Below are 57,671 nucleotides of genomic sequence, written 5' to 3' on the forward strand. Positions count from 1 at the left end.
GGTAACAAAAGTAGGGAAAGGGGGGCATAAAAAGGTGCCGACCGGGGCCGACACCGAAAACAGCGGGCAAGGGAAAGGATCAGAAGCGGTACATCACCATGGCTTGCAGGCGGGTGGCGTCGCCGTCCCGGCCGTCGTGCAGGCCGCGGCGGTGGTGGCTCACTTCCACCCCGTAGCTGACCGGGCCGACGGGCGACCAGAGGTAGTTGAGGTGAATGGCCTCGAAGGTATCGGTGCTGGCGCCGCCGAAGCCGGCGGCGCCCGCGTTCACGGCTTCGTCCAGACTGGCCCGGGCGATGCCGTAGCCCAGGGTGGCGGCGCCGGGGCCGGCCTTGACGGTGATACCGGCGGTGCCGCCGCTGGCCTCGATGGTTTCCACCGCACCGCTGGCCGGATCCAGGTAACCCGGGCCCGCCGGGCTGCCTTCCAGGTAGCCGCCGATGCCGTCGCCATGGGTGAGGGAGCCGCGCAGGGTGATGCCGTCGGTGAGCTTATAGGCTGCCTCCAGGTTCAGGCCCCAGCCCAGGGCGTTTTCATCGCTGTCGCTCGCCTGGCGGTAATACTCGATCTCGCGCAACAGCGCCGAGGCGCCGTAGCTGAGAGCGCCGGCCGTGCCCTGATAGCGCAGGGTGAGATCGGGCAGGGTGTTTTTGGCGGAGTCGGGCGCGGCCACGGTCAGGTTTTTGCCCAGGTTGCCGGGATCTTCCAGGGCGGCGGAGAAGCCACCCAGGGTATAGCGCAGTTGGGCCTGGCGACCGGCGTTGCCCTGGCCCGGCTGGGGGGTGAAGTCGATGGTGGGGCTCATGCCGAGCAAGCCGCCGAAGTTGCTCCAGGTCTGGCCGGCGGTGATGCCGTTCCACTCGCCGTAGGCATGGCGCAGGCGGAAATTGCCGCCGCCATTGCCGAAGAAGTCGCCTTCCAGGGTGGTTTTGACTTCGCCCATCCGGGTGGGGGTGGCGGTGCTGACGCCCAGCCGGCTCTGGAAGGCGTGCAGGGTGGTGTGGCCGTCCGGGCCGGGCTCGCCGTCGAGCCGGATATTGGCCCGGTTGACGGTGTTACCCAGATCGGCGTCCACATCGTAGATCAGGTCCAGCTTGGCGTAGCCGTAAACGCTGGCTTTGGTATCGCCCACTTGCACCTCGAAGGCGGCGGCGGGGCCGGCTACCAGCAGGGCCAGCAGGGAGAGGGGGAAGGCGCGCGATTTCTTGCTTGGGTAAGTCATGTCATCAAGTCCTTTTATTAACAGATTTCCTGCCTGAGCGGCTCAGGCAGCCGGGGACGGAGTCGTGGACAAAGGGATCCCTCACGCCGCTCTGCCGAGGCAGAGGCGTGTGCCGTTCAGGGCGATGATGGGGGCTGCGCTCCAGGATAAGGAGCCCGATATCGGGTGCCAGAGCCATAAAAACGATACAGTAATTTTTATATATCGCTTTTATATATTGCTAAGTTTGTGGTGAGGCGAAACCGACATCGACAGGGCCATCCCTGGACAGGAAAGGGATCATGTCTTTGTTTTATCTACTCCATTATCATGGGTGCTTCAGCCCTTAACCTTGGGCTTAGGTTATTAACCCGATACGAAATATGCCACACTCACCAAAAAAGTGAAGTGTTTTGTTTCGCTTTTTTTAACCAGTGTGTAACTTTGTTGTATCGCTTTTCGTGTTATTCGCCTTCAGGTGTGAGGCCGTGCACAACAACGGTGGGGCGCGGGCGGCCCGCCCGCATAGGGGGAAGCCTGTGGTTGAGGCATGGCTTGCCAGGCCGCAGGTTCCCGCTGCGCGGGAAGGCAGGCGAGCCGCCTGCGCTCCGGGTGATCCCGTTCCCGGCTTTGTGTGGATATGCGTACCGGACGGTCAGCGGGCCCGGCCCAGCTCCAGTTCCACCAGTTTGGCAAAGTAGCTGGCGGCCACCGGTATGATGGCGTCGTTAAAGTCGTACCTGGGGTGGTGCAAAAACACCTTGTTGTGGGGGCTGTCGTGGTCCCTGTCGTTGCCCAGCAGCACATAGCAGCTGGGCACGGCTTCGGCAATATAGCTGAAATCCTCGCTGCCGGGCACCGGCGCCACCTGATCCTTGACGTTTTCCGCGCCCACTACCTCCCGGGCTGCTTGCAGGGCAATGCGGCTGGCTTCGGCATCGTTGACCAGGGGAGGATAGCCCACCTTGTTGCCCAGGTTGAAGCTTACCTCGGCCTGGGCGCCGAAGCCGGCGGCCAGGCTGGTGGCCAGGGTGGCGATCCGCGTTTTGATCAGCTCGCGGTTGTCGGCGCTAAAGGCGCGCAGCGTGCCCTGCAGGGTGGCTGCGTCGGGGATCACGTTGGTGGCCTCGCCGGTGTGCACCATGGTACAGGACACCACTGCCGGCTGGATGGGGTCGATATTGCGGCTGACAATGGTTTGCAGCGCCAGTATCAGGTTGGCGGCAATCACCACAGGATCGTTGGCCAGGTGTGGCATGGCGCCGTGGCCGCCCTGGGCGACAATGCGGATATGAAAGTTGTCGGAGCTGGCCATCATGGGGCCGGGACACAGGTGGATATGGCCCTGGGGAATACGCGGGAAGTTGTGCAGCGCATACACCCGCTTGCAGGGAAAGCGCTCGAACAGGCCGTCGTCCAGCATGGCCTTGGCCCCGCCCAGGCCTTCTTCCGCCGGCTGGAAAATCAGCACTACCTGGCCGCTGAAGTTGCGCTGTGCGCACAGGTATTGGGCGGTGGCCAGCAGTATGGCGGTGTGGCCGTCGTGGCCGCAGCCGTGCATTTTGCCCACGTGGCGGGAGGCATGGGCAAAGTTGTTTTCCTCGGTCATGCCCAGGCAGTCCATGTCGGCTCGCAGGCCAATGCTCTGGTTGCCCGGCCGGCCTTGGATAACGCCCACCACGCCGGTTTTTCCCACGCCGGTGTGCACCTCGTCCACGCCGTATGACCGTAGCCGCTCTGCCACCAGGGCGGCGGTGGCTTGCTCTTCAAACCCAAGCTCGGGGTGCTGGTGCAAATGGCGGCGCAGGGCGGTAAAGGTGTGGTGTTCCTGGCAAATTTCCGGGTATAGCTTCATGGCGTGCTCCTTTTATTGTTGGAATAGCGAGATATAGAAAGACAGAGCGTCCGGCCCCAGCGGCAGGTCCAGCAGCATCCACAGGCCGAGCTGGGCTATCCACAGCAGCAGGAACACAACGGCATAGGGCAGCGCCAGGGAGAAGAGGGTGCCCACGTGGGCGTCTTTGTTGTACTTGGTAATAAAGGACAACATGATCGGCAGATAGGGGAACAAGGGCGAAATGGGGTTTGTGGCCGAGTCGCCAATGCGGTAGGCCATTTGCACCACGGCGGGCGAAATGTCCAGAAAGGCGAACATAGGGATCAGTACCGGCGCCAGCAGCGACCACTTGGCCGAGGCGCTGCCCAAAAACAGGTTGAGAAAGGCCACCAGCAGGATCAGCGCCACCAGCAGCGGAAAGGCGCTCAGCCCGCTCTGCTTGAGGATGCCGGCGCCCTGAATGGCCAGCACGGCGCCCAAGTTGGTCCAGTTGAACATGTAGATGAACTGGGCGATCACCAGGGTCAGCACAATAAAGGGCACCACCACCTTGGTGGCCTGGTTAAGCTTGGCGGGAATGTCGGCTTCCGAGCGCAGGGTGCCGACGGTAAAGCCGTACACCAGGCCAATGACGATAAAGTAGAAGAAAATCAGTGCCACCAGCCCGGCCATAAAAGGCGAGGGCACCAGGCCACCAGTGTCGGGGTGGCGCAGTGGCGAGCTGTCGGGGAGCACCAGGGCGGTCACCAGGCCCCAGAACAGCAGGCTGGCATACAGCACCCGGCGCAGGCCCTTGTGCTCTTGCGCAGTGAGCTGCTCCAGGCTTTCCTGCTCGGTGGTAGGCTGGTAGCGCCCCAGACGCGGCTCTATCAGACGGTCGGTGATCAGGCCGCCGGCCAGGGTGAGGATGAACACACTGACGATCAGGAAATACCAGTTAGACACCGGTGAAACCTGCAGCTGGGCCGACACGCTTTGCAGGGCTTCGTTGGTGATGCCGGCCAGCAATACGTCGTTGCCGCCGATCAGCAAGTTCGCCGAAAAACCGCCGGCGGCGCCGGTAAAGGCACTGATAAAGCCGGCCAGCGGGTGGCGGCCGGCGGCCAGAAACATCAGGGCCGCCAGCGGGGGCACTATGATAAAGGCGGCGTCGGAGGCCATGTTGCCCATAATACCGGTAAAGGCCATGGCATAGCCCAGGCTGGCCCGGGGCACCCGGCTGATCATCAGGCGCAGGGCCGCGAAAATACAGCCCACCTGCTCGGCAAAGCCGATGCCAATGGCCATGACAATCACCACCCCAAAGGGCGCAAAGCCGGTGATGTTGGTGATGAAGCTGGTTAAAAACCACACCAAGCCTTCTCCCGAGAGCAGGCTGCGAACCCGGATCTCCTGGCCGCTTAGCGGGTGCACGCTGGTCACGTCCAGCCAGGAGAGCAGCGCCGACAGACCCAGGGTCAGCAGCACCAGGTAGAAAAAGAGGGTAAAGGGGTGGGGTAACTTGCTGCCTGCCAGTTCCACCCAGTTGAGGGTACGGGCCAGCCGGCCCTGGGACATTACTGCTTGCATGGAATGACTCCTGTCTCCAGATAAAGCGACCTTCCGGGTTGGTGTCGGTCTGGAGTGGGTTATGCCACAACAGGGGCCAAAAATGGATTCGACTTGCTTATGGGTTCATAAGCACAACAGGCCGGGGGCCGGATTACAGCAGCATGATGGCGTTTTCCCGCAGGGCAGCGGCGCGGAGCAGGTGCTCCCGGAATACTTGGCTGAACACCTGCACCCGGTGATCGTCGCGGGCCACATGGGCGCCCAGCAGCAGCCCCAGGGTGCGGTATTCCCTGGGTTCGGCCACCGGCACAAACACAATGTCGCCCAGCGGCTGGCAATAGGCAAAGGTGGACGACAGCAGGGCGGCGCCCATGCCGGCCCTGAGCATGCCGAGCATGGTGGAGGGCTGGGCCACGGTAATGCCTGGCTGGTAGTGGATGCCGAGCTGGGTAAAGGTGTGTTCTGCGTGCAGGCGTAGGTTGTTGTCGGGCGGCACGCCGATGTTGGCCGCCTGGGCCGCCTGCTCCCAGCTGATGCTGGCCTGGCAGGCGAGGGGATGGTCGCGGTGGCAGTACAGCCCGATAAAGTCCCGGTAGAGGGGAATAAAGTGGTAGCTGGCATCGAAGGGCGCCGTGCTCACGGCAATGTCGAACTCTCCCTTCGACAGCACCATGCTCAAGGGCAGGCTGCCGATTTCTTCCAGCTCCAGGGGCAGGTCGGGCAACTGGCGCAGTAGGTCGGGCAGGCTTTCGGTCACCAGAGGGGCAGTGGTGTACAGGGTGGCAATGCGAAACGGCGGTCGTTTGCCCTGAGCCTGCAGATCGTTTTCGGCCCGCAGCCGCTCCAGGCGATTGACGATGATCCTGGCTTCCCGGTACAGGGCTTCGCCGGCCGGGGTCAGGATGAGCTGACGCTTTTCCCGCAGCAGTAGTTGGCTGTTGAGTTGTTCTTCCAGCCGCTTGACGATTTGGCTCAGGGCCGACTGGGACAGGTGCACGGCTTCGGCGGCGGCGGTCATGCTGCCGATTTCCACCAGATGAATAAAGGCCTTGAGTTGGCGATAGCTGACGTCCATGGCTGGGTTTCCGGCATTGAGTGGGACAGATGGCCTCAAGCATAACGCCAACTCATTTTGGCATCACCTCCGGGCCTGGCGCAGGCATTCCAGCAGATCCAGGGTGGTGGGGTCGGGATGCTCCTCGTCGCGCCAGCACATGCCCACATAGCCTTCGCCGCTGTCGAGGCGGATGTCGAGCGGCACCACCAGGCCGCGGCCGGTGAAGTGGCGGGCCACCCGCTCCGAGCTGACCGACAGCATGTCGCTGTGCTGCAGCAGCCAGAGGTTGCCCACCTGGGAGGAGGACTCCACCCGGTAGGGCGGCGGCTTGCGTCCGGCCAGGGTCAGGGCCATGTCCAGCTTGCTGCGGATGGGGGTGCCCTGGGGCCAGACTATCCAGTCGTATTGATAGAGGTCGTCCCAGCCCAGCCCCGCCCGCCCGGCCAGGGGATGGTCCGGGCGGGCCACGATGCGCAGCGGCTCCTCGTAGAGCATTTCGCTCTTCAGGCTGGCGCGGGGCTGGTAGTTGTCGAGCCTGCCCACCACCACGTCCAGCTTGCCCAGCTCCAGCTTGTCCAGCAGCGAGTTCATGGTGCTTTCCTGTATTTCCACCCGCGCCCTGGGGTGCCGGGCGATAAAGGCCATGATCGCCGCCGGCACGAAGCTGGGCGCCGAGGCCGGCGAAGTGCCCACCGCCACGGTGCGGGCGCTGCCCTCCTGCAGGGCTTCCAGGTTGTGCTGGGCCCGGGCCATCTCGGTCACCATGCGCCGGGCATGGCTCACCAGCAACTGGCCCATGGCGGTGGGCCTGAGGCCGCGGGCATGGCGCTCGAACAGCGGCGCGCCGATGTCTTCCTCCAGCTCCTTCAGCCACTTCGACAACCCCGGCTGGGTGCTGTGCATGAGGCGGGCGGTATCGCTCAGGCTGCCGGTGTCGGCCAGGTTGATCAGCAGGTGCAGGTGCCTGAGGCGCAGGCGGCGGGTCCAGTCCATTGAGCTATACCATAAAGTGTATGACGGTATCTCAAAATATCATTATTCGATATGGGTTTCACGGACAATACTGTTGCTCAGAAGTTACGAGGCCGTGAGCGAGACATTGGAATAATGCTATCGCCGGGCAGTACCAGGGCGCCGACGCAGGGCCGCTCAATCAGTCAGGAGAGTGTCACGTGAGTTATGTCGTAGAACCCCAAGCCGTCACCAGCATCCCCGTCGTCGGCGGCGAGCAGCAGTTTCCGGTGCGCCGCGTCTATTGCGTCGGCCGCAACTACGCCGCCCATGCCCGGGAGATGGGTTTCGACCCGGATCGGGAGCCGCCCTTCTTCTTCTGCAAGCCCGCCGACGCCGTGGTGCCGGTGGTGGAAGGCGACACCCTGGCGCTGCCCTACCCGAGTGAAACCGGCAACTACCATTATGAAATCGAGCTGGTGGTGGCCATCGGCAAGGGCGGCAGCAACATCCCCCTGGAACAGGCCAACGACCATGTGTGGGGCTACGCCGTGGGCCTGGACATGACCCGCCGGGATCTGCAGATGAAGATGCGCGAGATGGGCCGCCCCTGGGAAATCGGCAAAGCCTTCGATACCTCGGCGCCGGTGGGCCCGCTCCATCCGGCCAGCCAAATCGGCCACCCCGGCCAGGCCGCCATCTGGCTGCAGGTGGACGGCGAAGATCGCCAGCGCAGCGACATCGACAAGCTGATCTGGTCGGTGCCCGAGACCATCAGCTACCTGTCCCGCTTCTTCGAGCTGCAGCCGGGTGATCTGATCATGACCGGCACCCCGGAAGGGGTGGGCGCGGTGCACCGGGGCGAGCTGATGGTCGGCGGCGTCGAGGGCCTGGGCGAACTGCACGTGCGTGTGGTGTAAGGGAGAGAAGACCATGCAGCTTTACAGTTTTTTCAACAGCTCCACCTCCTACCGGGTGCGCATCGCCCTGGCCCTGAAGGGCCTGGACTACGACTACAAAGGCATAAACATCCGGGTGGGCGAGCAACGGGCCGACGACTACCGGGCGCTGAATCCCTCCCAGGGGGTGCCGCTGCTGGTGGAGGACGACGGCACCGCCCTGAGCCAGTCGATGGCGATCATCGACTATCTGGACGAGACTCATCCTGAGCCCAGACTGTTGCCCGCCGAACCCCGGGCCCGGGCCCGGGTGCTGGAGCTGGCCAATGCCATCGCCTGCGACATGCACCCGGTCAACAACCTGCGCATCCTCGGCTACCTGAAGAACCGCCTCGAGGTGAGCGAGGAGCAGAAGAACGACTGGTACCGCCACTGGATAGCCGAGGGCTTCGGCGCGGTGGAAGCCCTGCTCGAACGTTATGGCCATGGCCCCTACTGCTTTGGCGAGGCGCCCACCCTGGCCGACTGCTGCCTGGTGCCCCAGGTGGCCAACGCCGAGCGCATGGGCTGCGACCTGAGCGCCTATCCCAGGCTGATGGCGGTGTACCAGCACTGCCAGCGGCAGCCGGCCTTCCAGCAGGCCGCCCCCTCCCGCCAGCCGGACTTTACCGCCTGAGCCGGGCGACAGACAGATTGAAAGGAGAACAGTGATGGACAAGCAACAGACAGAGCAAAACGTCATCGTGGTCGGCGGCGGCATCGGCGGCCTGGCCGCGGCGCTGGCCCTGGTGCGCCGGGGCTTTAGGGTACAGGTGCTGGAGCAGGCGCCGGAAATCGGTGAAATCGGCGCCGGCATCCAGCTCGGGCCCAACGCCTTCCACGCCTTCGACGCCCTCGGCGTGGGCGACAAGGCGCGCGGCCGCTCGGTGTTCACCGACTTTATGGTGATGCACGACGCCATCGACGAATACCAGGTAGGCAAGATCGAAACCGGCGAGGCCTTCCGCCAGCGCTTCGGCAACCCCTATGCGGTGATCCACCGGGTGGACGTGCACCTGTCGCTGCTCGAAGGCGCCCAGGAAACCGGCCGGGTGGAATTCAAGACCGACACCCAGATCCAGCGGGTGGAGCAGGATGAAAACGGCGTGGCCGTCTACGACCAGCGCGGCAACGTCTACCGGGGCGTGGCCCTGATCGGCGCCGACGGCGTCAAGTCGGTGGTGCGCCAGACCTATGTCAATGATCCGGCCCGGGTCACCGGCCATGTGGTGTACCGCGCCGTGGTCGACAAGGAAGACTTCCCCGAAGAGCTGCGCTGGAACGCCGCCAGCCTGTGGGCCGGCCCCAACTGCCACCTGGTGCATTATCCGCTGCGCGGCGGCGAGCAGTACAACGTGGTGGTGACCTTCCACAGCCGCCAGCAGGAAGAGTGGGGCGTGACCGAAGGCAGCAAGGAAGAGGTGCAGAGCTACTTTCAGGGCATCTGCCCCAGGGCGCGCCAGCTGATCGACCTGCCCAAGAGCTGGAAGCGCTGGGCCACCGCCGACCGGGAGCCCATCGAACAGTGGACCTACGGCCGGGCGACCCTGCTGGGCGACGCCGCCCACCCCACCACCCAGTATATGGCCCAGGGCGCCTGCATGGCGATAGAGGATGCCGTGACCCTGGGCGAGGCGCTGCGGGTACACGACAACGACTGGGACAAGGCTCTGGATCTGTACCAGCGCTCCCGGGTCGCCCGCACCGCCCGCATCGTGCTGTCCAGCCGGGAGATGGGCCGCATCTACCATGCCAAGGGCGTGGAGCGGCTGGTGCGCAACGAGTTGTGGAAAGGCCGCAGCCAGGAGCGCTTCTACGACGCCATCGAATGGCTGTACGGCTGGAACGTGACCAACTGCCTGAAAGACGACCACCGCTAATCGTATCGCGCGCCGGCCCGGCCGGCGCCGCAAGGAGACAGAGAAGATGCATCAACTCGGAACCCTGGAAGACCTGCCCGAAAGCTACCGCCATGAGCTGACCGAACAGAACCTGGTGCCGCTGTGGCCCAACATGCGCGCCGTGCTGCCGCCCAAGGTGCCCAGCCGCAAGACCCGCACCCTGCGCTGGGACTACGAGGTAGTGCGCCCGCTGCTGCTGCAGGCCGGCGAGCTGACCCCGATGGAAAAGGCCGAGCGCCGGGTGCTGGTGCTGGCCAACCCGGGCCACGGCCTCAACAACATGCAGGCCACCCCCAGCATCTACATGGGGCTGCAACTGATCCTGCCCGGTGAAACCGCGCCCAATCACCGCCACACCCCCAACGCGGTGCGCATCATCATCGAGGGCGAGGGTGCCTACACCACCGTCAACGGCGAGCCCTGCCGCATGGAGCGGGGTGACCTGATCCTCACCCCCTCCGGCAAGTGGCACGAGCACCAGCACGAAGGCGACGGCCCCATCGTCTGGCTGGATATCCTCGACCTGCCGCTGATCTACCAGCTCGAAGGCTCCTGGGCGACGGAAGGCCAGCCGCAGCAGAAGACCCTGAGCCGGGACAAGTCGTTCGCCGACTACAGCGCCGCCGGCGTGGTGCCCAACCTCAATTTCCGGCGCGCCGCCGCCGACGCGCCCATGCTGCGCTACCCCTGGGGCAAGACCCGTTCCTGCCTGGTGGAAATGGCCGAGCACTACCGGGACGGCCTGCTGCAGGTGAGCTACGTCAACCCGGAAACCGGCGCCAGCCTGTTCCCCAGCATCGGTTTCGGCGCCCTGATGCTGCGCCCGGGCGAGACCGTCACCCTGCCCAAACGCACCACCGCCTGCGTGTTCCACGCGGTGGAAGGATGCGGCCAGCTGAGCGTGGACGGCGGCGAGCCCCTGGCCTGGAACGACAAGGACACCCTGTCCGCCCCGGGTTACAGCGACATCACCCTGAGCAACGGCTCGGCCGACCAGCCGGCCTTTATGATCACCGCCGACGAAGCCCCGCTGCATCGTTACCTCGGCATCTATTAATGAAAGGCGACCCTATGACCCAGCAACTGTTATTCCCCGCTAAAGAGCAGACCTTCGCCGCCGTGGCCGGCACCGAGGCGCTGTTCCCGGTGCACCGCATCTTCTGCGTGGGCCGCAACTACCACGCCCACGCCGCCGAGATGGGGGTGAGCGTGGACAAGAGCAGCCAGGAGCCCTTTTACTTCACCAAGCACCCGAGCAGCCTGATCCCCTCGGGCAGCGAAATCGCCTATCCGCCGCAAACCGCCAATTACCATTATGAAATGGAGTTCGTGGTGGCCATCGGCAAGGCCGGCTTCGAGGTGAGCGAGGCCGAGGCCAACGAACTGGTGTTCGGCTACGCCGCCGGCCTCGACATGACCCGCCGGGATCTGCAGCTGAAGGCGCGGGAGACCGGCCGGCCCTGGGATCTGGGCAAGGACTTCGAGGAGTCCGCGGTGCTCGGCCCCATAGTGCCCAAGGCGCAGACCGGCATCGTCGACAGCGGCGAGATCAGCCTGAGCGTGAACGGCGAGGTCAAGCAGCACTCGGATCTGACCAAACTTATCTGGAACGTGCCGGAGATCATCGCCCACCTGTCCCGCTTCTATCACCTGCAGCCGGGGGATCTGATCTACACCGGTACCCCCGACGGGGTGGGCCCGGTGGTGGCCGGCGACCGGATCTCCGGCGCGGTGGCCGGAGTGGGCGGCGTGGAACTGCGCATCGCCAAATAACGACGGGGCCGGGTCATGGACCCGGCCGGACCCGTTGTGGATGAAAACGGATGTCAGGCCAGCATGGCCGCAATGGTGGGGGATTCCCCCATGGTGTACGGATTACAGGGAGCTCGACTCGTCATGGTAACTTTGAAAAAACTCTTCGCGGTGACCGCCATCGCCTCGGCACTGACCTTCAGCGTTTCCGCCGGCGCGGAGCGGCTGCGGCTGGGACACGTGACCCCGCCCAGCCACATCTGGCATCAGGTGGCCGAGCGTTTCAACGACAACCTGAAGGAAGCCTCGGGCGGCAAGCATTCCATCATGATCTTCCCGTTGTCCAAGCTGGGCGGCGACGACCAGATGATCGACCTGCTGCAGTCCGGCGGCATGCAGCTGGCGGTGCTGACCGCGGGCAGCCTGTCGAACCGCGCCGAGGACATGAACGCCTGGTTCCTGCCCTATATCTTCGACGACGTGACCGACGCCGCCGAGGCCAGCAAGCACCCCGCCGCCCGGGAGATGCTCGACAACCTGAAGCAGCACAAGCTGGTCGGCCTGGGCTATACCTTTGCCGGCATGCGCCACGTGATCTCCTCCAACCCCATTGCCTCGGCGGACGACTTCAAAAACAAGAAGATCCGCTCCTTCCCCAACAAGCTGTTCAACGACTGGTGGAACAACCTGGGCGCGGCGCCCACCGCCCTGGCCATCAGCGACGTGTCCTCGGCGTTGACCACCAACCTGCTCGACGCGGTGGACGTGGATCTGGACATAGTGGTGGGCCTCAAGATGTACCAGCAGGCGCCCTACCTGACCCTGACCAACCACATGGCCTTCCCCGGCGTGGTGGTGGCCTCCGAAAAATGGTGGAGCGGGCTGTCCGGGGAAGACCGGGAGCTGGTGCTGAACGCCTTCAAGGAGGCCGAGGAATGGGGCTTCCGGAAACAGGCGGAGGCCGAAATTTCCAACCTGGCATTGCTTGAAAAGGAAGGGGTGACCATCAACACCTTCGATGAGGCCCAGTTGCAGGAGGCCGCCGCCGCCGTGGTGGAAAGCTATACCTCGGCCAGCGCCGGCATCGATGCCTTCTATCAGCAACAGCGTCAGCAGTGACATCAGTCGAGCAGGGCCCGGGCCCTGCTACCGAGGTTATTATGTTCAAGATCATCAGAAAGCTGGATGAACTGCTGGGTAAGGTGGAATACGGACTGTTGATTGTATTGACGGTGCTGCTGACCCTTATCCTGGCAACCCAGGTCGTGCTCAGGTATTTCTTCAGCAGCCCGCTGTTCTGGGCGGAAGAAGTCTCGGTGCAGATACTTATCTCCGCCACCTTTATCGGCGTCAGCTATTTGCTGTTTTCCAACAAACTGGTCCGGGTGGATTTTATTCTGGAAAACCTGAAGGCATCCAGCCGGATCTGGCTGGAAAAACTGCTGCAGCTGGTGTCGCTGCTGACCTTGCTGGTGCTGTGCTATTACGCCACCGACTGGATACTGCGCCCGGAAATCAAGGCGGACGTGTCACCCACCACCCAGTTGCCCAGGTGGTACAACTATGCGGTGCTGGTGGTGTCCTTCTACTGCATGGCCTGGCATCAATTCGTCAAACTCATCGGCCCGGCCAGTTCGGTTCACAGCGAGGCGGCATTATGATTACCTCCATTACCTTTTTCGTCACCCTGCTGATCGGGCTGCCCATCTTCATCACCCTGCTGCTCGGTACCCTGGTGTTCCTGTGGCAAACCGATCTCAGCGTGCTGATGAGCTCGCTGCCGATCCAGCTTTACGGCTCCCTCAACCAGAACGGCCTGCTGGCCATTCCGTTGTTCATGCTGGTGGGTGAACTGATGAACAAGGGCGGGCTCACCTCCCGGCTGATGAACGCCGCCGACGTGTTCGTGGGCGGCTTCAAGGGCGGCCTGGCCTACGTGAACCTGCTGACCAACGCCATGGCCGCCTCCATCCTCGGCTCGGCCACCGCCCAGATCGCGGTGATGAGCCGGCTGATGGTGCCGACCATGGTGGAAAAAGGCTACAAGAAGGAGTTCTCCGCCGCCGTGACCATGGCCGGCGGCCTGCTGGGGCCCATCATCCCGCCCTCGATGCTGATGATCATCTACGGGGTGGTGGCCTACCAGCCGATCTCCGCCCTGTTCATCGCCGGCATAGTACCCGGTCTCTTGATCATCGCCGGCTTCGCCCTGGTGATCTTCCTCACCGGCCTGTTCGCCGGCCTGCCAGCCGGCGAGCATCTCAAGCACAAGAACATGCGCCGGGAGCTGCTGAGCGGCCTGTTGCCCGGCACCATTCCGCTGGTGGTGATCGTCTGCATCATCTCCGGGGTGATGACCCCCACCGAGGCCGGCGCCATCGCCTCCATCCTGGCCTTTATCATCGGTGCCGTGGTGTACAAGAGCATCAGCCTGAAGGAGCTGCCGGCCATTTTCGCCTCGGTGGCGCTCAATACCGCCACCATCACCGGGCTGATTGCCACCGCCTCGGTGTTCGGCTGGGCGCTGTCGTTCGAGGCGGTGCCGGACATGCTGGTGGAATGGATCAGCGGCATCACCACCTCGCCGCTGCTGTTCCTGATGCTGGTGTACCTGCTGGTGATCCTGCTCGGCATGTTCCTCGAGAGCATCAGCGTGATGATCGTCATAGTGCCGATCATCCTGCCGGCGGCCATTTCCTTCGGCATCGATCCCATCCATTTCGGGGTGATCATCAGCCTGGCCACCCTGATCGGCCTGGTCACGCCGCCGGTGGGGCCGGGGCTCTATATCGCCATGACCTCGGCCAACCTGCCGATGGGCGCCCTGTTCAAGGCGATGCTCCCCTTCCTGGCCTCCATGCTGATCTGCATGCTGATCATCGCGGTGTTCCCGGCCATTTCCCTGTGGCTGCCGAGCCTGATGTAGTTCGAACAACAATAAAAAGTGGTTAAGACACCGATTTGCCCTTTCACCCCAGGTGAAAGGGCTTTTTTTTTTGGAGCGCAGGCGGCCCGCATGGTTTTTTTGGAGCGCGGGCGGCCCGCCCGCATGGGGGATACGCCTGTGGTTAAGCATGGCTTGCCAAGCCGCAGGTTCCCGCTGCGCGGGAAGGCAGGCGAGCCGCCTGCGCTCCGGGGGTTGGCGCTCGCCGTTAAGGCCGCAGAGAGGCGCTGTTTGGAGCGCGGGCGGCACCTACTGCCCGGCGATCACCTTCATGGCGCCGGTCAGCCTGGTGAGCTCGTCGGGCGTTATGATATAGGGCGGCATGATGTAGAGCAGCTTGCCGAAGGGGCGGATCCACACGCCCAGCTCCACCAGTTGCTTCTGCACCTCGGCGACCGCAAGCGGCGCTTTCATCTCGATCACGCCGATGCCGCCCAGCACCCGCACATCCGCCACCCGGGGCAGCTCCCGCGCCGGTGCCAGTTCGCGCTTGAGCTGGGCCTCGATGGCCTGGATGCGCTCTTGCCAGGGGGAGGCGAGCAGCAGCTCCAGGCTTGCCAGGGCCACGGCGCAGGCCAGGGGATTGGCCATAAAGGTGGGGCCGTGCATCAGCACCCCGGCCGGCCCGTTGCAGATGGTGTCGGCCACCGCTTGCGTGGTGATGGTGGCGGCCATGGTCATGTAGCCGCCGGTGAGCGCCTTGCCGATGCACATGATGTCCGGCGTGATGCCGGCCCACTCGCAGGCGAACAGCCTGCCGGTGCGGCCGAAGCCGGTGGCGATTTCATCGGCGATCAGCAGCACCTCGTAACGGTCGCACAGGGCGCGCGCGCCTTTCAGATAATCCGGATGATAGAAGCGCATGCCGCCGGCGCCCTGCACCACGGGCTCCAGGATAAGCGCCGCCAGTTCCCAGTGGTGTTCGGCCAGCACCGCTTCCAGCGCCTGCAGATCGGCCGGGTCCAGCTCGCCATCGAAGGGGCTCTGGGGCGTGGGCACGAAAAGATGCTCCGGCAAAAAGCCCTTGTACAGGCTGTGCATGCCGCCGTTGGGGTCGCACACGCTCATGGCGCCGAAGGTGTCGCCGTGGTAGCCGCGGCTGAGCGCGGCGAAGCGGGTTTTTGGCGTGCCCCGGCCGTGCCAGTACTGGATGGCCATTTTCAGCGCCACCTCCACCGACACCGAGCCCGAGTCCGCCAGGAAGAAGCGATCCAGCCCCGCCGGCAGCACCTGGCCCAGGGCCCGGCACAGTTGGATGGCGGGGTCGTGGGTGAGGCCGCCGAACATCACGTGGGACATTTTCTCCAGCTGCCCGGTGGCGGCGGCGTTCAGCTCCGGCACGTTGTAGCCGTGCAGGCAGGCCCACCAGGACGACATGCCGTCGACAAGCCGGCGGCCGTCCGCCAGCTCCAGGTAAACGCCGCTGGCGCGCTCGACCTGGTAGCAGGGCAGGGGACGGGTGAGGGAGGTGTAGGGGTGCCAGAGGTGGTGCAGATCGAATTCTTGATTGGTCATAAAATAATCAAATGTAAACTCTCGATGTTGCCGGTGGTTGACAGGCTAGCATCCGTCCTTACACTAGCCAAGCAAAACACCTCTTGAATTTAAGGATATAGGTGACCATGAGCCGCCAGAACTGGACCCGCGAGCAGGTGCTCGCGCTGTTTGAACGCCCCTTCTTCGATCTGCTGTTCGAAGCCCAGCAGGTGCACAGAGCCAACTTCGACCCCAACGAGGTACAGGTGAGCACCCTGCTCTCCATCAAGACCGGCGCCTGCCCGGAAGACTGCAAATACTGCCCCCAGAGCGCCCGTTACCACACCGGACTGGAAACCGAGCGGCTGATGGAAGTGGAAAAGGTGCTGGAGCGGGCGCGGGAGGCCAAGGCCAACGGCTCCAGCCGCTTCTGCATGGGCGCCGCCTGGCGCAACCCCAAGGAGCGGGACATGCCCTACCTGCTGAAGATGGTGCAGGAGGTGAAGTCGCTGGGGATGGAAACCTGCATGACCTTAGGCATGCTGGATGCCTCCCAGGCCGACCGCCTGGCCGAGGCGGGGCTGGATTACTACAACCACAACCTGGACACCAGCCCGGAGTTTTACGGCGACATCATCACCACCCGCACCTACGCCGACCGGCTCAACACCCTGGAGAACGTGCGCGGCGCCGGCATGAAGGTGTGCTCCGGCGGCATCGTCGGCCTGGGTGAAAGCCCGGAAGACCGCGCGGGCCTGCTGCTGGCCCTGGCCAACCTGCCGCGCCAGCCCGAGAGCGTGCCCATCAACATGCTGGTGAAGGTGAAGGGCACCCCGCTCGAAAACCAGGAAGACCTGGACGATTTCGACTTTATCCGCACCATCGCCGTGGCCCGCATCCTGATGCCCAAAAGCCACGTGCGCCTGTCCGCCGGGCGGGAGAAGATGAACGATCAGATGCAGGCCCTGTGCTTTATGGCCGGTGCCAACTCCATCTTCTACGGCTGCAAGCTGCTCACCACCCCCAACCCGGACGAAAACAGCGACATGCAGCTGTTCAGGCGCCTGGGGCTGCGCCCCAGCGGCGTGAGCCAGAAGCCGGACGAGATGACCGAAATCGAACTGCACGAGCAACTGGCCGCCCAGAACGCGCCCAAGCCGCTGTATTACGAAGCGTAAACCACGGCTGGAAGCCATAAGCCGGAAGCTTGAAAGCAGCCAGAGCCGCACTCAGCAATGCGTTCACCGCAGCGCCGCTCGTTGCTTACAGACTAAAAGCCGTCACCGCGCACAACGCCGAACGGCTTCCAGCTTAACGCTTCCGGCTTACAGCTTGAGGTAAACTTATGCCCTTTCACTTAAGCTTGGCCGGCCGCGAAGCGGCGGGGCTGAAACGCAGCCTGCCCCTTATCGACAAGGTGGCAGGCCGGCTGCTGTGGTCCGCCGGCCAGAGCTACCTCAACTTTGCCGGCAACGACTACCTGGGGCTCAGCCAGGCGCCCGAGCTGCGCCTGGCCGCCGACCGGGCGGCGCGGGAATTCGGCGCGGGCGCCGTGGCCTCGCCGCTGGTGGTGGGGCACCAGGCCGTGCACCGGGCGCTGGAGGCGGAGCTGTGCGACTGGCTGGGGCTGGAGGCGGTGCTGCTGTTCAGCTCCGGTTTTTCCGCCAACCAGGCGGTGATCAAAGCCCTGCTCGGCAAGGAGCACCTGCTGTGGCAGGACCGGCTCAACCACGCCTCCCTGCAGGAGGCGGGCCTGCTCAGCCCGGCGCGCCTGCTGCGCTTTGCCCACAACGACATGGCCGCGCTCGAGGCCCGGCTCAAGCCCAACGCCGGCCTGATCGTGTCCGAAGGGGTGTTCAGCATGGACGGCGATCTGGGCGACTGGCCGGGGCTTTCGCGCCTGGCCGGGCAGAGCGGCAACTGGCTGATGATAGACGATGCCCACGGCCTGGGCGTGCTCGGCCGGGAGGGCAGGGGCACCCTGGACGAGCTGGGCGTGGCGCCGGAGCAGGTGCAGATCTTCATGGGCACCTTCGGCAAGGCGCTGGGGGTGGGCGGGGCCTTCGTCGGCGGCAGCCGCGAACTGGTGGACTACCTGCTCAATTTTGGCCGCGGCTATGTGTACAGCACCCACCTGCCGCCGCCCCAGGCCGCCGCCGTGCTGGCCGCCGTCCGCCTGGCGCGCCGGGCCGACGACCGGCGCGCACACCTGAACCAGCTGGTGCGGCAGTTCCGCGCCGGGGTAGCGGAACTGCCGTTCGAACTGCTGCCGTCCTCCACCGCCATCCAGCCCCTGGTGATCGGCGACGAGGCTCGCACCCTGGCCCTGGCGGCACGGCTGAAGGCGCGCGGCCTCTGGGTGGGCGCCATCCGCCCGCCCACGGTGCCGGCGGGCGGCGCCCGGCTGCGCATCACCCTGAGCGCCGCCCATACCCAGGAGGACATCCGGACCCTGCTCAAGATCCTGGCCGAGGGCGCCGAGGGAGAACGCCCATGATGGAGCCTATCGACAAGCAAAAAGTGGCCGACGCCTTCGGCCGGGCCGCCCACAGCTACGAGCGGCACAACGGCCTGCAGCGCCGGAGCGGCGAGGCGCTGCTCGAACGGCTGCCGGCCCGCGCCGGGGTCGGCCTGGATCTGGGCTGCGGCAGCGGCTGGTTCCTGCCCGCCCTCAGGCGCCGGGCCGGGCGGCTGCTGGCGCTGGACCTGTCGCCGGCCATGCTGCAACAGGCGGCGGCCAAGGCCGAGGTGGAGCCCATCTGCGCCGACATGGACCGGCCGCCGCTGCCCGAGCACAGCCTGGACTTTATCTTCGCCAACCTCTGCCTGCAGTGGAGCGCCGACCCGGCCGCCTGGCTCGCCCAGTGGAGCGCGCGGCTCAGACCCGGCGGGGTGATGGTGTTTTCCACCCTGCTGGCGGGCAGCCTGCACGAGCTGGAGACCGCCTGGCAACAGGTGGACAATCATGCCCATATCAACCGCTTTATCGAGCAGGAGCAGCTGGCGGCCCACCTGGCCGCCACCGGCCGGCGCTGGCGGCTGGAGCGGGCCGATATCCGCCTGGCCTACCCCGAGCTGAGGGGACTGCTGCTGGATCTCAAGGGCATCGGCGCCAACCGGGTCAACGGCGACCGCCGCCCCGGCCTGCTCGGCAAAGATGCCTGGCAGCGACTCAATCTGACCTATCCTAAGAACAATCAGGGCCACTGTGTGGCCAGCTACCGACTGGCGTATGGAGTGATTTATGGCTAAGGCGTTTTTTGTGACCGGCACCGACACCGAAGTGGGCAAAACCTTTATCACCCGCGCCCTGATGCGCGCCGCCAGGGAGGCCGGCAAAAAGGTGCTGGGCTACAAGCCGGTGGCCTCCGGCTGCGACTGGGTGGACGGCGAGCTGAAAAACAGCGACGCCCTGGGGCTGCAGGCCGAGTCCAGCATCCCGCTGCCCTACGCCATGCACAACCCCTATGCCTTCGCCCCGGCCATCGCCCCCCATATCGCCGCGCGGGAGGCCAATGAAGTTATCGCTATTCCCCGCATCGGCGAGGGCCTGGCCCGGCTGAAGGAAACCGCCGCCGACTGGATTTTTGTGGAAGGGGCGGGGGGCTGGCGCCTGCCCCTGGACGAACGGCACCTGCTCTCGGACTGGGTGAAGAAGGAACACCTGCCGGTGATCCTGGTGGTGGGCGCGCGGCTGGGCTGCATCAACCACGCCCTGCTTACCCTGGAAGCCATCCGTCACGACGGCCTGGTGGTGGCCGGCTGGGTGCTGAACCGGGTGGATCCGCAGATGAGCCACTATCAGGACAACGCCGATACCCTTAAACGATTGATTGCCGCACCCTTGTTGGGTGAAATACCCTGGCTGGCGGAAGGCGGGCCCGAGGCGGCGGACAGCTTTGTCGAGCTGTCGCCGTTGCTCAAATAGGGTGTAATATGCCGAAATAATTCGCCGGCTTCGTCTTGAAATTTGCGTAACCGGACATATTATGTCTGCAGACTCTCTGAAGTAAGGAAACCCCTATGAAACGCGTTCTGCTGTTTATTGCCACCAACCTGGCCGTGGTACTGGTACTGGGCGTGGTGCTGAACATCGTGTTTTCGATGCTGGGCATTGATCGCAGCAGCGTCGGCGGCCTGCTGGTGTTCTGTGCCGTGTTCGGCTTTGGCGGTTCGACCATCTCGCTGCTTATTTCCAAGTGGATGGCCAAGCGTGCCTACAACGTACAGGTGATCGACCAGCCGCGCAACGAAATGGAGCACTGGCTGATGACCACGGTGGCCCGCCAGGCCCAGCAGGCCGGCATCGGCATGCCCGAGGTGGGGATTTACGACTCGCCGGACATGAACGCCTTCGCCACCGGCCCCAGCCGCAACAACGCCCTGGTGGCGGTGAGCTCCGGCCTGATGTACAGCATGAGCCGGGACGAGGCCGAGGCGGTGCTGGCCCACGAGGTGAGCCACGTGGCCAACGGCGACATGGTGACCCTCACCCTGATCCAGGGCGTGGTGAATACCTTCGTGATGTTCTTCGCCCGCATCGTGGCCAACATCATCAGCAGCTTCTTGAGCCGTGGCGACGAAGAAGGCGGCGGCCTGGGCGGCCTGGCCTACTTCGGCGTGGTGATGGTGCTGGAGCTGGTGTTCGGCATCCTGGCCTCCATCATCGTGATGTGGTTCAGCCGCCAGCGCGAATACCGCGCCGACGAAGGCGGTGCCCGCCTGGCCGGCAAAGAGAAGATGATCGCCGCCCTCGAGCGCCTGCGCCGCGGCCCGGAAGTAGAACTGGAAGGCTCGCTCGCCGCCTTCGGCATCAACGGCAAGCGCCACAGCGAGCTGTTTATGAGTCACCCGCCGCTGGAAAAACGCATCCAGAGCCTGCGCGAATTGCGTTAATCCCCTTTGTAGTTTGGTCTCTGTTTCACCCCGGCCTGGCCGGGGTTTTTTTATTGTGAAAAAGTTTCGCCGCCACAACCGCCTGACGAACAGGTGCTTTGCTGTAGAATACGCAGGCTTTTCTGCTCCGCCTGGAGCCCGACAATAAAAATTGATGCCACACGGGATTGAAAAATGAACCCTTACTCGATGTTCGGCCAAGTTTTTGGCGCCATATGGTTTTTATTTCCGCTATTCATTGTGCTGCTGATAATCAGAACCCCTTGGTTCAAGGGCGTTTTTGGCGAATGGCAAGTCAACCTGCTGTTCCGGCTTTTCCTGCCCAAGGACAGATACCACTTGCTCAAGGATGTGACCCTGCCCACCGAGGACGGCACTACCCAGATAGATCACATCCTGGTCTCCCGCTATGGGGTTTTTGTGATCGAAACCAAGAACATGAAAGGATGGATTTTCGGCTCCGCCGGGCAAAGGCAATGGACCCAGAAGCTCTATAAAAAATCCTTCAAGTTCCAGAACCCGCTCCATCAAAACTACAAGCACCTGAAAACCCTGGAGTCGGTATTGGAGCTCAAGCCCGACATTCTGTTTTCGGTGATTATCTTTATCGGTGACAGCCACTTTAAAACCCCGATGCCGGAAAACGTAACCTATGCCGGGGGCGGTATCCGTTTCATCAAGTCAAAAACCGAAGAGCTGCTCAGTGAAAAACAGGTGCGGGACATCGTGTTCTTTATCGAGCAAAAGCGTTTTCAGCGCGGTTTCAACACCAACCGCCGGCATGTGGCCCATGTGAAGGAATTGGTCGAGCGCAAGACCGGGGCAAGAGCCTGCCCCAAATGTGGATCCGGCATGGAGCTGAGAGAGGGCAAAACAGGAAAATATGCCGGCCGCCGATTCTGGGGCTGCTCTTCCTATCCCAGCTGCCGGGCGGTGGACAGGATAGATTGAGGTAACCCTCTTATTAGGGTGGGCGGAGCGACCCGCGTGGGGCGCGACACTGCCGAGACATGGAGCCTCGGAATACACTGAAAGAGCCGCGATGACCCAATCTCAATCGATTGCTTCAATGAGGCCGAGGCATGGAGCCTCGGAATACGAGGGCATTTACCCGGATGTTGTCCGAGTGTGTGGGGCTTCAATGAGGCCGAGGTATGGAGCCTCGGAATACGAGGTTAAAGAAAGCTATGATGATGCGTTATATCAAGCTTCAATGAGGCCGAGGCATGGAGCCTCGGAAGACCACTCTCGCAATCGTGCGAGTTCGGTATCCAGCGCGGCTTCAATGAGGCCGAGGCATGGAGCCTCGGAAGACATTTTGGAGCCCACCATGGACCGCAAAGAATCCCTGGCTTCAATGAGGCCGAGGCATGGAGCCTCGGAAGACGGATATGCTCCACCCCGGCCAGGCCGGCGCAGACGAAGCTTCAATGAGGCCGAGGCATGGAGCCTCGGAAGACCAAAATGTGAATCAGGCGTTTAGCGCTTAACTACTTGCTTCAATGAGGCCGAGGCATGGAGCCTCGGAAGACAAGACGATAAAGGCGCTGTGTGAGTGCGACCCGGTGGCTTCAATGAGGCCGAGGCATGGAGCCTCGGAAGACTGCTCAGGCCTTGCGATAGGGCTGGATCAACTGCCGGCTTCAATGAGGCCGAGGCATGGAGCCTCGGAAGACTTGCTCACCCATCGCACTGAGGAGCTCAACATGCCCCGCGCTTCAATGAGGCCGAGGCATGGAGCCTCGGAAGACGCGCCAGGTGATGATCCAGGCGGTGCTGGAGATGGCCAGCTTCAATGAGGCCGAGGCATGGAGCCTCGGAAGACAATTGCCGGCATCGCGCTGATCGCCGTGGCCTGGTGGCTTCAATGAGGCCGAGGCATGGAGCCTCGGAAGACCCCCAGGCTTCAGCCCGTAGGTCTGGCAGAACTGCGCGCTTCAATGAGGCCGAGGCATGGAGCCTCGGAAGACGGTCAAAGGTTCGCCCGGCGACCTCCAGCACAATATCGCTTCAATGAGGCCGAGGCATGGAGCCTCGGAAGACATCACACAACTGGCAACGGTTGCGCATGAGGGGTTATCGCTTCAATGAGGCCGAGGCATGGAGCCTCGGAAGACGGCGAGCAGTACCTGATGGCCATCGAGAACCACGGGCTTCAATGAGGCCGAGGCATGGAGCCTCGGAAGACAATTGCGGGACTAAATAGTGACCAGTCCTACCTAATGCTTCAATGAGGCCGAGGCATGGAGCCTCGGAAGACTTCTCCGGGATGGCGATCCACCCGGCGCCGACCAGCTGCTTCAATGAGGCCGAGGCATGGAGCCTCGGAAGACGTCGATATTCAAGGCCTGAGCAGCCGCACCAGCACGCTTCAATGAGGCCGAGGCATGGAGCCTCGGAAGACAAAGGACGGCCGCCGTGTCTGGCGCTGGGTCAAGGTGCTTCAATGAGGCCGAGGCATGGAGCCTCGGAAGACACTCAAGGCCACCGGCATCAGCCGTGACGACTTCATTGCTTCAATGAGGCCGAGGCATGGAGCCTCGGAAGACGGGTTAGAGGGCCGACCGTAGCCGTGCGAGGAGCTGTGCTTCAATGAGGCCGAGGCATGGAGCCTCGGAAGACAACTAGAGATTGAGTAACCCAAACGCCCGCTATGTCGCTTCAATGAGGCCGAGGCATGGAGCCTCGGAAGACTGGTTCCACTACCCGTCGGCCCCCAAGCTGAAACTTTTGCTTCAATGAGGCCGAGGCATGGAGCCTCGGAAGACGACCATACCGCCGAGGAAGTGGCCCAGTTCCTGGAGTGGCTTCAATGAGGCCGAGGCATGGAGCCTCGGAAGACAGGGGAGTGGGTCATTCAGGGTGATGATTCCGGGATGCTTCAATGAGGCCGAGGCATGGAGCCTCGGAAGACACCAAAGCGGTTTGCCTCCCCGAATATGAAATCCCCGGCTTCAATGAGGCCGAGGCATGGAGCCTCGGAAGACGTGCTACCGGGGACCAACCCAGCAGCTTTGAGGACCAGCTTCAATGAGGCCGAGGCATGGAGCCTCGGAAGACCTCCATGTAGGCTTCCCAGCCCTCTTTTTGCTTGCGCAGCTTCAATGAGGCCGAGGCATGGAGCCTCGGAAGACAACGACGAGCGTATTGCCCGCATCGAGGCCGCCGGGCTTCAATGAGGCCGAGGCATGGAGCCTCGGAAGACCATCGTTTTGATGACCACGGCTCTGGGGTCTCGTCAGGCTTCAATGAGGCCGAGGCATGGAGCCTCGGAAGACAACAGAATCTATCCCAGCTATGGTAAGAATTATTGCTGCTTCAATGAGGCCGAGGCATGGAGCCTCGGAAGACCATATTCCGGCAGCATCTCTGCCAGCAGGTCCAGTGGCTTCAATGAGGCCGAGGCATGGAGCCTCGGAAGACCAACTTAATGGTCAGCGTGGTGTCGTTGGTGAACTCGCTTCAATGAGGCCGAGGCATGGAGCCTCGGAAGACGAGCTGACCACGTACGTGAACGAGCGCGGTATCACTCGCTTCAATGAGGCCGAGGCATGGAGCCTCGGAAGACATAGCGAAACCGGCCGTCGACCACGTTGGTGTTGTTGCTTCAATGAGGCCGAGGCATGGAGCCTCGGAAGACTTGGGAAGGGCGCATTAATATAGCGTTTTATACGTGCTTCAATGAGGCCGAGGCATGGAGCCTCGGAAGACAAGATATGTCTGGCCGAAGTACGGGCGCAGGCGATTGCTTCAATGAGGCCGAGGCATGGAGCCTCGGAAGACTATGCTAACAGCGTTGGAGAGCGTTTCCCGCACAGAGCTTCAATGAGGCCGAGGCATGGAGCCTCGGAAGACGTGTGCAAAGTCAGACTGCATCGCCAAAGGATCTGGTGCTTCAATGAGGCCGAGGCATGGAGCCTCGGAAGACCGGAAACTCCGCCTTCAGCCAGCCCGGCAGGTTGTCGCTTCAATGAGGCCGAGGCATGGAGCCTCGGAAGACCGGCGGAGCAAGCCGGGTTCGGCTATGCCAGATGGGTGCTTCAATGAGGCCGAGGCATGGAGCCTCGGAAGACGCTCCAGCTGCCGGCCCAGCAGGTCGATTTCCTTGCTTCAATGAGGCCGAGGCATGGAGCCTCGGAAGACGGGCCAACCGAGCCGCCGGAGGGAGAGACTACGCATGCTTCAATGAGGCCGAGGCATGGAGCCTCGGAAGACGGCATATCGCCACCGATACGCTCGAGGGTGAACACCTGCTTCAATGAGGCCGAGGCATGGAGCCTCGGAAGACCAGGGATGAGTGCTCGGGCGACGATGAACGGGCCTTGCTTCAATGAGGCCGAGGCATGGAGCCTCGGAAGACTTTGTGCCTGTCTTCTGCTTGTTGCGGCTCGATCTGGCTTCAATGAGGCCGAGGCATGGAGCCTCGGAAGACGTGTACTCGGTGTCGTCACCGTCCAGGAAGCACCGGCTTCAATGAGGCCGAGGCATGGAGCCTCGGAAGACTCGCCAACTTCCTGGACGGCTCCGTCGACCAGCAGGGGCTTCAATGAGGCCGAGGCATGGAGCCTCGGAAGACTGCCGAGGTAGTCAGCCAAAAACGCTTAGCCCCCTAGCTTCAATGAGGCCGAGGCATGGAGCCTCGGAAGACACTGGAACAACGGCGCCGGCGCGGGGGTGTTTGCGCTGCTTCAATGAGGCCGAGGCATGGAGCCTCGGAAGACGCCAGCTGGTGCACCGGCATCACTCTCACCGTCCAGGCTTCAATGAGGCCGAGGCATGGAGCCTCGGAAGACAAGGTCTACCTCACCACGGTGGGCACCGACAACGCGCTTCAATGAGGCCGAGGCATGGAGCCTCGGAAGACGGGATACTCCGCCGAGCAGAGAAGCGGGGGCGGTCATGCTTCAATGAGGCCGAGGCATGGAGCCTCGGAAGACGAACCGGATACCTAATTCGTACCGACTTGCATTCTGTGCTTCAATGAGGCCGAGGCATGGAGCCTCGGAAGACTACTCTATGTAGTTTGCGTGTTTATCGATTAAGTTTGCTTCAATGAGGCCGAGGCATGGAGCCTCGGAAGACTGCCGGCAGGCAGCTCGGAGTTGTCGCGCAGCGGATGCTTCAATGAGGCCGAGGCATGGAGCCTCGGAAGACTGCTCGCTCTATCAGCCATGATACATAGGGTCAGCAAGGCGTTGTTGCGAGCAAAGCGGGCATCTTGCATCAACTTCGGTTGCAAGCACTTGCATAATAACAAAACAAAGACCATTAACAATCTGATTTTTAAAGAACTTTAACCTTGCGAGCGGTTCTCGCTATCCGCGTCGCACTCAACCTCTCGCATCAACTCGGCAGCTAGATAATGATGGGCTCTCTGACCAGAGGTTCAAATGTCTTGCCTAGGCTTACAACCTCGGTCGGTTGCCCATCCACCGGTCCCAGCTTGAAGACAAGCACATGATCCTCATGGCGCTTGATTTCCATCTCCAGCTCGTTCACCAGGCGCCGGTGCCTCAAATCCGTCAAACGACACTGGAATACCGATAATTGCACCCATTCGCCGTAGCCTTCCAGCAGCCGGAATACACGACGCAGGCGCCTGGAGTCACTGATGTCGTAGGTAATCAAAAACAGGTGTTCTCGGCTCATGGCTCAGCCTCCGCCTTATCTGGTGGTAAAACCGGAATAATGCTCAAGCTCACCCGAGAGATATCGTCCCAGCAACCTGGCCTCCAGCTCCAAAAGACGTCGGTAACTGAGCCGGTAGCCAAAATAAGGGTGGGTCACCTGCTGGCCAAGTCGTCTTTCCAGCGTGGCCATAAAGGCTTTGCGGCCGGCCTCGGTCAGGCCACAGCTGTCTCCTCTGGTGACAAATTGCTCCTGATGTATCTCTCCGTTGTTGATGGCGGTGATCACGGCAGAGTCTGCCAGCAAGGGACGAAAGGGTTCCATCATGTCCAGTGCCAACGCCGGCCTGGCCGGTCGTGGCTGATGATAAAAGCCCACATAGGGGTCGAAACCTACTCCTTGCAGGGTCGCCGCCCAGGTGCGGGTCAGTACGCTGTAGGCAAACGACAGCAGCGCGTTGACCGGATCCCGGGGAGGGCGACGGCTGCGTTGCTCAAAATCGAATCCTATCGCATCGCCCGCTACCAGCATTCTGGAAAAGGCACCAAAATAGTCACTGGCAGCCTGCCCTTCAATGCCCAGCAACGTGGCCGCGCTTTGTGCCCGGGCGGCCTGACCGGCATAGAATTTCAGCCGCTTGAGCAGTGGCTCGGCATCCTCGTTGTTGTTGTGCCAGTTTCTCCTCAGCAGGGTGCGACAATTGAGGATCTTGGCCCGAACCAGGCTGCGGGCAATTGCTAAAGAGCGTTCAACATCAAAGGCAGCCTGAAACTGGTTGATGCGCATATGCACATTTTTCTGTCCCATGCCCTGGGCATGGCCGTAATACCAGCCGCCCTGGGTATGCCAGGTGACAGGGATCTCCCGTTTCATCAGGGTCTGCAGGGTGGGGGTGGTCAAATGGACATTGCCAAACAGCGCCAAGTGGCTGATTTCACCGAGACGGGCGTTGTACTTCTGCTCCCCGGCCTCGATCTCCAGCACCTCTCCTTTTTTGCGTATGGTGCCAAAGGGTGCCTGAACATACAGCGGCAACTTGTCATCCTCCCGCACGGCAATGGGGCGGGGGGATTCTTCCGCCTTACGAAACCAGTTGATCTCATCCGGCAGGCAGATGGAAACCAGTGAGCAACGCGGGCACTTGGGGCTGTCTTCCAACGGCGGCGGACAGGGTGCATCACGCAACTTGCGTAACCCCTCGGCTGCCAACAGGGTCATCTCTATCAGATCCTGATCGAAGGGAACATGCACGCGCTCCCTGGATCCGGCGTAATACAGGATGCCTTCGTCGCATTGATATCCTTGCCTGCGCAACAGCAGCCCCTGGGCACACAACTGCACCCGTTCGGGATCGTAGGCGCCGGTAGCCACATGAGGCCGCTTGCCCTTTTTGTAATCAACAGGTGAGACCTTGTCGCCTTCTCCTTCCACCAGATCCAGCTTGGCGATAATGCCCAGCCCCGGATCGCTCAAGGTCACCGAGCGAGCATGGATGACCACTTCATCGTCTGCCTCCGTCGGCTCCGGAAGTTTTCCTCCCGGCTTGTCCACCCGCCGGTGAACGTGCCGTCCTTCCTCGGTATCCAGGTTATCCCGCCACTCTCCCTGCACCCATTCCAGGTGGGCCAGACGCGGGCAGTAGACATACTCGTTAATCATCCGGGCGGGGATGAGTTCGATGTTGGCTGTGGTCATTGCCTGTCCTCCTTGGTCTTGCCTATTTCGCACCGATTAACAGCATCAGACTGTATGCGGTAGAGTGCACGGAGTGTCATACATGCTCACGATCCTCCATGCTACAAGTGAACAAGCCACCACCGAAATGCACCGTCTTGCCCAGCAGCACGGGGCCTGGTACTGCCACCATGAAACGCAAAAACAGATCCGCGCCTTTCTTCTCTATCGCCAGTGGCACGGGCAACTGGCGGCGCTGTACTTCTCGCAGCACATCTTGGTACAGGGAATCTCGGCCATTCCGCTTGGCGTGACGTGTGGGTGTATAGGGCGTGGTTGCCGTCCACACTTCGGAAGCGGCAAACAGCGGGTCGGCACCCAGATTGATTTCCACCCGTACCAGCCTGAGCCTGCCGGCACGTCCTGCACGCAATTCACGCAAACCGGCCAGTGCAAGCGCCAGCGTTTTCAGATGGTCACGTTCACCCTTGAATGGTTCCCGATGTTCAATTACATGCGGAGCAATCACCAGCAGGCGCTGACGTGCCAGGTCGGGCACGAAAGCCAGATGCGCGTGCCCACCACGTCGTGCCGTGGAACCATCGGCTTCATGACCAGTGAAAAATACGGATAGTTCGTTTTCCCGCGTGCCAAGTTCGTTCTGCACTCGCGACATCACCGCGCGACGAAGGGCGCGCGCCAGTTGCAAAGGTTCGACGTCGGAGGTCAGGCCGTCCAGAATACTGAACGCGAGCACACCTTCCACTTGTTGAACCGGAGCCATCAGACCCAGACCACAGTAACGCCCGTTGCCCAGCAGCAGCGGTCCGCTGACAGCTTCGGCAAATTGGATTTCAACATGCCAAAGATGATGTTTGGAAAAGCGTGTGGCAGTGGCAAAGGTTTCGGCGCGTTCGCCCTTGGCATCGAAGGGTTCGCGCTGTACACGAATACTCACTACCTTTTCACGCAGGCCTGCATGGCGCAGCGCCTGCATGACGGCGTGGCAGGCGTGCTGCTGTTCATCGGCACGCTCTTGGCCGCCCTTGGCTTCCCCGCGTCTGTTGGCGGGCTCGATACGCCGCCACTTCGCATTTTCCGGCAGAGCCTGCGGGGTCACGCTGCGCCACAGATGAGCAGGACGTTCTTCAGCAACGCCGTAATGCGCCAACATGGAGTTGTCATCCGCCGGTACCAGTTCGACCGGTGAGGACAGGATTTCGCCTGTCTCGACGTCGAGTATGGGCGCCGTGATTTCCAGCCCCGAAAAACCCCAGGCCACGTCGTCGGCACGGATCGGGCAATCCGGCGGCACCTCTACCAGTACGCGGCGGATGCCCCGATCGGCATGGACATGGCCGATGGATGGCAGAGGAGTGATGCGTATGCGTAGCGCCTTGTCGGCTTCGGTAGCGTTACGGCCGATCAGCACATTGTCCACTACGTCGTTGCCATTAAAGTGCGTTTTGAGCCGCTCCTGCGCACCGTCACGCAATCTCTGCACCAGTGCCGCAGCGCTTTTCAACGGCCAAGGCATAAAAGGTGCGCCGGGCGCGGTAGTACGACGTAGCTCGAACAGTAGGCATGTTGCCGGACTGTTGTAGGCCACAGCACGAAAATGTGGTTTGGGCGCATTGGCGAATTCTGTCCTTACTTTTCGTCCATCCTTAACATGATGAAAGCGCGTGGCATTGGCCTTATGACGCGTTTCTAAGCTGTCCAGCGAGCCTGTCGCTGGGCAATCCAGCCGCAGACTCTTGCCGCCCTGTGATGGCCGATAAATGGCGCCGGGATAATCGTTCAGTTGTTCTTCGACTTTTGCTTCATTGACCAGTTCGCCCACTGCCCAAGCCATATCCACGCCACGGCCAAGCTGATAGAGGCCGCTGGCTATATCGCAGATGCACTTGGCTTGACTCTCGTTACCATCAAAGCGCCAGATGTAGAGCAGCGGTACGGCGGCATCGAACAGACGCGGGCGGATGCGCTTGGTAGCACTGCGAATTTCCGCCACCCGGCGTATGTCGCCCCCCTTGGCATCCAGGTCGTTGTTCGGCACGTAGAGGTTGACATTCTGGCCGCTGTGCGCGGCCGGTGCGGCGATGGTTGGCGCGCTTAGCTTTTCCAGCCACCTCAATGCATCGCACTTAGGAGCGTCGAGTCCCGGCAACGCCGCTGCCGCCACCAGCGCCTGGAACAGGCGCGCCGGCGACGGCGGCCAGTCGCCCGTCCCGTGGTAGCGGTCGTCGTGGAAACGGACGGAGATAAGGAGGATGCGGGTCATGATGCAGCAGCTTCCTCTTCAGCTTTTTTCGAAAGCAATTCCCTCGCTTTTTTGATGTCAAACTTGTGTTCAAGGGCGGGTTGGCCCTTTTCATCCTTCGGCCATTTCGCTGCAAATGGTTTGACGGCTTCAATTGCCAGCCCCATCAAGACATCGCGGGCAGGGACAGTAACTTGAATCGGTTCGCCACGACGCGGAACCTGCATCCAAACGTCTGCATCGTTGGCGTAACGGAGCAAACAGCCTTCCCGCAAGAACAAATCAAGCTCGGCAGTCGCGGCAAGCAGTGCCAGAGACAGAAGGTATTTGCGAATCTGCTTTGTCTCTTTATCATTCGCACCATGCAATGTACGAAGTGCGACGAGATTGATCGTGACATTGCGTTCAATAGCGCCTTTCGTCAACACACCACCAAGTACACGAGCCTCTGGATTGGGTGCGCCATTGACGAACTGCGCCACTTTGTCTGTTCGGAACGTTGACGGCGCATCTGCTAGCCCGGCAACGGATAGCTTCGTCTTGCCCTTCTTCTTCTCTTCCTCCTTGAGGGCTTCTTGATCCTCGTCACCGAGCACCTTCCACACAGAGTTGAACTGCGCCGCGCTATGCAGCACATCGACATCCCATGCGCGGATAACCGAGCGTACAAGCCGTGGGCGCTTTTCGCCCGTGCCATCACGTGAATCCCAAACGCCGAATAGGAGCGATGTTGGTGCTACCGCACACAAGGGCTCAGCGTTGCCATGGCGATTTAAGGCCACAAAAGCCGGATCAATAAACTTGCGAAGCTCGGGTGTGGCCTTCACCACTGCGTCGGCACTACGATGCGCCAGATCGAGCAGAGACTGCCGCCTTTCGTATTTCTCACCATCCTTTTCCTTGACGCTCAGGATGATTTCGATTTGCGGTACCAATGCGGCCAGCGGATTCAATTCCTTGCCCTTGTCATCCTTACCCGTGGATTTGAACATCGGCTCCATGCGGTTGGCCTGCGATCCCACGCTGTCGATGGTCGCCACCTTGGTGCCGTCGGACAAGGTGTCGATGTTGTAGCCGATGTCCGCATAGGTCGGCGGAAAGATCACGCCGCCTTCGCCCTCCACGGGCAGCAGCTTCTGCTTCAGGTGCAAGGCGACAGGACCGTTTGGGTTGGTGGCCCATTGATCCAACAGTTCGTTGGTAATGGTAATGTCATTGGTGCTCATGATTGTTCTCCTGTTGGGCGAAAGTAACGATCTTGTTCTTGCCCGACAGGGCAAGCTCGAAACGGAAATGTTTGGTCAGCAGTGAAGGAACGTGGCCTTGGAACGCTACGCGCGCAAGGCTCACTGGCAGCAATCCACTCCACACGCAATAGCGCACCTGCCGAACACCGAACTCCACGGGCCGAGTGTGTTCCAGGCCGCAAGCCGCAAGCAGATGTACGAGCGGTGATGCAGCTACACCGTGCTTTTGCGTGTTCGGTGAATACCCGGCGTCCAGCGCTGTCCAAGCGCCGCGTGGATCAAAATTGAAGCTGCCACCGAGGGGGGTCAGCACATCGAAAGGGTTGGCGACAAGGTCATCTTTCTTTTCTGCCCAAAGCTGCTTGATGCCTTGGTATTTAAGGTCACCAATGGTTTGCTTTTTTGTCGGCTTCTTACGAACCCCGTTAACCATGGCCTTGGTAATCTTTTCAGCCGAACGATTGCCTGCGTAAAGTTTGAAGGTATCGCGCGCTGAACCGTCTGCCCAGTGGCTAACTTCAATGGCCGCTCTATCCGCAACCAAAAGTCGCACTGGCAAAGAAGTGGTATCCCCCTCCTTAGCGGGAAAGGTTTCGGAGAATGCGCCAGCCGCTACATCCAATTCGGATTCATCGTCGTCCTCATCATCGTCACCATCTTCGGCACCAGCCTTTTTCTTAGGCAGCTCGACATAACCAACCGGCGTTATACGTTCAACTGTCGCGCTAGCCAAAAAGTCCAATACGACCTCAAACGGATTTTCCACTTCGGTAGCAGACAAATGAAATTCGGCCTTCGCCTTATTACGCCAATTAAATCCAGCCATCGCATCGCCCAAGAGCACATCGGCCAGTTCCATAAAGCCCAGGCAGGCGAACACCTGGCCGGGATTGAACAGGTCCACGGGAATTGTGGATTCGGCCATCAGTTCTTCTCCTTATTGTCGTTGTCACGCGAGGCTTGCGCGTCGGCGGCGCGCAGCAGCGCCTCCCACCAGGCCAGGCCCCAGGGACCCCAACGCTTCTGTAAATGGGCATAGCGCAGAGCTACTTCCCGGGCGCGCTCTTCCAATACTGAGGGCGGGGCTGCACAACCTGTGGTGGCGATCAAGGGACGTGCAAAACCGTGGTGTGCGGCGATCAGGTGCAGGGCAAGGTCTTGCAGCTCTTCCGAGAGTTTCCGGAATTCGGCATCTCCTTTCGCATATGGCAGCGAACCGAACTCATGCCGATAGCCGCCCAGTACGGCCTGGTTAATGGGGCCGCGCGTTTTAGCCAAGGCGTCTGCTATACCGTATTTCTTCTTGTCACGCTCTGCGTTGAACGCACGTTGCCAGTTGCTGGCACGTTTGCCTTCGTCATGCAGCCTCGCGGCGGTTGCCAGCATACTGATGTACTCTTTCGGCAAGCCCAACCGCTCGCCGATAGCTTGGGCGCGCTCCGCCGCCCAGCACTGATGTTCGGTCAATGCCTGTGGCCGCCCTTCCGCGCGGTCGTTCTCGGTGTTGGAGGTGTCGCGCCATTTATGGACTGAAAGCCAGCGTGTTACTTCGCCGTCGGTGCTGCGCTCCAGGTCAAAACGCAGGCTTTCCCGCCAGCCGTCGTCGTCGTTTTGATCAGGTTCCGTGTCGCGTTCAATAACGCGGAAGCGGATAACAGGCGTGGCTGCATCCGCGTTCATCCAGGGCACATCGCCATCGGCCGTTTCAGGCAACTGCATCTTGTCCTTGTCTGGACTCAACCAGTCATTTTTCTCGTCGATGTTCAGCAGTCCACTTTTCAAACCACCGAAACTGGCAGGCATGACCAGCGTTTTGCCCCGCAGGCTTTTTTCAATCTCTTCATAGCACTTCTTGTCGCCCTTCGAGTCACCCAGTAAGTCCTTCACGTACAGGGTTTGGACATGTTTGCCATCTGTTGTCAGCAATATTCCGCACACACGGTCTTGTACCTGTGCGTCGAGTTTGCCGGCCCGCGCCTTCAACCACTTCATGACACGGAATGTCTCTGTCTCCAGCGTCTCGCTGACATGGATGGGCGCAGCCTCAAAGAAGTCCTCTATTTCCCTTTTTGTCACCTGTGGCTTTGCACGCACCGGCAGGTGTTTGCGCAAAGCCACCGTGGTTTGCGGCAACTCATCTACCCAGCCGTGCAGCCAGGGCGCCACCTCGGGACGCCCGGTGTGTTCGGGCAGGGAGGTCATGCTCCAAGCATCCACCAGCGGGCGGTTGAGCGCCGGACGCAGCGGCACGGGGGAACCGGCATCGGCAATGAGTTTTGCCAATTTTTCGTCCGCGCTGGCACGCACACTAAGCTGGCGCAGGGATTCGGGACTAACGCTGATCGTAACGTCGCCGTCGGTGTGCAACTCTTCGAACAATTTCTTGACACCTTGGTAGATGCGTATGCTCGTTTGCTCGTCAGCAGTAGGTGCGTTCTGTTTCTTCGGCTTGGGCTCACCTTCATCAATGACAACTATGTCTGCCTGCCGTCCTTCGTCGCCACGCCGGTTTACACGCCCGAAACGCTGCACCATGCGCTCCCAAGCGACAAGGTCACAGACCATGTGGTCAGCATCCAGGTCGATGCCCACTTCACCCGCCGAAGTGGCCACGAGGAAGGCGGGCGCGGTTTGTGCACCACTTCCTGCAATGAAACCCAACTCTCTCAGCCTATTTTCCGCGTCAGTACGCTCTTTTACCCGGCGCGCGCCAACGAATAGCTCCGTTCTTCCTTCGGCGACGGTTTTTTTTGCTTTCTTGTCCAGCGCGGACTTGACTTTCTCCGCTACATCACGCGAATTGCAATAGACGATAACGCGCACAGGCCTGAAGGTTATTTCGGTGTTCTCGCCGCCGTCGTTTGGCGCTTGCGTCTTTTGCGCCAGGCGCCAGGCTTGCTCAGCCAGAACATCTTCAAGCTTCTGATCACCCGATTCCTGCACGTTGAGGCGCTTCTTTGCAAAAAGACGTTGCAGGACGATGTCATCGTCTGGATTACGAAAATCCTTTTCCTCCAGCGCAAATGGTTGCGCCGTCTTTCTGCGTCCGGTGGCTGACAGCGGCAGCAGTTGGAACTTCGGTACAAGCACATTACCTGCTTCGACTTTTTCTCCATATCGCCCGGCGTTCCCGGCAATTTCCGCCAGCAGTACCTCAAAAGGCGGCACCAAGTGCGCTTCATCCAGCAGCACCAGCGTGTCCGCACCCAGCAGCCCGGCTTGATAGGGCCGCATTTTGCGGCTGACGCCGTAACCCTCGAACAGCAGACGCGAGCCGATCATATCCACCGTACCGACGATAATTGCGGGTCGGCTGGGGTCTTCCAGCCATTCGCGGTTGTCCACAAACTGACCACGCAGGGTGGATATGGGTAGGGCTTCCGCTTCGTTCAGGCCAAGTGCGCCGTGCAGTTCCCTAGCTTCTGGTTTCTGAAGATTCGCTCGCAAATCTTCGGCAAACTGCGTCGCCTGATCCACCACCGCGCGCCGGTCTACCACATAGACCAAGCGGCGTGGCAAGCTGACTTGGTCTGACTTCGTCTGTTGCGCTAGTGCAATCATCCAGATCGCCATGACCGCCGTTTTACCGAGTCCCGTTGGAATGTCGACAGCGCTTGGCAAGCGGCCATCTGCGAAATAATCGCGAAATAGGCGCCACTGCCACCGCATTGGTGAGTAGCCAGTGAGCGCAAAAAATCTCGTGTCGAACTCAATCTCAGTCATCATATCTACACTCGATCAGGTATTGGCCAGGAGCTTGTTGATTTATGAGACGCTTTCCCGTCTCTTGCTTGAATAACGATCTCAACGGCATCTGTACCTCGTTAATGTAAAAACTCATCCACTTTCGGTGGTTGTGAATGACTGGCCACACCAGCCCCTAACAGGCATACCCACACCGCCATACTAAAATTCCTCTTGAGTCCAACTCACTATTACCTACTCCCTTTTCCCCGCCAATCCTGTGCAAAAACACATGTCGCCTGGGTTTACAGATCAAAACAACCATGCCTTCACCTCATCATGGTTGGCCAGGATCAGTTGCTGGGCGGCGGGGTTGCCGTCGAGCATTTTCACGCCCACCTGCATCTCGTTGAGCAGGTACTGGGCCAGGGCGGCGCGGGTGGTCAGGTGCAGTTCGCCGTCGGTCATGTCGTAGTCGTAGGCCAGGGCGGCCTGCTGCTCGGGGCTGAGGCGGGGATCGGGTTTGAGCACTAGGGTGATTTCGGTGTCCCAGGCGGTGTCGTCGGGCAGGGGCGAGCGTTGTGGGCCTTCCTGCGTTGGCTCGCCGTGGAAGCGGCTCAGCACAAAATCGCGGTAGCCCTGGGCCTTTTCGCACCAGGCGCGCAGGTGCCAGCGCCGGCCGGTGTTGACGAAGCGGATCGGCACTATGATGCGGCCATCCCGGTCCGGCTTGCTGACGGCGCCGTAGTCCACCTCCAGCCGCTGGCCTTGGCGCAGGGCCTGGATCAAGGGGCGTATCACCCCGGGGGCGACGTTGCGCGGTGGTGGCGCCAGAATGGCGTGCTCCAGCCGGTAGCCGGGATCAAAAGGCATGGCGTGGGCGCGCTGGCCGGTCATCCAGTTCAGGTATTCGGCCACATCGTCCGAGATAAAGGCGGGTTTGAAGGTCGGGGTGGGCAAATGGCCCTTGCGGGAAGCGCAGTAAGCCAGGTTGCCGGGCTGCTCCTGCAGATACTGGTTGATGTCCTTGCTGGCCTGCTGGCGGCTCAGGCCGAAAAACTGCTGCAAATGGTTGGCGGTAAGCCGGCCTTCCCAATAGGCAATCAGCTCTATCAGCCAGTAACGGCGGTGGGGTTCGGTTTTTATCATGCGGTCCGTGCTTTTTGTTTTTTGCCATTAAAGGCAGAGCCCGGTGCCGATATCAATCCCTAATTGGTCGAAGCAGCGGACTTTTGATCGCTATCAATAAAAAGCGTCTCTCCGGCTGGGATTGAAAAATAATCAGCCGCCAAGCTGTCGGCGGAATAATGCGGGACGGCATTGATATGTTGCAAAGGGGAGCGGGCCGCTTCCAATGGTCCGGAACGCGGTCCTGGGTGCCGGTTCCTCAAGGATCGACTCAACCAATCGGAGCAACCACGGAACGTACCGGTGTCCGGTCACCGATTTAGCAGTTACTCCGGAGCTGCACTACCCTCAAACTGTGGTTTGCAAGCGGAGAAAGAATTATGCGTTCCTTGATTTCCACCCTGCTGGCCGGGGTGTTGCTGCTGGCGAGCGGGGCGGCCCTGGCCCATGGCTGCCCTGGGCTGATGCGGGCGATCGATGCCAAGCTGGAGGAGATGCCGATGCTGTCGGCGGAAGATGCAACCAGGGTGGCCGAGCTCAGGGCCGAGGGCGAGGCCCGGCATAATGCGGGGGATCACGACGAGGCGATGCGCCTGCTGTCCGAGGCCAAGCAGATACTGGGTATCTAACGGGCAAAAGCGCAAAAAGCCCCGCGGGCAGGCGCCCGCGGGGCTTTTTTATGGCTCTCGGCGCCGGCTCAGGGGGCATGGCGCGGCATGGGGGCCATGATATGGACGTAGGGGGTGTCGCGCCACATCACCCAGGGGCCGCCGTTGTCGTGCCGGTGGGGCAGGGCATCGAGCATGGCGGCATCGGGTACCAGTATCATCAGGTGGGGGACCGCCTCGGTGATCCATTCGTTGTCGTCGGCGGGGCCGGTGGCGTAAGGATCGGTGTTGCTTTCGGGGGTACCGCCCTGCAACATGTAGCCAAACCCCATCCTGTCCGTGGTGGGCGGGGTCTTGGTCATCCAGGCGTGCAGCCAGCCCATCCAGACCTCGTCCAGGCACATGGGGTCATTGCCCGGGCTGGCGGGCATGTCCGGCAGGCAAACCCAGTCGTTGCTGCCGGCCCTGAGTTCGGGCATGGGGTCGGCCATGTTGTCCGGCCAGTCGAGCACGGTGGCCGCGGCACTGACCGAGGCCGGGGCCGCGCTCATGGCGCTGGCGATTTTTTCTTCCGGAGTGGCACTCAGGGCCGGGCCGCACAGCAAAAGCAGCGCCAGGCCGAGGCCTGTCCGGGGCAGAGGGGGTAAAAGGTTCATCATCGGCTCCTTGAGGAGGTTGTTGCGGGGGCCGGTCCGATAGGGCCGGAGCCAAGAGGGGGCAACAGTCTAGGTATAGTGGCCGGCAGCGGCCCTGGCAACGCCGGTGACCGGCCGGCACACAGCAAGCGTGGTTGAACATGAAGGATCTTGAGCAAGCGGCGCCCATCGCCTGGCCGGCGATCATCGAATTCGCGGATGGCCACGGCTATGCCTGGGTGGCCAACGCGGACGACTGCGAGGGCCACCATCCCCATGTGCAGGACCGGCTGATCGACCTCGAGGGCTGGCCGCACCTTTTGTCGCAGCGGGAGGACGGCAGCCTGTACTGGCAACGGCAACAGCGGTTAATATCCGTCCCTGCCCTGAACGAGAGCCTGCGCGCCTATGCCGCCCGGCTCGGTATCTGCTGCATCCCCAAGCTGAGGGTAGCAACCCCCGCCGAGGCGGTGGCGCTGGTGGCCTGGCTGGAGCAGCAATAACGAACAACGAGGTACAGTGGTGAAAGCAAGATATCTGCGCTGGCTGTGGTGGCTGCCGGTGCTTTGGCTGGTGCAGGCCTGCACCAGCGATCCCGGGCCGGTGTCCGCGCCGCCCGAGCCGCAGCCGCACTATGTCGCCGAGGGCCGGGCTTCCTTTTACGGCCAGCGTCATCATGGCCGCAAAACCGCCAACGGCGAGCGGTTCGACAAAAACGCCCTCACCGCCGCCCACAAGACGTTGCCCTTCGGCAGCCGGGTGCGGGTGACCAACCTCAACAACCAGCGTTCGGTGGTGGTGCGCATCAACGACCGGGGGCCCTATACCCGGGGGCGGATCATCGACCTGTCGGAGCAGGCGGCGCGCGAGCTCAACATGCTGCGGGCCGGGGTGGCGCCGGTACGGCTGGAGGTGCTGGAATAATGCCCAGGGCAGGCCGGCGGGCTGGCTAGGGGGCGGACACCAGGGCGAGACGGGGTCTGCCGGCACAGGCGCCGCCTGCTGTCGGCAAGCGCTCGCCTCGGGGCGCGACTTTTTACCACCGGGTAAGGGGTGACTCATGGATTCTGTTTCTCAACTGGCGTTGGGCGCCGCCGTCGGCGTGGCGGCCATGGGGCGCCGGGTCGGGGTGGGCAGGGCCGCCCTGGCGGGCGCCGTGTTCGGTACCCTGCCGGATCTGGATGTGTTGATCGACTACGGCGATCCGGTGAGCAACATGACCGAGCACCGGGGCGACAGCCATTCGCTGGTCTATCTCAGCCTGCTGGCGCCGCTGTGCGGCTGGCTGCTCGGCCGCCTGCCGGGGCAGCGGGAACACGGGCGGTCCTGGGCCCTGGCGCTGTGGCTGGTGCTGGCCACCCATGCGCTGCTGGACACCATGACGGTGTACGGCACCCAGCTGCTGCGCCCCTTTACCGATTATCCTTTCGGCGTGGGCAGCATCTTTATCATCGACCCCCTCTATACCCTGCCGTTGCTGCTGGGGCTGGCGGTAGCCCTGGCCCGGCGCGGCACCGCCGGCCTGGGTGCCAACCGGCTGGGACTCTGGCTGAGCAGCCTCTACCTGGGCTGGAGCCTGGTGGCCCAGTGGCAGGTGGGCCTGAAGGTGGATCGGGCGCTGGCGGCCCGGGGAGTGGAGGTGGAACGGCGGCTGGTGACGCCCACCGCCTTCAATACCCTGCTGTGGCGGGCCCTGGTGATCACGCCCGACGGCTACCTGGAGGGCTTTTATTCCCTGCTGGATGGCAAGGCGGAGCCCGAGTTCACCGCCTACGAGCGGGGCCAGGCGCTTTACCCCGCGCTGGCCCAAAACCCGCACGTGGCGCGCATCGCCTGGTTCAGCAAGGGGTTTTTCCGTCTGAGCGAGCGCGATGGCCGGGTGGTGATCACCGATCTGCGCATGGGCCAGGAGCCGCGCTACAGCTTCAACTTCGTGGTGGCCGTGCCGGGCGAGGAGGGAGCCCTGGCCCGGCCGGAGCAGTTCAGCGATCGGCTGGACCTGTCCCTGGCCCTGGGCTGGCTGTGGCGCCGGGCCCTGGGCGAGCCCCTGCCGCCGCCGGGGCAATGGGCCGGTTAGTGTTACCCTTCCTGTTTCGCGTCCAGCGGCTCACCCTTCACCCCTAACCCCTCTTCCTTCACTTCCTTCGGCTCGGGGCTGGCGGCCAGCTGCTGCTGGCACCGGCTCTGGGCGCCCGGCTGCAGGTAGGGCCGCAGTATCGGCTCCATGCCCTTCAGCACCTGCACCGGCAGGGCGGAGGTAAAGCTGAACCTGTCCGACTCCTTGCCCGGCACATAGGCGGTGAGGGTGCCGAAGTGGTTGTCACCCAGGAAGAACACGAAGGTGGCGGTGCGGTTGCGGGCCTGGGACTTGATCACCTGGCCGTAGCGGGTCACGGTTTCGATGCGGTTGTCGCCGGTGCCGGTCTTGCCGCCCAGGGTGAGCGGGGTGCCGTCTTCCAGCTTGAAGCTGCCCTGCAGCCGGCGGGCGGTGCCGCCGTCCACCACCTGGGAGAGCGCGTTGCGCAGCGCCGCCGCCACTTCCTTGTCCATCACCCGTTTGCCCTGGCCGGGCAGGCGGCTCAGGTGGGCCTCGTAGGGAGTCTGCTCGGCAAAGTGCAGCTGGTCGATACGCACCGTGGGCAGGCGCACGCCGTCGTTGAGGATGATGCCCATCAGCTCCGCCAGGGCGGCGGGTTTGTCGCCCGAGCTGCCGATGGCGGTGGCCAGCGAGGGCACCAGGTGATCGAAGGGAAAGCCCAGCCGCTGCCAGCGCTGGTGAATGTCGGAGAAGGCTTCCACCTCCAGCATAATGCGCAGCCGGCTGTCCCGCGCGCTGCGGTGGCGGGTTTTGAACAGCCAGCCGTACACCTCCTGGCGCTCGTCCTGGCTGGCTTCCGCCGCCTCGGAGAAGCTGGCCTGGGGCTGGTCCTGCAAGTAGCTGAGCAGCCACAGCTCCAGCGGGTGCACCCGGGCGATATAGCCCTGATCCGGCAGGCTGTAGGCGCCGGGGCCGTAGCGGCGGTAGAGTTCGTCGAGGCGTTTTTCGGTCAGCCGTTCGTTGGGCAGCCGGGCCTGCAGGAAGGCGGCGAACTCCTCGGGGCCGGCCTCGGGCACCAGGTAGCGGTGTACCGCGGCCAGCCGCACCGTGGTGGGGCGCAGGCCGTCGAAAAAGGTGTCCAGCCGTTCTTCGGTGGTCTTGCCCTGGTACTTGCGCCAGAAGCGCAGCAGGAACACTTGTCCTTCCCGGTCGGCGAAGCGGCTCAGGTATTCCTGGCGGCGCGGATCCTTGTCGTCTTCCAGCAGTTGGGTACGGTTTTCGTTCTGATAGATGCTGTAACGGACGATATCGCGCAGCACCCGTACGAACGGCAGGTTGATCGACTCGCGCAGCGCCTCGATCAGGGTGGGGTTGCGGCCGTTGTCCTCCCGGCGAAAGTTGGCAAAGGTGTGCATGCCGCTACCGGTAAAGAAACGCTCGCCGGGGCTGGCGGAATAGCGGCGCTCCAGGGCGGCGTTCAGCATGGTGGGCAGGGTACGATCCGGGCTGCGGATCAGGTAGTCGATGGCCCAGCGGCTGAGGAAGTCCAGCTTGTCGGGGCTGAGCCGGCGCAGGCTTTCCGGCGACTTGCCGCCGTGGCGCTGGTGCAGTTCGGCGATGATTTCCAGGTAGGTGGCCAGCACCCTGAGCTTGGCGGTGGAGCCCAGCTCCAGCTTGCTGCCCTCGTTGATGTCGAACGGCTGGTTGGTGTTGTCGGTCTGTACCCGCACGTTGAAGCTGTCGCTGCCGCGCTCGAACAGGGTGAAGCTGTAGCGCACCTCGGCGGTTTTCTCCGGCGACAGCAGCCGTTCGCCGAACAGGCCGATTTCCTGGGCGAAATCCGGCTCCGCCAGCCGGTGCAGGTAATCGCTCACCTGTTGCTGCAGCCCGGCGTTGAGGGTGGTGCTGGCGGACAAGTCCAGCCGGTCGAGTTCGTAGAAGGAGAGGCCGAGCAGGCCGGCGAGCCGGCCCCGGGTAACCTGCAGGGTCTTGTTGCCGTCGATAAAGACGGTGGCCGGGTCTTCGCGGAAGTTGCGGAACGCAAGACGCTGGGCCAGGGCGGCGTCGCGCAGGGCCGGGCTGATGATGCCCGCCTGGGCCTGGAGCCGCAGGTAGCTGTCGGTCAGGGTGTTGAGGTCGTCCCGGCCGCGGAACAGGTAATAGGAAGGCCGGCGCTGGGCGATCATCAGCGCCACCACCTGGCGCAGGGCCTGGCCCTGCTCGGCCAGGGTGCTGTCCTTGTTCTGGGTGGGATCCAGCAACTGGTTGACCCGCTCCAGCTCGGCGCCGAACCAGATCCACAGGCCGTCGCCCAGGCCGTGCACCTCGCCGTGGCCGGGGGCGGCGGCCAGGGGCACCGAGTTGATATAGGCCAGGGCCACCGCCTTGCGGGCTTCGAGGGTTTCGGGACCCTGCCGGTAGGCGCGTACGCTGGCGGAGATCATCTGGCGCAGCTTCTCGCCGGCGGAGTGGGTCAGGCCGCCCGGGGAGTGACGGTATTTTTCGATCTGGGTGGCCAGGGTGCTGCCGCCGGAGGAGTCGTCCTGTATCTCCAGCGCCCGGCCCAACTGGGACATGGCCGCCTTGGCGAAGCGGGGCCAGTCCACCGCCGGGTTGGCCAGGGGGTACTCGTTGCTGAGCAGCTCCCGGTTTTCGATAAACAACAGGCTGCCGACCACCAGCGGCGGTATGCTGGCAAAGCTTTCGTAGTGGCGCTGGGGATAGCGGTAGTCGTAGATGGGTTCGGCCCGGCAATCGTTGATAAAGAGGCCGGCCTGGGTTTTTTCCTGGTAGGGGGTAAAAAAGCCGCGCTGGCTGTATTCCAGCAGGGCCGGGGAAAACTGCACCTGTTGCTCTATGCGGAACTGGCTTTGCTGCAGCCGGGTGAGCAGCTCGGGCAACCGGGTATAGCCCAGGCGCTGATCGAAGGGGCCGTGGAGCGGATAATGCACGGCGGCGCTGGGGCCGGATTCGAGCTCATACGTCAGGGTCTGGGCGTAGCGGGAGATCTCCCTGGCCTGCAGGTGGGAGGTTCGCATTTCATAGGCAAGCAGCACGCTCGATGCGATCAGCACCAGGGCGAACAACAGCCACAGGAACAATCGCCAACGTCGCCGCCGGACGGGATTAGGCAATGGCATGGTGGCCGGATCCTGCTCAGGAAGGCATAGCGGAACAGGCTCTGAATGTTGTACTGCGCCCATATCGATCCCCTAGTACCATTTTTACTATCACAGCTTCTTATATAAAAAGCGTAGCTGGGCGCGGTTGCTTGAGTAACGGGGGCTAAAAATATTTATCTGCTCCGGGAGCCCGCGGCCGGCGGTGTGCCGGGCCCGGGAGGCCGCCCTGGTCCGCGACGGGCGCGGCGGCCAGGACAGCCCCGGCGCGGACGCGGCGCAGGGCCTAGGCCTGTTCGGCCAGGGCCACCTGCCGGGCCTGTTGCTGCAACCGGTACATGGCCCGGTAGCGGCCCTGGGGCAGGGCCATCAGCTCGGCATGGCTGCCGCTTTCCACCAGCTCGCCGTGGGCCATCACCAGGATGCGGTCGGCCTGGCTGACGGTGGACAACCGGTGCGCCACCACTATCAGGGTCACCTTGCCGTGCAGGGCCTTCAGCGCCCGTTGCACCACCTGCTCGGTTTCGCTGTCCACGTTGGCGGTGGCCTCGTCCAGCAGCAGTATCCGGGGCGAGGCGGCCAGCGCCCGGGCGATCACCAGCTGCTGGCGCTGGCCGGTGGACAGCCTTGTGCCGCGTTCCCCCAGGCGGGTGTCCAGGCCCTGCTCCAGGCCGCTTATCAGCTCCTGCAGGTGGGCCTGGCGGGCGGCCTCTTCCACCTGCCGGCGGGACAGGCCCCGGCCCATGTCGATGTTGTCGTAGATGCTGCCGGCGAGGATAAAGGGCTCCTGGGGGATGAGCCCGATGCCCCGGCGCAGGGCGTCCCGGCTGTAGCCGGCCAGGGGGCGGCCGTCGAGGCGGATCTCGCCGCCGCCGGGGGGATAGAAGTTGAGCAGCAGGTTGAGCAGGGTGCTCTTGCCGCTGCCGGTGTGGCCCACCACCCCGATAAAGGCGCCGGCGGGAATGTCCAGGCTGAGCTCCCGGAACACCGGCTTGTCGGGCCGGTAGGCGAAGTCGACCCGCTCGAAGCGGACCGCGCCCTCGGGGATCCGGTCGAGTTCCTGGCCGTAGTGCTGGACCGGTTGGTGCATGAGTTCATAGACCCGGTCCCCGGCCACCATGGCCTGCTGGTAGAGGTTGAAGCGCTGGGTGATCTCGGCCAGGGGTTCGGTGAAGCGGCCCATGAAGTTGAGGAAGGCGTACAGCACCCCCACCTCGGCCATGCCGTTGACCACCTGCCAGCCGAACACCTGCAGGATGCCGAGCAGGGCCAGCACGCTCAGCAGATCGATGGCCGGGCGCAGCAGGGCGGCGCCGATCTTGATGGTGCGCATGCGGGCGGCGTAGTAGCGCTGGTTGAGCCGTTCGAAGCGCTCGGCGGCGGCCTGCTGGCGGCCGCAGGCCTGCAGCACCGCCATGCCGGCGATGGACTCGCTGATGTCGCTGTTGATCTCCGAGCGCAACTGGCGGCTGTCGGCCACCGCCCGGCCGCTCAGCTTCTGGTACAGGTAGATGACGCCCACCACCGCCGGGATCAGCAGCAGGGCCACCAGCATCAGCTGCACGTTGAGCAGCGCCATGGCGATGATGATGCCCACCAGCAGCACCACGTTGGTCAGCACCACCGACAAAAACTGTACATAGAGATCCTTGATCGCCTCGGTGTCGTTGGTGACCCGGCTCACCAGCCGGCCGGTCATGGCCTGGTCGAAGAAGGCCATGGGCAGCTGCTGCACATGGGCGAACACCTTCTGGCGGATGTCCAGCACCGCCGCCAGCGCCATGTCGGTGAAGCGCAGGGTCTGCTGGTACCTGAGCCAGGCGGCGGCCAGCTGGGCCAGCACATAGCAAGTCGCCAGCCCCGCCACCGGCCACAGCGGCAATTGGCCCGCCAGCAGGTAGTCGTCGATGAACACCTTGGCCAGCAGGGGGCCGGCCACGTCGGCGGCGGTGGCCAGCAGCAACAGCAGCAGCGCCTTCACCAGCAGGCGCTTGTCCCGGTAGACGTAATCCAGCAGCAGGCCGAAGGTGCCCTTGCCCTGGGGGAGATGATCAGGCTTCATCCAGTACCGCCTCCAGTTGTTGATAGGCCCACATCCGGCTGTACCAGCCGTCTTGTGCGATCAGTTGGGCGTGGCGTCCGGCCTGCTGCAGCCGGCCGTGGTTGAGCACCAGTATCCGGTCGGCGTGCTCCAGCGCCGACAGCCGGTGGCTGACGATGATGCAGCCCTGGTCCCGGCGGGCGCGCAACTGGTGCAGTATCTGCTGCTCGGTGTGCACGTCCACCGCCGACAGGGCGTCGTCCAGCACCAGTATCGGCGCCCGGCCGAGCAGGGCGCGGGCGATGGCCAGGCGCTGGCGCTGGCCGCCGGACAGGGTCATGCCCCGCTCGCCCACCTGGGTGTCGTAGCCCTTGGGCAGGGCGGCGATGTCGTCGTGCACGCAGGCCTGGCGGGCGGCGTCCATCACCTCTTCCCGGCTCGCCTCGGGGCGGCCCAGACGGATGTTGTCGGCGATGCTGGCGCTGAACAGGAAGGCGTCCTGGGGCACGTAGGCGAACAGGCGGCGCAGGGCGTCGAGGCGGCAGTCGGCGATGGGGTGTCCGCCGATGCTGATCTGCCCCGGCTCGGTTTCCCAATGGCGCATCAAGAGCTGCAGCAGGGTGCTCTTGCCGGCCCCGGTGGGGCCGGCCAGGCCCAGCACCCGGCCCGGGGCCAGCTCGAAGCTCAGTCCGCTCAGGGCGGGCTGGCGCTGCTCGGGGTAGTGGAAGCCGAGCTCCCGCACCCGGATATGGGCGTCCTCCGGGCGGTGGCGGCCCCGGTCGGACACGCTGTCGGGCACCGCCAGCAGGGCCTCGACCCGGGTCAGGGCGGCACTGCCGCGCTCGACGATGTTGAGCAGCCAGCCGAAGGCGAACATGGGCCAGATCAGCTGGGCCAGATAGAGGGTGAAGCTGGTGAGCTGGCCCACGCTCAGCTGCTCATGCCAGATGAGCCAGGCGCCGAAGCCCAGGGTCAGCAGCAGGGCGGCGGACATGGACAGGAACACCACCGGCTCGTACAAGGCCTCGGCCCGGGCCACCTGGTAGTTGCGCTCGGCGGCCGCCTCGGCGATGGCGCCGAACTGGCGGCTCTCTATCTCTTCCCGGCCCATGGACTTGACCAGCCGCACCCCGGCGATGGCCTCCTGGGCCTTGTCGTTGAGCACCGAAAACTGCTCCAGCGCCGCCTTGAAATGGTGATGGATGCGGTTGGAAATGCGGTAGAAGGCCAGCCCCATCAGCGGGAAGGGCAGCAGCGCCACCAGCGACAGCCGCCAGTCGATCACCCCGAAGATGATCACCAGCACCAGCAGCAGGGTAAGCAGGCCGTCGAAGCCGGACAGCACCCCTTCGCCGGCGGCCACCTCGATGGCGTCGATGTCGTTGGTGGCCCGGGCCATGAGATCGCCGGTGTTGTGCCGGCTGTAGAAGGCCTGGCCCTGGCGGGTGAGCAGTTCGAAGAAGCGGCGGCGCAGCAGGTTGCCGAGGCGGTAGGAGGTGCCGAACAGGATCCAGCGCCAGCCCAGGCGCAGGCCATAGATGGCGACCCCCAGCAGCAGGATAAGCACCAGCAGCCGGCCCTCGGCCTCGCCGGTGGGGGAGGCGATCAGGCTGTCCACCGCCCGGCCGATCAGGTAGGGGATGCTCATGTTCATCACCGCCACCGTGGCCAGCATCAGCAGCGCCAGGCCGTAGGTGCGCCAGTGGGCCTTGAAGAACCAGGCCAGTTGCCTGAACAGTTTCATGGTTGTTTCCCGTTCTTTTCCCGCTGTTTTTCTGATATCAGAGGCCGTTCGGCCCGATGACAAAGCCTACCATCACTCCGCCATGCCCGAGGCCTCCCGTCATCCCCGCGAAGGCGGGGAGCCATAACGCCAACACCACATCGGCGCCCAACACCTGGACTCCCGCCTTCGCGGGAGGGACGGAAATATCATCCCGCCCCCTATACCGTCATCCCCGCGAAGGCGGGGAGCCATAATGCCAACACCATATCGGCGCCCAACACCTGGACTCCCGCCTTCGCGGGAGGGACGGAAATATCATCCCGCCCCCTATACCGTCATCCCCGCGAAGGCGGGGAGCCATAACGCCAACACCATATCGGCGCCCAACACCTGGACTCCCGCCTTCGCGGGAGGGACGGGAAAGAGTGCGGGAGTGACGAGAAGGGACGCGGAAGTCACCGCTACGTCATTCTACGGCTTGTCGGCAGCTTGCCGTTTCGCTCAATACCACAGATCGAAGCCCAGTTTGCCGATAATGGCGACTATCATCACCAGGGTCAGCCATTTTATCCACCTTACCCCGTTGGCGCCGATGCTGAGCCGGGCGCCGAGCCAGGCGCCGAGCATGCTGCCCGCCGCCAGCACCAGGCCGTAGCTCCAGGCCACCTTGCCGCCGATCGCGAAGATGAGCAGGGCGGGCACCATATAGACCAGCACGATCAGCACCTTGAGCCGGTTCACCTGCACCAGGTCGATGCGCAGCACCCGGTACAGCAGGGTAATGAACAGGATGCCCACCGCCACCTGGATAAAGCCGCCGTACAGGCCGATCGCCGCCAGCGCCAGATAGACCCTGGGGCCGAGGTGGCCTTCGTCCAGGGGACGGGTCGGCAGGTGGGCGGGGGCGGGCAGCAGCATCAACAGGGCGCAGCCCGCCATCACCATGATCAGAAGCCACTGGAACAGCCGCTCGTCCAGCCACACCGCCACCCAGGCCCCGAGCAGGGCGCCAGCCACCGCGGGCAGGCAGAGCTTGAGGCCCAGGCGCAGATCCCGGAAGCCCGCCCTGTGGTACTGTCCCAGGGCGGTGAGGTTCTGCAGCACTATGCCCACCCGGTTGCTGCCGTTGGCGGTGGCGCCGTCCAGCCCCATGAACATCAGCAGCGGCAGCGTCAGCATGGAGCCGCCCGCCGACATCACGTTGATAAAGCCGGACAGCACGCCGGCGGCCAGCAGCAACAGGACTTCGGTCGCGGTCATCGGATCCTCGCCGGGGGAGGGGTATGAGTGGGACTCATTATGCCCTAAATTGGTGCCGGAGAGGGAGTAAACGACAATAATACGCAATTGCTCCGCATGTCCGGTGGGCTGCCGCCACCATAAAGGGGTTTTCATCCGTTTCCAATCGGTTAGCATGGCCACCGGGGCCGGTCGACGGAGGAAAAGGGTGTTCGGTAAATTCCTGATGATATGGCTGCTGTTGCTGGCGCCCCAGGCCTGGGCGGCCCAGGCGGTGTTCGCCGGCGGCAGCTTCTGGGTGATGGAGGCGCTGTTCGCCGGCCGGCCCGGCGTCGAGCGCATCGAGGCCGGCTGGATGCAGAGTGGTACCCAGTACCAGCGGCGCCAAGTGGTGCGGCTGCACTACGACGACAACCTCATCGGCTACGGCGATCTGCTGACCCTCTACTGGGCGGCGGTCGACCTCTTCGACGGCGGGGGCCAGTTTTGCGATCGGGGCAGCGAATACAGCCCGGCGCTCTATGTACAGAGCTCGCTGCAACAGAAATGGGCCCAGCAGAGCCGGGCCAAACTGGAGCTGGAAACGGGACGGGAGCTCAGCGTACGCATACTGCCGGTGGGCGCTTTCGCGCTGGCGCTGCCCCGGCACCAGGGGTACGCCGACCGCAACCCCCTGCTCTATGGCGCCTACCGGCGGGCCTGCGGTTACCCGGCGGGAGAGAGGCTCAATCCCGACGAGCTTGCAGGCGTCCTGCCGTCCGCCATTGCTCGATAAGGGCGGCGATGGCGGGCGGGTCGTTCAGATCCAGCAGCGGTACCGGGGCCTCCAGGCCGGGGTCGTCGGTGGCCACCGCCAGTATGTGGGGGTCGTGGCGGCACAGCAGCGGCTTGCCGTGGGCGGGCCTGTGTACCTCGAGCTTGGGGATGGGCGCCTCGCGGAAGCCTTCCACCAGCACCAGGTCGAGCTGGTCCAGGCTCAGGCGGGAAAGGGATTCGTTTAAATCAGGTTCCTGTACCTTGGTGTTCTCATAGGTCAGAATACTACGATGAGGTCCGGCCAGCAGGCATTGGCTGGCGCCGGCGTGACGCAGCTCGTAGCTGTCCTTGCCGGGGGTATCCTGCTCCACGTCGTGATGGGTGTGCTTGATGACACCGATGCGCAACCGGCGTTGACGCAGCAGGCCGACCAGTTGGCGCAGCAAGGTGGTCTTGCCGCTGCCGCTGAAACCGGCCAGGCCCAGCAGGGCATAAGGGCTGTCGAGTCGGGACATAAGGGCTTCGCAATGGAACTGACAAGGGCCCCAGTGTGCCATGACCGGGGCCGGGACCGAACGACAAGATCAATAAAAATCGACGTTGTGCCGCAAGTCGCCGACTTGCGGCAGAAATTGTCAGAACAACAACGAATAAACGGGTTGCGCTATGAGCAAAGCTGTATGGGGAATACTTATCCTGCTGCTGCTCAGTCCGGAGGGCCGGGCGGAGGAGATCAGCTTTCGCCTGTCGGGCCTGCGTGGCGAGCTGGCGGACAACACCCGGGTCTACCTGAACCAGCTGCCGACCATCCAGGCCGAGCAGTTGCCCCGCTTTCACAAGGACATAGTGACGGCGGTGGAAGACAGCCTGCAGGCGCTGGGATATTACGGTCCGCAGATAGAGGTGGAGGCCGATGCGGACGATCCGGCCCGGGTCAACGTGCGGGTGGAAGCGGGAGAGCCGGTGCGCATCCGCCGGCTCGAGGTGCTGTTGCACGGAGACGCGGCCTCGGATCCCCTGTTTGAGGAGCGGGTCGGCGACCTGGGCCTGAACGAGGGCGACATCCTCAACCACGAAAGCTATGAAAGCGCCAAGTCCGGCCTGCTCAGCCTGGCCCTGGCCCGCGGCTATTTCGATGCCCGCTACCGGCGCAGCCAGGTGCTGGTGCACCCCTGGGAATACGCGGCCGATGTGATACTGTCGTTCGACTCCGGGCCCCGCTTCCGGTTCGGGGAACTCAGGGTGGATACCGATCGCCCGGTAGAGCGGCTGCTCAGGCCCCTGGTCAACGTCCAGCCGGGGGAGCCCTACCTCGCCAGCCGGGTGGCCGAGCTCAGCCGCTCCCTGTCCTCCACCCGCTACTTCCGCCAGGTGGAAGTGCTGCCCTTGGTGGGGGAGGCGGACGAGAACCACTTCATCCCGTTGTCGGTGGTGCTGCGCGCCAAGGCCGACAACGAGGTGGAACTGGGCGTGGGCTTTTCCACCGACGAGGGCCCGCGAACCTCGGTCGGCTGGGACAAGCCCTGGATCAACAGCCTGGGGCACAGCTTCAACACCAGCCTCAAGCTGTCGGCGCCCAAGCAGGACATCACCTTCGTCTACAAGATCCCCCGCGGCCATCCGCTCGACAACTACTACACCCTGCAGGGCGGCTACCAGCGCCTGGATCAGCGCGACACCCAGAGCGACCGCCTGGTGGCCTCGGTGCACCGCTGGGACAAAAACACCTACGGCTGGACCCGGGACGTCTTCATCCGTTCCGAATACGAATCCTACAGCCAGGGCGAGCAGACGGACGACAGCTTCCTGCTGATCCCCGGGGTGTCCTACAGCCGGACCCGTGCGCGCGGTGGCCTGGATCCCGACTGGGGCGATTCCCAGCGCATCACCCTGGAGTTGTCCGAGCCCTGGTGGGGCTCCGATACCCGCTTTATCCGGACCTGGGGCCGCAGCAAGTGGCTGCGCTCCCTGTCCGACAATCAGCGCGTCATCGCGCGGGCCGAGCAGGGCGCGGTCTGGGTGGACGAGGTCGAGGACCTGCCGCCGTCGCTGCGCTTCTTTACCGGTGGTGACCTCACGGTACGGGGCTTCGGCTACGAGAGCATCAGCCCCCGGGACGAGAACGGCGACCGCACCGGTGCCAAGTACACCACGGCCCTGAGCCTGGAGTACGACTACAAGGTGGCGGAGAAATGGCGGCTGGCCACCTTCGTCGACACCGGTACCGCCACCAACGACTACGGCGACCCCTGGAAGGTGGGCACCGGCGTGGGGGTACGCTGGCTGACCCCGGTGGGCTCGGTGCGCCTAGATCTGGCGTTTGGCGTGTCGGAGGACGATACCCCCTGGCGGCTGCACTTCACCATGGGGCCTGAATTATGATCTGGTTGACACGAAGTCTGTACGGCGCCATCGCCGCCATCGCCCTGCTCTCGATGCTGCTGGTCAGCCTGCTGTTCACCCATACCGGCAACCAGTGGCTGTGGGGGCTGGCCAAGCGCCAGGTGCCGGGGCTCGAAGGCACCCTGGTGGCCGGCCAGCTGGGCACCGGTTGGCAGTTTTCCGAGCTGAGCTACGCGCAGGATTCCCTGACCTTTTCGGCCCGGGCCGTCACCCTCGACTGGCAACTGGGCAAGTTGCTCGATCGCCGCTTCTGGCTGCAGCGGCTGGACGCGGCCGACATACTGGTGCGCATCGAGACCCTGCCCGCAGGGAGCGAGGAGGAGGAGGCCTCGGAGCCGCTGCTGGAGCTGACGCCGCCGCTGCGCATCGATCTGGACGAGATCCGCGCCGATCGGGTGCGCATCGAGCTGCCCGGCCAGACCGTGGCCTGGGACAGCCTGCGGGTGGCGGCCCACTGGGACGACGACGGCATGGTGATCACCGGCCCGGAGATGGCGGGGCTGACCCTGACCCTGCTGCCGGGCGAGGATGAACCGGCACCGGCCGGGGCCGAGGCCGCCGCCACCGGTGAGCCGCTGCTGCTGCCGGAAATCGTGCTGCCTTTTCCCCTCAAGCTCGAGCAGTTCAGCCTGACCGACAGCCGCCTGGTGCAGGGGCAGGAGGTGCAGGCCCTGCACCGCCTGCAGCTGGCGCTGGAAGGCGAGGGCAGCCGGCTCGATATCCACGGCCTGGAGCTGTCCCACGAGCTGGCGGATCTGCAGGCCGCCGGCCAGATCAGCCTGAGCGGGGACTATCCCCTCGAGCTCGGCCTCACGGCCACCCTGCATGAGCCCCTGCTGGACGGGCAGCTGGCGGGCCAGGCGCTGGCGCTCAAGCTGCGCCAGAGCCTGGCCGACCTGTCCGCCGAGCTCAGCCTGGAGGGGGTGATCGCCGCCCAGGCCCGGCTGCAGGCCCGGCCCCTGGAGCCGAGCCTGCCCTTCGAGCTCGCCCTCGACTGGCAGCGGCTGGGCTGGCCCCTGGCTGAGCCGGAGTGGCGCCTGGAGCAGGGCAAGCTGACCCTGGACGGCAGCCTCGAAGAGTACCGGCTGCGGCTCGCCGCCGAGGGACAGGGGCCCGAATTGCCTCCCATCGGTATCGAGCTGGCGGCCCGGGGCAACCCGCAGGGCCTGGAGCTGGCGCCGCTGGCCCTGGCGCTGCCCCAGGGCGAGGTAAAGGTGGAGGGACGGCTCGGCTGGGCAGAGGGCATCGACTGGCAGGGAGTGCTGACGCTCGAAGAGGTGGACCCGGGCCGTTTTGTGGCCGGGCTGGACGGCCGCCTCAACGGCGAGCTGGATACCCGCTTCACCCTGCGCGGGGAGCAATGGCAGCTCGAGGCCAGCCCCGACATCCACGGCCAGCTGCGGGATTATCCGCTCATGCTCGAGGGCGGCCTCGATCTCAACCAGGATCTGCAGGGTAGCCTCAGCGAGCTGGCGCTCCACAACGGCAACAACCGGCTGACGGTCAACGGCACCATCGGCGAGCGCTGGCAACTCGACGCCGAGCTGCAGGCCCCGGAGCTGGCGGTGTATGCCCCCGGCCTGTTCGGTGATCTGGCCGGCGACATCCGGGTGCGGGGCGAGCGGACTGCCCCCGACATCCGGGCCAGCCTGCGGGGCGCTCGCGCCGGGTACAACGAGATGCGGGCGAGCGGGCTGGTGCTGGAAGCCGAGGCCAGGCTGGGCGAGGACATCGGCGGCGACCTCCGGCTGACGGTGGCCGAGATCAAGGCCGGCGGGCTCGAGTTCCGCGATCTGCGGCTCACCGCGGCGGGCGACGAGGCGGCCCATCGCCTGGAATTCGGTGTGGACGGTGAGCCGCTCGCCGCCGAGCTGGTGCTGACCGGCCGTCTGGACCCCCAGGGCTGGCAGGGCAGCCTGGCCCGGGCCTCACTGGACACCCCGCTGGAACGCTGGGCCCTGCAGCAGGAGGTGGCCCTGTCCTGGCGCGAACAGCGGCTGCGGGCCAACGCCCACTGCTGGAGTTCGAACGGGGCCAGCCTGTGTTTCGATCCCCTGGTGGCGGGTGCCGATCAGGGCCAGGCCGGGCTCAACATCCGCGAGCTCAACCTGGCCCGGCTGGCGCCCTTCCTGCCCGAGGATTTTGCCTGGGAGGCCATCCTCGGTGGCCGGGTGGACCTGCGCTGGCAGGGCGGCCGCCCCCGCCTCAATGCCGAGATCGCCACCCCTCCCGGTACCTTCGTCAGCGGCGATACCCGGCTCGACTACCAGCGCCTGCAGCTTGTGATCGACATGGCCGACGACCGGCTGCAGTCGTCCCTGAGCTTCCGTTCGGCCGAGCTGGGCAACCTGTTGCTCGATGCCAACGTGGCGGAGCTGAGCGGGCGTCGTGCCCTCGACGGCAACCTGTCCATCACCGACCTCAAGCTCGACTGGCTGGCGCCGCTGTTGCCGGAAGTGGCCCGGCTGCAGGGTACCCTGGCCGGCCAGGCGCGGCTGGACGGCACCCTGGCCGCGCCCCTGTTGTTCGGCGATATCAATCTCACCGGCGGCGAAGTGGACACCTACTCGGACATGGTGCAGGTGCGGGACTTCAGCACCCGGCTGAACGTGAACGGCAACACCGCCACCCTCGACGGCCGGCTGCGGGTGGGGGAGGGACCGCTCACCATCAGCGGTGAGCTGGGCTGGCAGCAGCTGCCGGTGAGCGGGGAAATCCGCCTGCAGGGCAGCGAGCTGGAAGCCGGTTACCCGGGCATGGGGCGGGTGCGGATCAGCCCCGATCTGCAGATCACCCTGGGCGAGCAGGCCAGGGTACGCGGCGACATCGTCATCCCCTGGGCGCGCATCGAGGTCAAGGAGCTGCCGGAAAGCGCCGTGTCCAAGTCGGCCGACGTGGTGATAGTGCAGCCTTCCGGCATCGTGCCGGAAACCACGCCCCGCCTGCCCCTGGATATCCGTGTCCAGGTCAGGCTGGTGGAGGACGTACGCTTGTCGGCCTTCGGCCTCAAGACCCGGCTGGCGGGCCGCCTGCGCATCACTCAGCCGCCGGGGCGCTCCATGCGCGGCAACGGCGAAATCCGGCTGGTGGACGGTAATTTCCGGGCCTACGGCCAGAACCTGCTGATCCGCGAGGGCAGCATACTGTTCAGCGGCCCCCTGGATCAGCCCAACCTCTCGGTCGAGGCGATCCGCAACCCGTCCACCATGGCCGACAGCAGCATCACCGTCGGGGTGCGGGTCACGGGCAGCGCCACCCAGCCCGACATCACCGTCTTTTCCGAGCCTGAAATGCCCCAGGTGGAGCAGCTGTCCTGGCTGTTGCGCGGCCGGGGCATGGAAGGGGGAGAGAGTGACGGCAACGCCCTGGTGCAGTCCATGCTGCTCGGGGCCGGGGTGGGCCAGTTTGGCGGGCTCGTCACCGGCCTGGGGGAAGCGCTCGGCTTCCAGGACGTGTCGGTGGATACCGTCGGCTCCGGCGACAGCACCGAGGTCAGCATCAGCGCCTATGTGCTGCCGGGCCTGCAGATCGGCTACGGGGTCGGGGTGTTCTCGGCCATCGGCGAGCTGCGGCTGCGTTATGAACTGCTGCCCAGGCTCTACCTGCAGGCCACCAGTGGCCTGAGCCAGGCCATCGACCTGTTCTACAAGTTCGAGTTTTAGCCGGCGCAAGCCGGAAGCGACGGAATATTTCCGACTTCCGGCTCCCGGCTTTCCGCTTGCGGCTTCCTGCTGGTAAAGTAGGGGCTTGTTGATGGCTTCCGGCCCGCGAGTTTCCGCCCTATTATGATGTCTCAGCCCCTGCTGCAACAGGAAAGCCAGGCCAAGATCATGCTGGCCTGCGTGGCGTGTTACGCCCTGTTCGGCATGCACCTTTACCTGCCCCACCTGTTCGGCATCGGCCTGCAACTGCCCTTCAACGTGGCGGGCTGGCTCTTCATCGGGCTGATGACGGCCGTCGGCCTCTGGCGCTGGCACCGCCGGCGCCTGCTCACCAGCCGGCTCTGGTTGGGGCTGGTGGCGGCCAGCGGCCTGCTGTGGCTGCCCTTCTTCTACCTGCACAACAACTCGGTGGCCGGCCACGCCCTGCCGCGCATGCTGGGGCTGACGGGCGGCCTGCTGTTCTACCTGGCCCTGCAGCAATGTCGCTTCAACGCCCGGGGCCGGCGCTACCTGCTGTATTGCCTGCTGCTGGCGGTGAGCGTGGAGATCCTGCTGGGCATGGCGCAGTTCTTCCTGCTCGAGCCGGGCAACTGGTTCGGCTACAACACCGAGGTGCGCTCTCCCTACGGTATCTTCCAGCACCGTAACGTCATGGCCAGCTTCGTGGTCACCGGCATGGTGCTGGCGGTCTATCTGTGGCTGAACGAGGCCAAGTCGCCCTGGCGGCCCTTTTTGCTGAAGTCGGCCTGGTTTGCCGCCGTGCTGGGAGCGGGGGCGGTGCTGGTGGTGCTGCTGCAGTCCCGGGCCGGCCAGCTCGGCCTGCTGCTGGGGCTGGGGCTGATGCTGCCGCTGGTCGGGCAGACCCTGATCAAGACCCGCTCCAAGCGGCTGCTGGCCAGCCTGGCCCTGATCCCCCTCGGCATACTGGCGGGGGTGTTCGGGCTGGAGGCCTTCGAGATGAGCAAGCGCAGCCTGAACATCTACACCCAGGCCGACGGCCGCTTCGACATCTATGCCCACGGCCTGCGCATGTGGCTGGACAAGCCCTGGTTCGGCCATGGTTATGGCGGCTTCGAGTCTTCCTTCTATCAGACCTACGCCCTGTGGCGGGAGCAGACCGGGGCCCAGGCCCTGTTCACCGAGATGGGGCATCCCCATAACGAATTCCTGTTCTGGGCCATCGAAGGCGGCCTGGCGCCCTTGCTGGGACTGGTGCTCATCACCCTGCTGGTATTGCGGCTGCTGCACCGGGTCCCCTTCTCCCAGGCGCTGGCCTGGGTGGGCATACTGACGCCCATCTTCATCCACAGCCAGACCGAGTTTCCCTTCTATCACTCGCTGCCGCACTGGTTCATGGTGCTGGTACTGATCTTCGCGATCGATGCGGAATACGGCCAGCGGCGGCTGTTGCCGGCGCCCCCGGCCTGGAGCCGCTGGCCGGTGCGGGCCTGGAGCCTGGGCCTGATGCTGTTCATGGCCAGCGGCCTCTATGCCGGCCAGCAATTGACCCGCTACGCCCAGCACGAGGGACGCGGCGAGGCGGAGCTGAAGGCGGTGGTCAACCCCCTGATCTGGTATGACAGGGTGGCCTTCTACCGTCATCACTGGCAGCTGAAGAAGGCACTGCTGACCCGGGACAGCGAGCAGTTGCTGGACTATGCGAGCTGGGCCCGCCGCTTTCTCGCGCACACGCCCCGGGCGGGCATTTACTACAACGCCTACCTGGCGCTGACGGCGGCCCGCGCCCCGGAGCGGGCCGAGCAACTGCTGGCCGAGGCCCGGCGCCTCTATCCCAACGTGCAACTGTTGCGCCCGGCCAGCATCAAGCGGGCGCTGGCGCGGCTGGCGCAGGTGAATGCCGGCATGTCCCCGGCCGAGCTGAACGACTTCATTCCCCTCTACGACAACCTGCGGCCGGCCATCGGCGGAGCCTACTGAAGCTGGAAGCTAGAAGCCGAGTCTACCTACGGCTCGGTCTGCTTCAAGCATTCAGCTTCAAGCTTCCAGCTTCCCCCCCGTCAGGCCAGCTTGAAGCGGGCGATCTGCTCCTGCAGCTCGCCGCCGAGGCGGGCCAGGCTGACGCTGGTGGCGGCGGTTTCCTCGGTGGCGGCGGCGGACTGCTCGGCCACGTCGCGGATGTTGGACACGCTGCGGTTGATCTCCTCCGCCACCGAGGTCTGCTCTTCGGCGGCGGTGGCGATCTGCTGGCTCATCTGTTGAATGGTCGATACCGAGCCGTTGATCTCGTCGAGGGAAGCGCCGGCCTGACGGGCCGCCGCCACCGTGCTGTCGGCCAGCTGGCGGCTGGTGTCCATGGTGGCAACGGCGCCCTGGGCCCCCTGTTGCAGGGTGCCGATAAGCCCCTCTATCTCCACCGTGGACTCCTGGGTACGCCTGGCCAGGGCCCGTACCTCGTCCGCCACCACCGCGAAGCCCCGGCCGGCGTCACCGGCCCGGGCCGCCTCGATGGCCGCGTTCAGGGCCAGCAGGTTGGTCTGCTCGGCGATGCCCTTGATCACGTCCAGCACCGTGCTGATATTGCCGCTGTCCTGCCTGAGCCGGCCGATGGCGTCGGCCGAGGCTTCGATCGACTGGGCCAGGCTTTCGATGCGGCCGATCGCCTGCTGTACCACCTGGGTGCCCTGCCGGGCCTGGCCGTCCGCTTCCTGGGCGGAGCCGGCGGCGGCCTCGGCACTGCGGGCCACCTCCAGTACGGTGGCGGTCATCTGGTTCATGGCGGTGGCCACCTGCTCGGTGTCCATCTTCTGCTGGGTGACGCCGGCGCTGGTCTGCTCGGTGACGGCGGACATCTCCTCGGTGGCGGTGGCCAGCTGCTCGATGCCGGAGGTCAGCCGGGTGAGCAGGTCGCGCAGGTTTTCGGTCATGTGCTGCATGGCCTGCATCAGCTGGCCCAGCTCGTCCCGGCGATCGCTTCGGATATTGCGGGACAGGTCGCCGGCGGCGATGGTGCGGGACAGCGCCACCACCTGGTGCAGCGGCGCCACTATGCTGCGGGTGATCAGCAGGGCGATCAGGATGCCGGCGGCGAAGGCCACGCCGGTGGACACCAGCATGATCAGCCGGGCCTCATCGCCATTCTGCTGCAGTATGCCGACCTGCAGTTCCGTCGCTTTTAAGGCCGAGGCCATCATCTGGCGCGCATGCTCCGTCATCTCGGCTTCGGTGCCGAGCAACTGCTCATAGCCCTGCTGCAGCTGCGTGAAGCTCTGCCGGTAACGACCCAGCTCGGCCAGGGCGCCGTCGACCAGGGCGGCGGCCGCCTCGGCGTCGAGGCGCTGGCTCAGGTTACGGCCCT

General features: G+C 63.7%; 42 protein-coding genes and 1 CRISPR repeat array (1 of these 43 running past the window's edge). Of the genes, 22 read left to right on the top strand and 20 right to left on the bottom strand.

Going from position 1 to position 57,671, the window contains the following annotated elements; translation table 11 throughout:
• Window positions 1-79: 79 nt before the first annotated feature.
• From ACT7DK_RS07400 to ACT7DK_RS07420, 5 genes are all read right to left on the bottom strand, one after another.
• On the bottom strand, window positions 80-1,222 hold the full coding sequence (locus ACT7DK_RS07400; protein ID WP_445397801.1) for a DcaP family trimeric outer membrane transporter: 1,143 nt from the start codon (window positions 1,220-1,222) through the stop codon (window positions 80-82).
• 634 nt (window positions 1,223-1,856) lie between these two features.
• On the bottom strand, window positions 1,857-3,056 hold the full coding sequence (locus tag ACT7DK_RS07405) for a M20 aminoacylase family protein (RefSeq protein ID WP_445397803.1): 1,200 nt from the start codon (window positions 3,054-3,056) through the stop codon (window positions 1,857-1,859).
• A 12-nt stretch (window positions 3,057-3,068) separates the two neighbouring features.
• Entirely contained in the window at window positions 3,069-4,607 is a 1,539-nt protein-coding gene (locus ACT7DK_RS07410; protein WP_445397805.1) for an AbgT family transporter, read from the bottom strand.
• Between the two features lie 133 nt (window positions 4,608-4,740).
• The gene (locus ACT7DK_RS07415) at window positions 4,741-5,664 is read right to left on the bottom strand and encodes a LysR family transcriptional regulator (RefSeq protein ID WP_094039806.1); all 924 of its coding nucleotides are present in this window, start codon (window positions 5,662-5,664) and stop codon (window positions 4,741-4,743) included.
• 63 nt (window positions 5,665-5,727) lie between these two features.
• The gene (locus ACT7DK_RS07420) at window positions 5,728-6,639 is read right to left on the bottom strand and encodes a LysR substrate-binding domain-containing protein (RefSeq protein WP_445397807.1); all 912 of its coding nucleotides are present in this window, start codon (window positions 6,637-6,639) and stop codon (window positions 5,728-5,730) included.
• Window positions 6,640-6,818: 179 nt separating this feature from the next.
• Between ACT7DK_RS07420 and ACT7DK_RS07425 the strand changes: the two genes are divergently transcribed.
• The 8 genes from ACT7DK_RS07425 (at window position 6,819) to ACT7DK_RS07460 (ending at window position 14,114) form a co-directional block, all read left to right on the top strand.
• Entirely contained in the window at window positions 6,819-7,517 is a 699-nt protein-coding gene (locus ACT7DK_RS07425) for a fumarylacetoacetate hydrolase family protein (RefSeq protein ID WP_445397809.1), read from the top strand.
• A gap of 13 nt (window positions 7,518-7,530) precedes the next feature.
• The gene (maiA, locus tag ACT7DK_RS07430) at window positions 7,531-8,172 is read left to right on the top strand and encodes a maleylacetoacetate isomerase (RefSeq protein WP_445397811.1); all 642 of its coding nucleotides are present in this window, start codon (window positions 7,531-7,533) and stop codon (window positions 8,170-8,172) included.
• A gap of 34 nt (window positions 8,173-8,206) precedes the next feature.
• A complete protein-coding gene (locus ACT7DK_RS07435) occupies window positions 8,207-9,415 on the top strand; it encodes a 3-hydroxybenzoate 6-monooxygenase (protein WP_445397813.1) in 1,209 nt (402 codons plus the stop codon).
• A gap of 46 nt (window positions 9,416-9,461) precedes the next feature.
• Complete coding sequence (locus ACT7DK_RS07440; protein WP_445397815.1) at window positions 9,462-10,493, top strand: cupin domain-containing protein; 1,032 nt, start codon at window positions 9,462-9,464, stop codon at window positions 10,491-10,493.
• Between the two features lie 14 nt (window positions 10,494-10,507).
• Window positions 10,508-11,209: a fumarylacetoacetate hydrolase family protein gene (locus ACT7DK_RS07445; protein ID WP_445397817.1), complete on the top strand. Its 702-nt coding sequence runs from the start codon at window positions 10,508-10,510 to the stop codon at window positions 11,207-11,209.
• A gap of 123 nt (window positions 11,210-11,332) precedes the next feature.
• The gene (locus tag ACT7DK_RS07450; protein ID WP_445397819.1) at window positions 11,333-12,307 is read left to right on the top strand and encodes a TRAP transporter substrate-binding protein; all 975 of its coding nucleotides are present in this window, start codon (window positions 11,333-11,335) and stop codon (window positions 12,305-12,307) included.
• A 41-nt stretch (window positions 12,308-12,348) separates the two neighbouring features.
• Window positions 12,349-12,849, top strand: coding sequence for a TRAP transporter small permease (locus tag ACT7DK_RS07455; protein ID WP_445397821.1), 501 nt, complete (start codon window positions 12,349-12,351; stop codon window positions 12,847-12,849).
• Window positions 12,846-14,114 (top strand): TRAP transporter large permease, encoded by a 1,269-nt coding sequence (locus ACT7DK_RS07460; protein ID WP_445397823.1) that lies wholly within the window; start codon window positions 12,846-12,848, stop codon window positions 14,112-14,114. The genes ACT7DK_RS07455 and ACT7DK_RS07460 overlap by 4 nt, the downstream gene beginning before the upstream one ends.
• Before the next feature lie 267 nt (window positions 14,115-14,381).
• Here ACT7DK_RS07460 and bioA read toward each other — a convergent pair whose 3' ends face one another.
• Window positions 14,382-15,647: an adenosylmethionine--8-amino-7-oxononanoate transaminase gene (bioA, locus tag ACT7DK_RS07465; RefSeq protein WP_445397825.1), complete on the bottom strand. Its 1,266-nt coding sequence runs from the start codon at window positions 15,645-15,647 to the stop codon at window positions 14,382-14,384.
• Window positions 15,648-15,754: 107 nt separating this feature from the next.
• Here bioA and bioB point away from each other — a divergent pair, with 107 nt between their 5' ends.
• The 6 genes from bioB to ACT7DK_RS07495 all read left to right on the top strand — a co-directional run bounded on the left by bioB (window position 15,755) and on the right by ACT7DK_RS07495 (window position 21,455).
• Window positions 15,755-16,786, top strand: a complete 1,032-nt coding sequence (gene bioB / locus ACT7DK_RS07470; RefSeq protein ID WP_445397827.1) for a biotin synthase BioB — start codon at window positions 15,755-15,757, stop codon at window positions 16,784-16,786.
• Window positions 16,787-16,953: 167 nt separating this feature from the next.
• On the top strand, window positions 16,954-18,105 hold the full coding sequence (gene bioF, locus ACT7DK_RS07475) for an 8-amino-7-oxononanoate synthase (protein ID WP_445397829.1): 1,152 nt from the start codon (window positions 16,954-16,956) through the stop codon (window positions 18,103-18,105).
• Window positions 18,102-18,860 (top strand): malonyl-ACP O-methyltransferase BioC, encoded by a 759-nt coding sequence (gene bioC, locus ACT7DK_RS07480; protein ID WP_445397831.1) that lies wholly within the window; start codon window positions 18,102-18,104, stop codon window positions 18,858-18,860. The genes bioF and bioC overlap by 4 nt, the downstream gene beginning before the upstream one ends.
• Window positions 18,853-19,536 carry a dethiobiotin synthase gene (bioD, locus tag ACT7DK_RS07485; RefSeq protein WP_445397833.1) on the top strand — a complete coding sequence of 228 codons (684 nt, stop codon included), beginning with the start codon at window positions 18,853-18,855 and terminating at the stop codon, window positions 19,534-19,536. The genes bioC and bioD overlap by 8 nt, the downstream gene beginning before the upstream one ends.
• 95 nt (window positions 19,537-19,631) lie before the next feature.
• Window positions 19,632-20,504 (top strand): protease HtpX, encoded by an 873-nt coding sequence (gene htpX, locus ACT7DK_RS07490; protein WP_106729510.1) that lies wholly within the window; start codon window positions 19,632-19,634, stop codon window positions 20,502-20,504.
• Window positions 20,505-20,744: 240 nt separating this feature from the next.
• On the top strand, window positions 20,745-21,455 hold the full coding sequence (locus ACT7DK_RS07495; protein WP_445397836.1) for an NERD domain-containing protein: 711 nt from the start codon (window positions 20,745-20,747) through the stop codon (window positions 21,453-21,455).
• Window positions 21,456-21,567: 112 nt separating this feature from the next.
• A CRISPR array of direct repeats spans window positions 21,568-25,658; the repeat unit is 36 nt; unit sequence GCTTCAATGAGGCCGAGGCATGGAGCCTCGGAAGAC.
• Window positions 25,659-25,859: 201 nt separating this feature from the next.
• Here the strand turns inward: ACT7DK_RS07495 and cas2 are convergent.
• The 7 genes from cas2 to ACT7DK_RS07530 all read right to left on the bottom strand — a co-directional run bounded on the left by cas2 (window position 25,860) and on the right by ACT7DK_RS07530 (window position 36,149).
• The gene (gene cas2, locus ACT7DK_RS07500) at window positions 25,860-26,153 is read right to left on the bottom strand and encodes a CRISPR-associated endonuclease Cas2 (RefSeq protein ID WP_445397838.1); all 294 of its coding nucleotides are present in this window, start codon (window positions 26,151-26,153) and stop codon (window positions 25,860-25,862) included.
• Between the two features lie 15 nt (window positions 26,154-26,168).
• The gene (cas4g/cas1g, locus tag ACT7DK_RS07505) at window positions 26,169-27,827 is read right to left on the bottom strand and encodes a CRISPR-associated endonuclease Cas4g/Cas1g (protein ID WP_445397840.1); all 1,659 of its coding nucleotides are present in this window, start codon (window positions 27,825-27,827) and stop codon (window positions 26,169-26,171) included.
• Window positions 27,828-27,903: 76 nt separating this feature from the next.
• On the bottom strand, window positions 27,904-30,090 hold the full coding sequence (gene csb2 / locus ACT7DK_RS07510) for a type I-G CRISPR-associated protein Csb2 (RefSeq protein ID WP_445397842.1): 2,187 nt from the start codon (window positions 30,088-30,090) through the stop codon (window positions 27,904-27,906).
• Window positions 30,087-31,295, bottom strand: coding sequence for a type I-G CRISPR-associated RAMP protein Csb1/Cas7g (gene cas7g, locus ACT7DK_RS07515; RefSeq protein ID WP_445397844.1), 1,209 nt, complete (start codon window positions 31,293-31,295; stop codon window positions 30,087-30,089). Before cas7g ends, csb2 begins: the two co-directional genes overlap by 4 nt.
• Window positions 31,282-32,241 (bottom strand): type I-G CRISPR-associated protein Cas8g2, encoded by a 960-nt coding sequence (gene cas8g2, locus ACT7DK_RS07520; protein WP_445397846.1) that lies wholly within the window; start codon window positions 32,239-32,241, stop codon window positions 31,282-31,284. Before cas8g2 ends, cas7g begins: the two co-directional genes overlap by 14 nt.
• Entirely contained in the window at window positions 32,241-35,042 is a 2,802-nt protein-coding gene (cas3g, locus tag ACT7DK_RS07525; protein ID WP_445397848.1) for a type I-G CRISPR-associated helicase/endonuclease Cas3g, read from the bottom strand. Before cas3g ends, cas8g2 begins: the two co-directional genes overlap by 1 nt.
• A gap of 270 nt (window positions 35,043-35,312) precedes the next feature.
• Window positions 35,313-36,149, bottom strand: a complete 837-nt coding sequence (locus ACT7DK_RS07530; RefSeq protein ID WP_445397850.1) for a helix-turn-helix transcriptional regulator — start codon at window positions 36,147-36,149, stop codon at window positions 35,313-35,315.
• Between the two features lie 359 nt (window positions 36,150-36,508).
• Between ACT7DK_RS07530 and ACT7DK_RS07535 the strand changes: the two genes are divergently transcribed.
• On the top strand, window positions 36,509-36,757 hold the full coding sequence (locus tag ACT7DK_RS07535) for a hypothetical protein (protein ID WP_445397852.1): 249 nt from the start codon (window positions 36,509-36,511) through the stop codon (window positions 36,755-36,757).
• A 68-nt stretch (window positions 36,758-36,825) separates the two neighbouring features.
• Here the strand turns inward: ACT7DK_RS07535 and ACT7DK_RS07540 are convergent, their stop codons facing one another.
• Complete coding sequence (locus ACT7DK_RS07540) at window positions 36,826-37,392, bottom strand: hypothetical protein (RefSeq protein ID WP_445397854.1); 567 nt, start codon at window positions 37,390-37,392, stop codon at window positions 36,826-36,828.
• 140 nt (window positions 37,393-37,532) lie between these two features.
• Between ACT7DK_RS07540 and ACT7DK_RS07545 the strand changes: the two genes are divergently transcribed.
• The 3 genes from ACT7DK_RS07545 to ACT7DK_RS07555 all read left to right on the top strand — a co-directional run bounded on the left by ACT7DK_RS07545 (window position 37,533) and on the right by ACT7DK_RS07555 (window position 39,448).
• Window positions 37,533-37,874, top strand: coding sequence for a DUF4144 family protein (locus tag ACT7DK_RS07545; protein ID WP_445397856.1), 342 nt, complete (start codon window positions 37,533-37,535; stop codon window positions 37,872-37,874).
• Window positions 37,875-37,893: 19 nt separating this feature from the next.
• Complete coding sequence (locus ACT7DK_RS07550; RefSeq protein ID WP_445397858.1) at window positions 37,894-38,295, top strand: septal ring lytic transglycosylase RlpA family protein; 402 nt, start codon at window positions 37,894-37,896, stop codon at window positions 38,293-38,295.
• A 136-nt stretch (window positions 38,296-38,431) separates the two neighbouring features.
• Window positions 38,432-39,448 (top strand): metal-dependent hydrolase, encoded by a 1,017-nt coding sequence (locus ACT7DK_RS07555; RefSeq protein ID WP_445397860.1) that lies wholly within the window; start codon window positions 38,432-38,434, stop codon window positions 39,446-39,448.
• Window positions 39,449-39,450: 2 nt separating this feature from the next.
• Here ACT7DK_RS07555 and ACT7DK_RS07560 read toward each other — a convergent pair whose 3' ends face one another.
• From ACT7DK_RS07560 to ACT7DK_RS07575, 4 genes are all read right to left on the bottom strand, one after another.
• Window positions 39,451-42,549, bottom strand: a complete 3,099-nt coding sequence (locus tag ACT7DK_RS07560; RefSeq protein ID WP_445397862.1) for a transglycosylase domain-containing protein — start codon at window positions 42,547-42,549, stop codon at window positions 39,451-39,453.
• Between the two features lie 265 nt (window positions 42,550-42,814).
• Window positions 42,815-44,590 (bottom strand): ABC transporter ATP-binding protein, encoded by a 1,776-nt coding sequence (locus ACT7DK_RS07565; RefSeq protein ID WP_445397864.1) that lies wholly within the window; start codon window positions 44,588-44,590, stop codon window positions 42,815-42,817.
• Complete coding sequence (locus ACT7DK_RS07570) at window positions 44,580-46,313, bottom strand: ABC transporter ATP-binding protein (RefSeq protein ID WP_445397866.1); 1,734 nt, start codon at window positions 46,311-46,313, stop codon at window positions 44,580-44,582. Before ACT7DK_RS07570 ends, ACT7DK_RS07565 begins: the two co-directional genes overlap by 11 nt.
• A 483-nt stretch (window positions 46,314-46,796) precedes the next feature.
• Window positions 46,797-47,555: a sulfite exporter TauE/SafE family protein gene (locus ACT7DK_RS07575; protein WP_445397868.1), complete on the bottom strand. Its 759-nt coding sequence runs from the start codon at window positions 47,553-47,555 to the stop codon at window positions 46,797-46,799.
• Between the two features lie 187 nt (window positions 47,556-47,742).
• On the opposite strand from ACT7DK_RS07575, the gene ACT7DK_RS07580 reads away from it, so the two are divergent.
• Window positions 47,743-48,309, top strand: a complete 567-nt coding sequence (locus tag ACT7DK_RS07580) for a peptide-methionine (S)-S-oxide reductase (RefSeq protein ID WP_445397870.1) — start codon at window positions 47,743-47,745, stop codon at window positions 48,307-48,309.
• On the opposite strand, the gene mobB is transcribed toward ACT7DK_RS07580, so the two are convergent.
• A complete protein-coding gene (gene mobB, locus ACT7DK_RS07585; RefSeq protein ID WP_445397872.1) occupies window positions 48,260-48,805 on the bottom strand; it encodes a molybdopterin-guanine dinucleotide biosynthesis protein B in 546 nt (181 codons plus the stop codon). The two genes, ACT7DK_RS07580 and mobB, sit on opposite strands and share 50 nt — an antisense overlap.
• 151 nt (window positions 48,806-48,956) lie before the next feature.
• Here mobB and tamA point away from each other — a divergent pair, with 151 nt between their 5' ends.
• From tamA to ACT7DK_RS07600, 3 genes are all read left to right on the top strand, one after another.
• Window positions 48,957-50,672, top strand: a complete 1,716-nt coding sequence (tamA, locus tag ACT7DK_RS07590) for an autotransporter assembly complex protein TamA (RefSeq protein ID WP_445397874.1) — start codon at window positions 48,957-48,959, stop codon at window positions 50,670-50,672.
• A complete protein-coding gene (tamB, locus tag ACT7DK_RS07595) occupies window positions 50,669-54,355 on the top strand; it encodes an autotransporter assembly complex protein TamB (protein ID WP_445397876.1) in 3,687 nt (1,228 codons plus the stop codon). Before tamA ends, tamB begins: the two co-directional genes overlap by 4 nt.
• A gap of 123 nt (window positions 54,356-54,478) precedes the next feature.
• Entirely contained in the window at window positions 54,479-56,293 is a 1,815-nt protein-coding gene (locus ACT7DK_RS07600) for a Wzy polymerase domain-containing protein (protein ID WP_445397878.1), read from the top strand.
• Between the two features lie 80 nt (window positions 56,294-56,373).
• Here the strand turns inward: ACT7DK_RS07600 and ACT7DK_RS07605 are convergent, their stop codons facing one another.
• Window positions 56,374-57,671 carry the 3' portion of a HAMP domain-containing methyl-accepting chemotaxis protein gene (locus tag ACT7DK_RS07605; protein ID WP_445397880.1) on the bottom strand. The gene runs 688 nt beyond the window's last position, so only the last 1,298 of its 1,986 coding nucleotides appear in the window; its start codon lies beyond the right edge, outside the window; the stop codon is at window positions 56,374-56,376.

Source organism: Zobellella sp. An-6, assembly GCF_052487945.1.

Bases quoted from the DNA above. Each gene is read 5' to 3' on its own strand.
- ACT7DK_RS07400 (WP_445397801.1), bottom strand. From the start codon at position 1,222: ATGACTTACCCAAGCAAGAAATCGCGCGCCTTCCCCCTCTCCCTGCTG.
- ACT7DK_RS07405 (WP_445397803.1), bottom strand. From the start codon at position 3,056: ATGAAGCTATACCCGGAAATTTGCCAGGAACACCACACCTTTACCGCC.
- ACT7DK_RS07410 (WP_445397805.1), bottom strand. From the start codon at position 4,607: ATGCAAGCAGTAATGTCCCAGGGCCGGCTGGCCCGTACCCTCAACTGG.
- ACT7DK_RS07415 (WP_094039806.1), bottom strand. From the start codon at position 5,664: ATGGACGTCAGCTATCGCCAACTCAAGGCCTTTATTCATCTGGTGGAA.
- ACT7DK_RS07420 (WP_445397807.1), bottom strand. From the start codon at position 6,639: ATGGACTGGACCCGCCGCCTGCGCCTCAGGCACCTGCACCTGCTGATC.
- maiA (WP_445397811.1), top strand. From the start codon at position 7,531: ATGCAGCTTTACAGTTTTTTCAACAGCTCCACCTCCTACCGGGTGCGC.
- ACT7DK_RS07435 (WP_445397813.1), top strand. From the start codon at position 8,207: ATGGACAAGCAACAGACAGAGCAAAACGTCATCGTGGTCGGCGGCGGC.
- ACT7DK_RS07440 (WP_445397815.1), top strand. From the start codon at position 9,462: ATGCATCAACTCGGAACCCTGGAAGACCTGCCCGAAAGCTACCGCCAT.
- ACT7DK_RS07445 (WP_445397817.1), top strand. From the start codon at position 10,508: ATGACCCAGCAACTGTTATTCCCCGCTAAAGAGCAGACCTTCGCCGCC.
- ACT7DK_RS07450 (WP_445397819.1), top strand. From the start codon at position 11,333: ATGGTAACTTTGAAAAAACTCTTCGCGGTGACCGCCATCGCCTCGGCA.
- ACT7DK_RS07455 (WP_445397821.1), top strand. From the start codon at position 12,349: ATGTTCAAGATCATCAGAAAGCTGGATGAACTGCTGGGTAAGGTGGAA.
- ACT7DK_RS07460 (WP_445397823.1), top strand. From the start codon at position 12,846: ATGATTACCTCCATTACCTTTTTCGTCACCCTGCTGATCGGGCTGCCC.
- bioA (WP_445397825.1), bottom strand. From the start codon at position 15,647: ATGACCAATCAAGAATTCGATCTGCACCACCTCTGGCACCCCTACACC.
- bioB (WP_445397827.1), top strand. From the start codon at position 15,755: ATGAGCCGCCAGAACTGGACCCGCGAGCAGGTGCTCGCGCTGTTTGAA.
- bioF (WP_445397829.1), top strand. From the start codon at position 16,954: ATGCCCTTTCACTTAAGCTTGGCCGGCCGCGAAGCGGCGGGGCTGAAA.
- bioC (WP_445397831.1), top strand. From the start codon at position 18,102: ATGATGGAGCCTATCGACAAGCAAAAAGTGGCCGACGCCTTCGGCCGG.
- bioD (WP_445397833.1), top strand. From the start codon at position 18,853: ATGGCTAAGGCGTTTTTTGTGACCGGCACCGACACCGAAGTGGGCAAA.
- htpX (WP_106729510.1), top strand. From the start codon at position 19,632: ATGAAACGCGTTCTGCTGTTTATTGCCACCAACCTGGCCGTGGTACTG.
- cas2 (WP_445397838.1), bottom strand. From the start codon at position 26,153: ATGAGCCGAGAACACCTGTTTTTGATTACCTACGACATCAGTGACTCC.
- cas4g/cas1g (WP_445397840.1), bottom strand. From the start codon at position 27,827: ATGACCACAGCCAACATCGAACTCATCCCCGCCCGGATGATTAACGAG.
- csb2 (WP_445397842.1), bottom strand. From the start codon at position 30,090: ATGACCCGCATCCTCCTTATCTCCGTCCGTTTCCACGACGACCGCTAC.
- cas7g (WP_445397844.1), bottom strand. From the start codon at position 31,295: ATGAGCACCAATGACATTACCATTACCAACGAACTGTTGGATCAATGG.
- cas8g2 (WP_445397846.1), bottom strand. From the start codon at position 32,241: ATGGCCGAATCCACAATTCCCGTGGACCTGTTCAATCCCGGCCAGGTG.
- cas3g (WP_445397848.1), bottom strand. From the start codon at position 35,042: ATGATGACTGAGATTGAGTTCGACACGAGATTTTTTGCGCTCACTGGC.
- ACT7DK_RS07530 (WP_445397850.1), bottom strand. From the start codon at position 36,149: ATGATAAAAACCGAACCCCACCGCCGTTACTGGCTGATAGAGCTGATT.
- ACT7DK_RS07535 (WP_445397852.1), top strand. From the start codon at position 36,509: ATGCGTTCCTTGATTTCCACCCTGCTGGCCGGGGTGTTGCTGCTGGCG.
- ACT7DK_RS07540 (WP_445397854.1), bottom strand. From the start codon at position 37,392: ATGAACCTTTTACCCCCTCTGCCCCGGACAGGCCTCGGCCTGGCGCTG.
- ACT7DK_RS07545 (WP_445397856.1), top strand. From the start codon at position 37,533: ATGAAGGATCTTGAGCAAGCGGCGCCCATCGCCTGGCCGGCGATCATC.
- ACT7DK_RS07555 (WP_445397860.1), top strand. From the start codon at position 38,432: ATGGATTCTGTTTCTCAACTGGCGTTGGGCGCCGCCGTCGGCGTGGCG.
- ACT7DK_RS07560 (WP_445397862.1), bottom strand. From the start codon at position 42,549: ATGCCATTGCCTAATCCCGTCCGGCGGCGACGTTGGCGATTGTTCCTG.
- ACT7DK_RS07565 (WP_445397864.1), bottom strand. From the start codon at position 44,590: ATGAAGCCTGATCATCTCCCCCAGGGCAAGGGCACCTTCGGCCTGCTG.
- ACT7DK_RS07570 (WP_445397866.1), bottom strand. From the start codon at position 46,313: ATGAAACTGTTCAGGCAACTGGCCTGGTTCTTCAAGGCCCACTGGCGC.
- ACT7DK_RS07575 (WP_445397868.1), bottom strand. From the start codon at position 47,555: ATGACCGCGACCGAAGTCCTGTTGCTGCTGGCCGCCGGCGTGCTGTCC.
- mobB (WP_445397872.1), bottom strand. From the start codon at position 48,805: ATGTCCCGACTCGACAGCCCTTATGCCCTGCTGGGCCTGGCCGGTTTC.
- tamA (WP_445397874.1), top strand. From the start codon at position 48,957: ATGAGCAAAGCTGTATGGGGAATACTTATCCTGCTGCTGCTCAGTCCG.
- tamB (WP_445397876.1), top strand. From the start codon at position 50,669: ATGATCTGGTTGACACGAAGTCTGTACGGCGCCATCGCCGCCATCGCC.
- ACT7DK_RS07600 (WP_445397878.1), top strand. From the start codon at position 54,479: ATGATGTCTCAGCCCCTGCTGCAACAGGAAAGCCAGGCCAAGATCATG.